46 protein-coding genes (1 of these 46 running past the window's edge) are annotated in these 57,671 nt (G+C 62.6%); 25 read left to right on the top strand and 21 right to left on the bottom strand.

Going from position 1 to position 57,671, the window contains the following annotated elements:
* On the bottom strand, positions 1–2,106 hold the 5' portion of the coding sequence (locus BLT08_RS15195; RefSeq protein ID WP_090310129.1) for a glycoside hydrolase family 3 N-terminal domain-containing protein. Its footprint begins 135 nt before the window's first position; only the first 2,106 of its 2,241 coding nucleotides appear in the window; its start codon is at positions 2,104–2,106; its stop codon lies off the left edge, out of view.
* 702 nt (positions 2,107–2,808) lie between these two features.
* Here BLT08_RS15195 and BLT08_RS23690 point away from each other — a divergent pair.
* Positions 2,809–4,833, top strand: coding sequence for an ABC transporter permease subunit (locus BLT08_RS23690; RefSeq protein ID WP_342707666.1), 2,025 nt, complete (start codon positions 2,809–2,811; stop codon positions 4,831–4,833).
* A 145-nt stretch (positions 4,834–4,978) separates the two neighbouring features.
* Here the strand turns inward: BLT08_RS23690 and BLT08_RS15185 are convergent, their stop codons facing one another.
* A complete protein-coding gene (locus tag BLT08_RS15185) occupies positions 4,979–6,433 on the bottom strand; it encodes a family 4 glycosyl hydrolase (protein ID WP_090309378.1) in 1,455 nt (484 codons plus the stop codon).
* Between the two features lie 76 nt (positions 6,434–6,509).
* Positions 6,510–6,968 carry a universal stress protein gene (locus BLT08_RS15180; RefSeq protein WP_090309375.1) on the bottom strand — a complete coding sequence of 153 codons (459 nt, stop codon included), beginning with the start codon at positions 6,966–6,968 and terminating at the stop codon, positions 6,510–6,512.
* A gap of 355 nt (positions 6,969–7,323) precedes the next feature.
* Here BLT08_RS15180 and BLT08_RS15175 point away from each other — a divergent pair, with 355 nt between their 5' ends.
* From BLT08_RS15175 to BLT08_RS15160, 4 genes are all read left to right on the top strand, one after another.
* Positions 7,324–8,085: an IclR family transcriptional regulator gene (locus BLT08_RS15175; RefSeq protein WP_090309372.1), complete on the top strand. Its 762-nt coding sequence runs from the start codon at positions 7,324–7,326 to the stop codon at positions 8,083–8,085.
* A 148-nt stretch (positions 8,086–8,233) separates the two neighbouring features.
* Positions 8,234–9,391, top strand: a complete 1,158-nt coding sequence (locus tag BLT08_RS15170) for a substrate-binding domain-containing protein (protein ID WP_090309369.1) — start codon at positions 8,234–8,236, stop codon at positions 9,389–9,391.
* A gap of 2 nt (positions 9,392–9,393) precedes the next feature.
* Positions 9,394–10,197 (top strand): ATP-binding cassette domain-containing protein, encoded by an 804-nt coding sequence (locus BLT08_RS15165; protein WP_090309366.1) that lies wholly within the window; start codon positions 9,394–9,396, stop codon positions 10,195–10,197.
* Complete coding sequence (locus BLT08_RS15160; RefSeq protein ID WP_090309363.1) at positions 10,194–11,213, top strand: ABC transporter permease; 1,020 nt, start codon at positions 10,194–10,196, stop codon at positions 11,211–11,213. Before BLT08_RS15165 ends, BLT08_RS15160 begins: the two co-directional genes overlap by 4 nt.
* Before the next feature lie 112 nt (positions 11,214–11,325).
* Here BLT08_RS15160 and BLT08_RS15155 read toward each other — a convergent pair whose 3' ends face one another.
* Positions 11,326–12,834, bottom strand: a complete 1,509-nt coding sequence (locus BLT08_RS15155) for an alpha-N-arabinofuranosidase (RefSeq protein WP_090309360.1) — start codon at positions 12,832–12,834, stop codon at positions 11,326–11,328.
* Positions 12,835–12,971: 137 nt separating this feature from the next.
* Between BLT08_RS15155 and BLT08_RS15150 the strand changes: the two genes are divergently transcribed.
* The 14 genes from BLT08_RS15150 (at position 12,972) to BLT08_RS15080 (ending at position 31,033) form a co-directional block, all read left to right on the top strand.
* On the top strand, positions 12,972–13,745 hold the full coding sequence (locus BLT08_RS15150; RefSeq protein WP_245724231.1) for an SDR family NAD(P)-dependent oxidoreductase: 774 nt from the start codon (positions 12,972–12,974) through the stop codon (positions 13,743–13,745).
* A 201-nt stretch (positions 13,746–13,946) separates the two neighbouring features.
* Positions 13,947–15,257, top strand: coding sequence for an extracellular solute-binding protein (locus BLT08_RS15145; protein ID WP_090309352.1), 1,311 nt, complete (start codon positions 13,947–13,949; stop codon positions 15,255–15,257).
* Between the two features lie 2 nt (positions 15,258–15,259).
* Positions 15,260–16,171, top strand: a complete 912-nt coding sequence (locus tag BLT08_RS15140; protein WP_090309346.1) for a carbohydrate ABC transporter permease — start codon at positions 15,260–15,262, stop codon at positions 16,169–16,171.
* Positions 16,168–17,034: a carbohydrate ABC transporter permease gene (locus tag BLT08_RS15135; protein WP_090309341.1), complete on the top strand. Its 867-nt coding sequence runs from the start codon at positions 16,168–16,170 to the stop codon at positions 17,032–17,034. The genes BLT08_RS15140 and BLT08_RS15135 overlap by 4 nt, the downstream gene beginning before the upstream one ends.
* A complete protein-coding gene (locus tag BLT08_RS15130) occupies positions 17,031–17,678 on the top strand; it encodes a DUF624 domain-containing protein (RefSeq protein WP_090309337.1) in 648 nt (215 codons plus the stop codon). Before BLT08_RS15135 ends, BLT08_RS15130 begins: the two co-directional genes overlap by 4 nt.
* Positions 17,679–17,783: 105 nt before the next feature.
* Positions 17,784–18,950: an ABC transporter ATP-binding protein gene (locus tag BLT08_RS15125; protein WP_090309333.1), complete on the top strand. Its 1,167-nt coding sequence runs from the start codon at positions 17,784–17,786 to the stop codon at positions 18,948–18,950.
* A 72-nt stretch (positions 18,951–19,022) separates the two neighbouring features.
* On the top strand, positions 19,023–21,809 hold the full coding sequence (locus tag BLT08_RS15120; protein ID WP_090309328.1) for a glycoside hydrolase family 2 protein: 2,787 nt from the start codon (positions 19,023–19,025) through the stop codon (positions 21,807–21,809).
* A complete protein-coding gene (locus BLT08_RS15115) occupies positions 21,806–23,785 on the top strand; it encodes a glycoside hydrolase family 127 protein (protein ID WP_090309324.1) in 1,980 nt (659 codons plus the stop codon). The genes BLT08_RS15120 and BLT08_RS15115 overlap by 4 nt, the downstream gene beginning before the upstream one ends.
* A 64-nt stretch (positions 23,786–23,849) precedes the next feature.
* Complete coding sequence (melA, locus tag BLT08_RS15110; protein ID WP_090309321.1) at positions 23,850–25,184, top strand: alpha-galactosidase; 1,335 nt, start codon at positions 23,850–23,852, stop codon at positions 25,182–25,184.
* Between the two features lie 55 nt (positions 25,185–25,239).
* Positions 25,240–26,388, top strand: a complete 1,149-nt coding sequence (locus BLT08_RS15105; protein ID WP_090309317.1) for a Gfo/Idh/MocA family protein — start codon at positions 25,240–25,242, stop codon at positions 26,386–26,388.
* A gap of 666 nt (positions 26,389–27,054) precedes the next feature.
* The gene (locus BLT08_RS15100; protein WP_090310127.1) at positions 27,055–28,002 is read left to right on the top strand and encodes a mannonate dehydratase; all 948 of its coding nucleotides are present in this window, start codon (positions 27,055–27,057) and stop codon (positions 28,000–28,002) included.
* 412 nt (positions 28,003–28,414) lie between these two features.
* Positions 28,415–29,152 carry a sugar phosphate isomerase/epimerase family protein gene (locus BLT08_RS15090; protein WP_090309308.1) on the top strand — a complete coding sequence of 246 codons (738 nt, stop codon included), beginning with the start codon at positions 28,415–28,417 and terminating at the stop codon, positions 29,150–29,152.
* Entirely contained in the window at positions 29,152–30,267 is a 1,116-nt protein-coding gene (locus BLT08_RS15085; protein ID WP_217636382.1) for a Gfo/Idh/MocA family protein, read from the top strand. Before BLT08_RS15090 ends, BLT08_RS15085 begins: the two co-directional genes overlap by 1 nt.
* Position 30,268: 1 nt before the next feature.
* Complete coding sequence (locus BLT08_RS15080) at positions 30,269–31,033, top strand: hydroxypyruvate isomerase family protein (RefSeq protein ID WP_090309302.1); 765 nt, start codon at positions 30,269–30,271, stop codon at positions 31,031–31,033.
* Between the two features lie 72 nt (positions 31,034–31,105).
* On the opposite strand, the gene BLT08_RS15075 is transcribed toward BLT08_RS15080, so the two are convergent.
* From BLT08_RS15075 to BLT08_RS15035, 9 genes are all read right to left on the bottom strand, one after another.
* Positions 31,106–31,975, bottom strand: coding sequence for an SMP-30/gluconolactonase/LRE family protein (locus BLT08_RS15075; RefSeq protein WP_090309299.1), 870 nt, complete (start codon positions 31,973–31,975; stop codon positions 31,106–31,108).
* 510 nt (positions 31,976–32,485) lie between these two features.
* Positions 32,486–33,427 (bottom strand): DUF7260 family protein, encoded by a 942-nt coding sequence (locus BLT08_RS15070; RefSeq protein WP_090309295.1) that lies wholly within the window; start codon positions 33,425–33,427, stop codon positions 32,486–32,488.
* 186 nt (positions 33,428–33,613) lie between these two features.
* Entirely contained in the window at positions 33,614–34,774 is a 1,161-nt protein-coding gene (locus BLT08_RS15065) for an acyl-CoA dehydrogenase family protein (RefSeq protein WP_090309291.1), read from the bottom strand.
* A gap of 177 nt (positions 34,775–34,951) precedes the next feature.
* Positions 34,952–35,884 carry an HpcH/HpaI aldolase/citrate lyase family protein gene (locus tag BLT08_RS15060; protein WP_090309288.1) on the bottom strand — a complete coding sequence of 311 codons (933 nt, stop codon included), beginning with the start codon at positions 35,882–35,884 and terminating at the stop codon, positions 34,952–34,954.
* Positions 35,885–36,542: 658 nt separating this feature from the next.
* The gene (locus tag BLT08_RS15055) at positions 36,543–37,316 is read right to left on the bottom strand and encodes an IclR family transcriptional regulator (protein WP_090309284.1); all 774 of its coding nucleotides are present in this window, start codon (positions 37,314–37,316) and stop codon (positions 36,543–36,545) included.
* 288 nt (positions 37,317–37,604) lie between these two features.
* On the bottom strand, positions 37,605–38,357 hold the full coding sequence (locus BLT08_RS15050; protein WP_090309281.1) for an SDR family oxidoreductase: 753 nt from the start codon (positions 38,355–38,357) through the stop codon (positions 37,605–37,607).
* Between the two features lie 180 nt (positions 38,358–38,537).
* A complete protein-coding gene (locus BLT08_RS15045) occupies positions 38,538–40,544 on the bottom strand; it encodes a TRAP transporter permease (protein WP_090309278.1) in 2,007 nt (668 codons plus the stop codon).
* Between the two features lie 32 nt (positions 40,545–40,576).
* Entirely contained in the window at positions 40,577–41,593 is a 1,017-nt protein-coding gene (locus BLT08_RS15040; RefSeq protein WP_090309275.1) for a TAXI family TRAP transporter solute-binding subunit, read from the bottom strand.
* 292 nt (positions 41,594–41,885) lie between these two features.
* Positions 41,886–42,677 carry an SDR family oxidoreductase gene (locus tag BLT08_RS15035; RefSeq protein WP_090309270.1) on the bottom strand — a complete coding sequence of 264 codons (792 nt, stop codon included), beginning with the start codon at positions 42,675–42,677 and terminating at the stop codon, positions 41,886–41,888.
* 191 nt (positions 42,678–42,868) lie between these two features.
* Between BLT08_RS15035 and BLT08_RS15030 the strand changes: the two genes are divergently transcribed.
* On the top strand, positions 42,869–44,062 hold the full coding sequence (locus BLT08_RS15030; RefSeq protein ID WP_090309266.1) for a CaiB/BaiF CoA transferase family protein: 1,194 nt from the start codon (positions 42,869–42,871) through the stop codon (positions 44,060–44,062).
* 136 nt (positions 44,063–44,198) lie between these two features.
* On the opposite strand, the gene BLT08_RS15025 is transcribed toward BLT08_RS15030, so the two are convergent.
* Both BLT08_RS15025 and BLT08_RS15020 read right to left on the bottom strand, forming a co-directional pair.
* Positions 44,199–44,636, bottom strand: a complete 438-nt coding sequence (locus BLT08_RS15025; protein WP_090309263.1) for a universal stress protein — start codon at positions 44,634–44,636, stop codon at positions 44,199–44,201.
* 77 nt (positions 44,637–44,713) lie between these two features.
* Positions 44,714–45,721: a 3-hydroxyacyl-CoA dehydrogenase family protein gene (locus BLT08_RS15020; RefSeq protein WP_090309260.1), complete on the bottom strand. Its 1,008-nt coding sequence runs from the start codon at positions 45,719–45,721 to the stop codon at positions 44,714–44,716.
* 61 nt (positions 45,722–45,782) lie between these two features.
* Between BLT08_RS15020 and BLT08_RS15015 the strand changes: the two genes are divergently transcribed.
* Positions 45,783–46,628, top strand: a complete 846-nt coding sequence (locus BLT08_RS15015; RefSeq protein WP_090309257.1) for a beta-keto acid cleavage family enzyme — start codon at positions 45,783–45,785, stop codon at positions 46,626–46,628.
* A gap of 130 nt (positions 46,629–46,758) precedes the next feature.
* Here BLT08_RS15015 and BLT08_RS15010 read toward each other — a convergent pair whose 3' ends face one another.
* Entirely contained in the window at positions 46,759–46,941 is a 183-nt protein-coding gene (locus tag BLT08_RS15010; protein ID WP_090309254.1) for a hypothetical protein, read from the bottom strand.
* 89 nt (positions 46,942–47,030) lie between these two features.
* Here BLT08_RS15010 and BLT08_RS15005 point away from each other — a divergent pair, with 89 nt between their 5' ends.
* Together BLT08_RS15005 and BLT08_RS15000 are read left to right on the top strand one after the other, a co-directional pair.
* Complete coding sequence (locus BLT08_RS15005) at positions 47,031–48,440, top strand: FAD-binding oxidoreductase (RefSeq protein WP_090309251.1); 1,410 nt, start codon at positions 47,031–47,033, stop codon at positions 48,438–48,440.
* A gap of 76 nt (positions 48,441–48,516) precedes the next feature.
* A complete protein-coding gene (locus BLT08_RS15000) occupies positions 48,517–49,749 on the top strand; it encodes a mandelate racemase/muconate lactonizing enzyme family protein (RefSeq protein ID WP_090309247.1) in 1,233 nt (410 codons plus the stop codon).
* A gap of 138 nt (positions 49,750–49,887) precedes the next feature.
* On the opposite strand, the gene BLT08_RS14995 is transcribed toward BLT08_RS15000, so the two are convergent.
* Both BLT08_RS14995 and BLT08_RS14990 read right to left on the bottom strand, forming a co-directional pair.
* Positions 49,888–50,613 (bottom strand): cyclase family protein, encoded by a 726-nt coding sequence (locus BLT08_RS14995; protein ID WP_090309242.1) that lies wholly within the window; start codon positions 50,611–50,613, stop codon positions 49,888–49,890.
* Between the two features lie 41 nt (positions 50,614–50,654).
* Entirely contained in the window at positions 50,655–51,791 is a 1,137-nt protein-coding gene (locus tag BLT08_RS14990; protein WP_090309238.1) for an acyl-CoA dehydrogenase family protein, read from the bottom strand.
* Between the two features lie 139 nt (positions 51,792–51,930).
* Between BLT08_RS14990 and BLT08_RS14985 the strand changes: the two genes are divergently transcribed.
* Complete coding sequence (locus tag BLT08_RS14985) at positions 51,931–53,490, top strand: class I adenylate-forming enzyme family protein (RefSeq protein ID WP_090309235.1); 1,560 nt, start codon at positions 51,931–51,933, stop codon at positions 53,488–53,490.
* Positions 53,491–53,508: 18 nt separating this feature from the next.
* Here BLT08_RS14985 and BLT08_RS14980 read toward each other — a convergent pair whose 3' ends face one another.
* The 3 genes from BLT08_RS14980 to BLT08_RS14970 are packed head-to-tail and all read right to left on the bottom strand — an operon-like array spanning position 53,509 to position 57,108.
* Entirely contained in the window at positions 53,509–54,252 is a 744-nt protein-coding gene (locus BLT08_RS14980; protein ID WP_090309231.1) for an SDR family NAD(P)-dependent oxidoreductase, read from the bottom strand.
* A 56-nt stretch (positions 54,253–54,308) separates the two neighbouring features.
* Positions 54,309–55,622 carry an aspartate aminotransferase family protein gene (locus BLT08_RS14975; protein ID WP_090309225.1) on the bottom strand — a complete coding sequence of 438 codons (1,314 nt, stop codon included), beginning with the start codon at positions 55,620–55,622 and terminating at the stop codon, positions 54,309–54,311.
* Positions 55,623–55,626: 4 nt separating this feature from the next.
* On the bottom strand, positions 55,627–57,108 hold the full coding sequence (locus BLT08_RS14970) for a CoA-acylating methylmalonate-semialdehyde dehydrogenase (protein WP_090309222.1): 1,482 nt from the start codon (positions 57,106–57,108) through the stop codon (positions 55,627–55,629).
* A gap of 177 nt (positions 57,109–57,285) precedes the next feature.
* Here BLT08_RS14970 and BLT08_RS14965 point away from each other — a divergent pair.
* A partial coding sequence (locus BLT08_RS14965; protein WP_139171315.1) for an aminotransferase class III-fold pyridoxal phosphate-dependent enzyme occupies positions 57,286–57,671 on the top strand: 386 nt, incomplete at its 3' end.

Below are 57,671 nucleotides of genomic sequence, written 5' to 3'. Positions count from 1 at the left end.
TTCCTCGACGGTGAGGTTCATATCGAGATCGTGGAACGCCAGTTGCGTCGCAGAGAACTCGAAGGTAACGCGCTTGGACTCGCCAGCCTCGAGGGCAACGCGTTCGAAGCCGAGCAGTTCCTGCACCGGACGGGCCTGGCTCGGATTCACAGCGTGCGTGTACAGCTGAACGACTTCGTCGCCGGCGCGCTCGCCCGTATTCGTGACCGTCACGCTCGCGGTGACCGACTCGAGCGGCGTGGCGCTGTCGGACGACAGCGAAATATCGCCGTACTCGAATTCGGCGTAGCTCAGGCCGTGCCCGAACGGGTACACCGGCTCGCTGTCGGTGTAGACGTAATCCTTGTTCGCCGTGTTGGCCTTCCGGTTGTAGTAGACCGGGAGTTGCCCGACGGACTTGGGCAGGGAGACGGGGAGCTTTCCGGCAGGGTTGTTCTCGCCGAACAGCGTTTCGACGATGGCCGGGCCGCCCTCGTCGCCAGGCAGCCACGCGTAGAGGATCGCGGGGACGTCCTCGGCCATCCACTCGATCGCGTGAGGCTTGCCGCTGACGAGCACGACCACGACCGGCGTTCCCGTCTCGAGCAGTTCCGCGACGAGATCTTCCTGGACGCCAGGGAGCCTGAGATGGGTCATGTCACAGCCTTCGCCGCTGGTCGGGACGCTCGGTTTTTCCGCTTTCTCGGCGTCGACGTCGGAGAAGTCGACCGCGGAGCGAGCGCCGACGAACGCCAGCGCAACGTCTGCGTCTTCGGCAACCTCGGTCGCCGCATCGAAGCCGTCGGTCGAGGGGCCGGAGATGGTACACCCCTGCTCGTAGGAGACATCGACGTCGTCGCGCCACTCGAGCGCCTCGAGCGGCGTGATCGCGTCGGCTTCGTACTCCTCCTCGGGGTAGTGGGCCGCGTAGGCGTAGTCGCCCATCAGCTCCTTCGGGTCGTCGGCTTTCGGCCCCACGACCGCGACGGAGTCGACGTCGAGGGGGAGGAGGTCGCCCTCGTTCTTGAGCAGCGTCATGGACTGGCGAGCCGCTTCTCGGGTGATCTCGCGGGCCTCGTCGGTGTGGAACGCGTCTGCCGCCGCATCCTCGTCGATCTCGCCCGCGTCGAAGACGCCTTTCCGGAACTTCTCTCGGAGGACGCGACGGACCGCTTCGTCGAGGGTTTCCTCGGCGAGGTCGCCGTCCTCGACGGCGTTGACGAGGTGTTCGCCGAAGTACTCCGTGTACGGCAGTTCCACGTCGAGACCGGCCTCGATCGAGGCGACAGCACCCTCCTGTTTCGTGTTGATGGTCCCGTGCTCGGTCTCTAAGTGCCGAACGCTGTAGTAGTCAGAGACCACGGTACCGTCGAAGCCGAACTCGCCGCGCAGCAGATCGGTCAGCAGCCACTCGTTGGTGACACACGGAACGCCGTCGATATCGTGGTAGGCGTTCATCACCGATTCGGCGTTCGCCTCGCTGATAACGGCCTCGTAGGGGAACAGGTGCGTTTCGCGGAGCTCCCGCATGCCGACGTTGAGCGACGAACGGTTCTTCCCGCCGTCGGTCGACCCGTGACCGACGAAGTGTTTCAGCGTCGCCGAGATGCCGTCTGCACGGCCCTCTCCCTGTAATCCGTTCACGTATGCGCGTGCCATCTCCGACACCAGATACGGATCCTCGCCGAAGGTCTCCTCGACGCGGCCCCACCGAAGGTCGCGAGCGACGTCGAGTACTGGCGACAACGCGTGAACCGTGCCGATTCCCTCGAGTTCGCCGCGAATCGTTCCGGTGACGGTCTGCAGAAGATCGGCGTTCCAGCTACTCGCCATGCCGAGCATCTGCGGGAACGTCGTCGCCTCCGGTCCCATGTAGCCGCTGAGACACTCCTCGTGGGGGATTGCGGGAATCCCGAGGCGCGTCTCCTCGCGCAGGTACGACTGCAGTTCGTTCGTGACCCTCGCGGCGTCCGTCGGCGAGAGTCCGCCTTCCCCGCCGAGGCGGGTGAAGTGGCCGATTCCGTGCTCGAGCCACTCCTCGACTGCCTCGGTGTCGAGCGCTCCGTCGTCGAGCAACCGATCGGCGTTGACTGAACCGAGCTGTGCGGCCTTTTCTTCGAGCGTCATTCGCTCGAGGAGATCCTCGACCCGTACCGAGACGGATGCCGTCTCGTCACGGTACGTGGCAGTGGACTGTTCTCGTGTCACAGCCGGACAGTGGTGACCGACCGTCTTAGTAGTTCTGACAGGAGATTCTCGGCGGGGGTCGTCGACCAGCGATGTCGAGTCCTCGAACGTGTTCGGCAGTCGCCAGCGATACGGTCGAGAGATGTTATCCGCACCAGTAGAGTGGTTCTTATATGGAGATGATAGTTTTCTATTACTGTATTAAGAGGTAGTGATACAGAACGCTGTTTAGCAATTGAATCAAAACCGAACAAGGGCACAGATCGAGAGACGAACGATTCACGGCCCAAAATTACAGGCGTACTTCTGTAATAACCCTCCCGGATACGGCTCCGAAGGGATGAGAACACGAGTCACGCATCATCCAGGGATACAGAATCAGGTTCTATAACAGCGAACACTCATTGAGCAATGAGTTCACAGACCACGAGTGGGTACACCACACGTGCAGCGTCGATCTCGCTGTTCCAGTCGTCAAAATCCGCGCTCGAAAAGTGAACTGGCGACTCCGTTTACGGTCCGCTGACTCGTCTGTCGGACAGTCGCTACCGGTTGAAACAGTAAATTTATTAGGTCTGAGAAGGAGTTCCTTAGTATCATTAAACAATGTCTAACTGGCTAATCAAGCGAATCGGCCAGGGTGTGTTAACAGTACTCGTCGTGTTCCATCTGACGTTCGCGCTCGTACGGTTCATGCCCGGGAACCCGTTCGAGGCGATGTACGCGCAGATGCTGGCGGACAATCCGAACAATCCGGATGCCGCTCGACGACTGGTCGAACTGACGATAAACATTCATCCTGACGACCCGATGCACGTCCAGTACATCGAGTACATGACTGCGATGTTGCAGGGTGATCTCGGACACTCGTTGTCTCAGAACCAATCAGTCAACCAGATCCTCGCCGAGGCGGTGCCGTGGACGATTTTCTACATGTCCATCGCGATGATCATCACGTTCGTGACGAGCATCTGTCTCGGGGCGATCATGGCCTACTACGAGGGCTCGAAGTTCGACACAGTGATGACCGCCGTCGCCGTCATCGAGAGCTCGACGCCGTACTACGTCGCCGCGCTCCTCCTGTCGTTCGTCTTCGCGTACCAGCTGGGTTGGTTCCCGACCGGTGCGCGATACCCCGGTGGCGCAGATATCGGACTCAACGCCGAGTTCGTTCTCGGCGCGTTACATCACGCTACGTTACCGATCCTCTCGTTAATCGTGACGGGCGCGGCCGCGTCCCTCAGTATGCGTGGCAATTCGATCAGCGTCCTCGGTGCCGATCACATCCGGGTCGCTCGTCTCCGCGGACTGCCGCCGACGAGAATCGCACTCCGATACGTCATGCGAAACGCCTTGCTCCCGCTCTACACGGGTCTGCTACTGACGATCGGGTTCATGATCGGCGGGTCGATTATCCTCGAGGACATCTTCACCTATCGCGGGATGGGGTGGTACATGTTCGAGGGCGTCGAGAACCGCGACTACCCGCTCATGGTCGGCGGGTTTACGGTCATCTGTATCACGGTCGTTATCGCGATGTTCGTCGCCGACCTCACGTACAGTCGCATCGACCCGCGGGCGAAAACCGGCGGAGACAACATGCAGGTGTACGGCAGTTCGGCCGGCGTTCCGCTCCGGACGCAGTTCAAACGCTACGTCAAGCGACTGACGAACAAAACCAAAGAACCGCGGGCGGACGGCGGCACTACCAAACACGCGTTCTTCGGCGAGGAAACCGAAATCGACGTCAATCGAAAGGAGGTGCTGTACCGAAAGTTCGACCGGTCGATATACGCGCCCGCGAAGATCGTGCTGAGCGACTGGCGCGGGTTCCTCGGGGTCACTATCACGATTTCGTTCTTCTTACTCGGTATCTTCGGACCCCGATTCGTCCACAGCCCGACAGCCACGTTCGAAACGTGGATTTCGCCGCTGGACGGCGTCCTCGCTCACCCGCTTGGAACCACGAACACCGGAACGGACGTCCTCTCGTTGATGGTCACTGGGACGACGCCCGTACTGATCATGATCACCGCCGGTGCACTCGCGACGGTCACGCTCGGCGTCAGCGTCGGCGCGACCGCCGGATTCCGCGGCGGGACCACCGATCGGATCCTCATGACGCTCTGTGACATCGTCGTCTCGATCCCCGGTCTCCCCCTGATCATCGTCATCGCGGCGATCATCGAACCGCGCCATCCGGCGATGGTCGGGCTCGTCCTCTCCGTCGCCGCCTGGGGTGGACTCGGGCGCTCGATCCGCTCCGAAGTGCTCAAAGTGAGAAGCCAGGAGTACGTCGAAGCGGCACGCGCGATGGGCGTCGGCACAGTTTCGACGATCCTCAAGGATATCCTGCCGAACATCTGGCCCTACGTCCTCATCAACCTCGCAAACCACGCGCGCAACATCATCTTCGCCTCGGTCGCCCTGTACTACCTGGGCTTCCTCCCGGTCAGCACGCAGAACTGGGGTGTCGTCCTCAACAACGCAGAGGAGGCACACTCGCTCTACTCCATCGGACAGGTCCACTACATCCTCGCCCCGACGCTGTTCATCATCGGGCTCTCGATGGGACTGATCCTCATCGCACAGGCATTAGACCGGATCAGCAACCCGCGAATCAGAGCGCGCCACGCGAAATCGGTCGACGACGACGAGCACGTCTGAACGGCCGTTCGAATTCTTTTACTGCGGGTCGTGAACTAACCGACTGAGTCAGCTCGACGTAGTGCTTTGCGCCTACACGAAGAGAAGTACTCGACGTCGCCGAGCGCTCAGGAGACGATCACTCGACGCGTCGTGGCGATATCGGTCACTCGGCCGGATACGCCGACGCTTCCTCGAGGACGGCGGCCTCCTCGAGGTCCCAATCCTGCAAATACGACTCCTGTGCGGCGACCAGTTCCGCGAACAGCTCTCGTGCGTCCTCGGTTTGTAAGGTGCGGATCTGCTGATCGATGAGGAACCCCTGAAACGCGGCGTCGAGATCGCCGTCGGCGGACGCCTCGATCACCGTCTCGATGGTGTCGATGTGGCCGCGAAGCAGACTCCGGACCGGGCGCGGGAACCCGCCGGCGGTCATCGGTTTCACCTCGTCGGCGCTGACGAGCGCATTCGTTTCGACGACGGCACCATCCTGCAGGTCCGATACCTGCCCGGTGTTAGGGAGGTTGACGTTCGTGACGTACTCCGCCTGTCCTGCGAGCCCCGCGAGGATGTCGACGAAGACTTCGTCGGATTCGCTCAGTTCGAACTCGCGGTCGCCCGCCATCCACGCCTCGACGTCGGTCGTCTGATCCGATTCGGCGGGCGTCCAGTGTTTGGCTCGGTAGTCGCTTCCCGTGCGCTTGACGCCCCAGCGATTGAGCCCCTCCTGGCCGCCCTGAATGAACCAGGTCGCGTACTCGACGAGATGACGGTCGCCCGCGGCGGGAAGCACGCCGAATCGGCGGAACAGCTCCCAGGTCACCTGCCAGTGATCGACGAAGACGCTGTCGTCGGCCAGATCCTCTGGTGTGAACGTCTGATGACCCTCTGGGCCGTCTCGAAGCTCCTCGAGCACTGGCCAGAGGTCGACGCCCTTACAGCGGGCCTCGTCGACCCACGTGAAGTGGTTGATTCCCTTGACGTTGACCGAAATATCGCTTCGCTCGGCGTCCATGTCGAGCTGTTCTCGAGCGTAGCGCGCGAGGCGGTGGCGGGTGCCGAGCACCTCGTGACAGAGGCCGAGCGCGTTGATTTCGGGGTACTCGTCGTACAATGCCCGCGTTACGAAGTGGACGGGGTTCGTGTAGTTGAACACCCACGCGTCGGGGCAGTGCTCGCGGATCGCGGCGGCGAACGTGCGGTAAAGCGGCACCGTTCTCATCGCCCGGAAGATGCCACCGGGGCCGATGGTCGCCGCGACCGCGCCGTAAATGCCGTAGCGTTCGGGGATGTCGAGATCGTGGACGAACGTCTCGGCCGGATCGTACTGCGTGGAGAGGATGACAACGTCCGCGCCCGCGAGCGCCGTTTCGAGGGAATCCGTCGCCTCGTACGACCAGTCCGCGACGGCACCGTCCCGTTCTTGCACCCAGTTTCCAAAGCGCGCGTTCCGCGCTGCGCTCTCGTAGTATTCGTCGTAGAGCCGAACCCGACCGTCGAGGTCGGACTGTGCGAGGTCCTGGATGAGATTCGGTGCCCACTGTCGACTTCCACCGCCGAGATAGGCGATCGTGATATCGTCGGGATCGATCGCGCCGCTCGATTGGATACGTTGAGCCATCGTCTATAGCTGTGAAATACAGCGGCATAAACACACGTATACCGGAACGAGGAGGCTCCGGTTCGCGGATCGAACGTCAGTCCGTGACGACAGTAACGGCTCCGTTGAAGTTGAGAATCACGCGTTGTGCCGTGTCGCCGAAGATCGCCTTCCCCGTCGGGGAGCGCTTCTGTCCAGCGATAAAGATGTGATCGCAGTCGTGCTCCTCCGCCAGCGCGACGATCCGCTGTGCCTTCTTCCCATCGTCGACGACGATACAGAGCGGGTCGTACTCGACGTCTACGTCCTCCAGTTCCGTCCGAGCAATATCTCGAGCGAACTGTCTCCCGCTCTCTTTGACGTCTGCCGGCGAGTACGCCGTTCCTTCGACGTCGGCGATCGTCGACATCGTCTCGAGATCGTGTTCGTACTCGTCTTGCTCCATCGTCGCGAGCAGTTTGAGATCGGCGTCGACGCCGGCCGCCAGTTCGCCGGCTTCCCGAACTAACTGTCGGGAAAACTCCGTGGATTCGACCATAACGAGCGCGCGGTTCATGGGTTCCCATTCACTCGCCAACCAATAAGCATTTTGATCCAATGAACGAGCTCGACCAGTCGGCCCAGCCACCCGTATAATGGGCCGACAGGTGCGACGCCCGGGAGCAGTCACAGCGATTGTATCGGGATGTGCCGGACGGTATCGGTTCGAGGCGACGAACGCCAGTGTAGGGATGCGGCTGTCGCGGTTCCGACGGCTGACTTCGGAATCGTCGCGTCGATCCGTGCGTTCAGCAGGGGAGTTCGTGAAGACGCGTGCGCTGTTCTGATATGAGCGCCTCGACCCGAGCGATACGAACTACAGTTCAGTGTGACGAAACAACATATATATGATTTCAGGTCCTGGTACGGATATGGCAAAACCGAATCACCCCGTTCAAACGGTCAACAGAACCTTCGAAATCCTCGAGGTGATCCAGGAACTCGATGGTGCTGGCGTCTCGGAGATCGCCGACCGAGTCGACATCGGGAAGAGCGCAGTGCACAACCATTTGACGACGCTCGCGAACCGCGAGTACGTCGACAAAGACGGCGACGAGTACCACATCGGACTGTCGTTTCTCGGACTCGGCGCGTACGCACGAAACCGGACGCCCATCTACGACGCCGCACAGTCCCAGGCAGACAATCTCGCCGATCAGACGGGCGAGCTAGTGAACCTCCTCGTCGAAAAGAACGGGATGGGGATCTACCTCTATCAGGCGAAAGGAGAGAACGCGGTCGAACTCGACACCCACGAAGGGAAACGAGTCCGGATGCACTGCACGGGGCTCGGAAAGGCAACGCTCGCGTTTCGTCCTCGGGAAGAGGTAGACGAAATCATCGACGAACACGGACTGCCGAAACTGACCAATCACACCATCACCGACCGCGAGGAGTTCTACGCGGAACTCGAGGAGATACGCGAGCAACGCTACGCGATCGACCGGGAAGAACGGCTCAACGGGTTGCGATGTATCGCCTCGCCGATCACCGACGACGCGGATCGAAGCATCGCTGCGATCAGCGTCGCCTGTCCCGTCCACCGGGTCGACGACGAACGGTTCTACGAGGACATCCCCGAAGCGGTCCTCGGCGCGGCGAACGTGATCGAACTCGAGTACAACTACTCGTAGATCGATCTCGCGTTCGAGGTGACTGACCCGTCGGGGTCGATAAGCCGAATTCGATCGGGAAATCGCTTCGATACGGTAACGTCTCGACGTGATTGTGGCTCCCGGTCAGACACGAAAATTTATACGAGCGGATGTGGCACACAAATCCATGCCACCCAGTGACAGTGGTAGACGGAGCATAGACCTCGGGAGCGGCGTCTCTCGACGGGACGTCATGCGACAACTCGGTGCGGCGAGTGCGGTCGGTGCGACGGCGGGGCTGGCGGGGTGTAGCGATCTGGTGTTCCGCGACGACGAGGACGGCGAAACGGGGCCGGGCGCCTGTGAGGACGAACCGAACTACCAGCAGATCGACCTCATCCCGCCGCCGACCGACCTCGATTACGAGAGCGGCGGGCGCGAACTGGAGGTGAACATGGTAACCCACGACGCGGCAACGTCGTTCTTCGACCCGACGGTGGCGGGGTTGCACGACGCCGCGAGTCAGGTCGGCTGGAGCGCGAATTTCTCCGGACCGACCGGCGGGGAAGACATCGAAGAACAGGTGACGATCCTCGAATCGACGGTCGATGCCGGGCCGGACGTGATTCTCACGACGATCATCGACGAACACGCCTACGACTCGGTGCTGGAGGAGGCCGTAGAGAACGACATCGTCGTGCTCGCGTACAACGCGAACTCGCTCTCGACGGAACAGATGGAGGACCGATTGGGCCGGTCGCTGGCCTACGTCGGACAGGATAACTACGCGGCTGGCTACGTCTGCGGCCTCGCCGCCGCGGAACGACTCGAGAGCGAGGACGGACAGGTGACGATCGCCACGTGCTGTCCGGGTCACTCGGCGCTCGGCGAGCGCGCCGCCGGCATCGAGGACGCGCTAACCGAGGAGACGGGCGTCGAAACCGACACCCTCGACGTCACCGACGACTCGAACGAGGGGATCGGCCGACTGGAGAACCACATCGCCTCGACCGAGAACCTGCTCGGCATCGTCGGGACGGACGCCTACACCTGGTTCATCGGCGAGGCGCTCGAGAGTCAGGGCGTCGAAGACGAACTACTCGGCGGCGGCTTCGATCTCGAAGAGCCGACGATGGAGGCCATCGACGCCGGGATCATGGACTACACGATTGGACAGGATCCGTACTCTCAGGGGTACGTTCCGACGATACTCGCCTGGCTGTACGTGGAACGGGGCATCCCGCCGAAAGACTACATGACGGGCGCCGAAGTCATCGACCAGGAGAACATCGAGTTCGCGTTGGAGCGAGACGACTGGTCGGCGCTGCTGGATCAACAGGACTGACAATGAGTTCGAAACCGATCATCCGGACGGACGGGCTGTCGAAACGGTTCGAAACCGTTCACGCGGTCAAAGACGTCGACTTCAGCGCCGCCGAAGGTGAGATCATGGCCGTCGTCGGCGACAACGGCGCGGGGAAGTCGACGCTGATCGAGATGCTCTGTGGCGTGTTGAAGCCAACCGACGGCGACGTCTTCCTCAGGGGAGAGCGAGTGGAGTTCGACGACTACAACGACGCACAGGAGGCCGGGATCGGCACCGTCTACCAGGACCTCGCGCTCGCGGAGAGCCAGTCGGTCGCGGCGAACATCTTCCTCGGAAACGAACCGACGAAGGCGGGACTCGCCGGCCGACTGGGACTCGTCGACGAGCGCGAGATGGCCACCGAAGCGTCGGCGATTCTCGAGCAGGTGAAAATTCCCGTCGATCCCCACGCCGCCGTCCGGAGCCTCTCCGGCGGGCAGCAACAGGCGGTCGCGATCGCTCGAGCGCTGCAGTTCGATCCGGAGATACTCATCATGGACGAACCGACGAGCGCGCTGTCGATCGAGGGCGTTCGGAACGTCCTGAACGTGGTGAACGACCTTCGTGAACGCGGCATTACGATCGTTCTCATCAGCCACAACATCGAGGAGGTCCTCGGTATCGCCGACCGAATCACGGTGCTCCACCAGGGAGAGTTAATGGGCGTCCTCGACGCCGACGACGCCGACCGCGAGGACATCGTCCTCTTGATGATGGGCGGAAGCGAGGACGATCAGGTCGAAGAGATCACCGAGGCCGGCGCCGAGGAGGGATCGACAGCATGAGCGAGGAAACCGCGACGGCCGGCGACTTCGCCATCTCCCGCGAACCGACGACCCTGCTTCGGCGATTCACCTCGAGGCGAGAAGCCGGCGTACTGCTCGGGTTCCTCGCCCTCTACGCGATCATCGCGGTCACCCGACCGGACATCTTCTTCAGCTGGCAGGACATCTCGGGCGTGACCTTCCGGCTCTTCCGGACGGCGTCGATCTACGTCATCATCGGCATCGGCATGAGCTTCCTGATCATCAGCGGCGAGTTCGACCTCTCGGTCGGATCGATGTTCGCCGTAGGCGGCCTCACGTTCGCGATGCTTATGCAGGACTACCGGCTCACGGGCCTCGTGAGCGTGGTGCTCGTACTCATGCTCGCGGCGGCCGTCGGCCTCACGAACGGCGTGATCGTGACGAAAGTCGGCGTGCCGTCGCTGATCGCGACCATCGGTATGTTGAGCGTGCTCCGGGGCGTGGCCCTCGCGATCACCGAGGGATCGTGGGGCGTTCCCCAGAACGACGCCGTCGTCGGACTCCTCGGCGGTCGAATGGAGATCCTCGGCGTCACGGTCGCTCACCAGGTCGTCTGGGCGGTGCTGCTCGTCGTCGTCTTCGGGGTTATCCTACAGAAGACGCGCTTTGGGTATCACGTCTTCGCCGTCGGCGACGATCAGGACGCCGCCGAGAAGACCGGCATCGATGCCGACATGGTGAAGATTCGGAACTTCGTCCTCGTCGCGATGCTCGCGGCGCTGGCCGGCATGATCAACATCTCCTACTACGGGTCGATGTTCGCCTCGACCGGACAGACGTACGAGCTACTGATCATCGCAGCCGTCGTCATCGGCGGGACGAACCTCTTCGGCGGGGAGGGTTCGCTCTCCGGGATGGTACTCGGCGCGCTCGTTATCGCGATCATCCCGCAGGTGCTCGTCTTGAACGGGATGAGCGTCGACATTCAGGAGCTGTTGACGGGCGTGATCATCATCGCCGCGGTCGTCCTCGACATCGTCTTCAGAGGGCGCTGATCGCGCTCGTCGTTTCGCTCCGCTTCGCTCTCGATTCGTGTGAAACTGGTGCGTCGCTCGAGCGTGCGATCGTCCAAACGAGCGACGAGACGAAAACGATGGTGGCGACCGATTACTCGACGGTGATCGCGGCGACCGTCGACGGCGGCAGTTCCGCGACGATCGATTTGCCGTCGACCGAGACCGACAGGTCGTCGGCGGTGAACGCCTCGGCGTTGGCGGCGGTGACCTCGAGGTCGGGTTCCTGCTCGGCGAACAGGATCTCGGCCCGCACGTCGCCCTCGCGAAGGTCTGCGCCCTCGAGGGCGATCTCGACGGCGTGGTCCTCGCGGCAGTCGAGGTTGGTGACGGTGACGTAGGTTTCGTCGTCGCCGACGGAGGCGGAGGCGCCGACGAGGGGCAGTTCGCGGTTCTCGTCGTCGTCGACGAGTTCGCGCGTCGGCGCGGAGACCGAGGTCCGGACGGCCTCGTTACCCTTGTGGGGCGCGTAGAGGTCGAAGACGCGGTAGGTCGGACGCGCCCAGGCGTCGTCTTCGTCGGTCTCGACGAGACACTGGAGGACGTTGACGGTCTGTGCGATGTTCGTCATCGTCACGACGTCGCTGTTGTCGTTGAAGACGTCGAGGACGGCCGCCGCCGAGAGCCCGTCGAGGACGGTTCCCGGCTGCTCTAAGCCGGTCTCGGGCGTCGCCTCGGGATGCCAGGAGCCCCACTCGTCGACGATGACGCCGATGTCGCGGGTCGTCGCCACCGCGTCGATGGCCGCGGCGATTCGCTCGATGTGGCGGTCCATCTCGAGGGCCTCGACGAGGAACTGGTCGTACTGATCCTCGTCGGCCTCGGCGACGGTCATCGATCGGCCGTAGTAGTGGTGGAGCGTGAGGTGGTCGAGCGGGAACGGTTCGCCCCACGGGGCGCCGGAAACCTCGTCGAGGAATCGACGATTCCACTCGTGGCCCTCGTAGCCGCAGGCGATGAGTTCGAGGTCGTGGTCGAGCAACAGGCCGTCCATGGTACCGACGTAAGTCGCGAACCGTCGGTACTCGCGTGCGTACTGTTCGGGGGACATCCGACCGCCACAGCCCCAGTTCTCGTTTCCGAGACCCCAGTATGTGACGCCGTAGGGCTCCTCGTGACCGTTCTCCCGGCGTCGGTTCGCCAGCTCGGTGTCGCCGTCGTAGTTGCAGTACTCGACCCAGTTTGCGGCCTCCTGTGGATCGCCGGAGCCGACGTTCGCCGCGAGGTAGGCTTCGGTGCCGATGCGCTCACAGAGCTCGAGAAACTCGTCGGAGCCGAAGGCGTTCGACTCCTCGGGCGTCTCCTCCGGCCCCTGCGCCCAGAAGAGGTTGCGACGGCGGGGCCGTTCGTCTCGCGGTCCGACGCCGTCCTCCCAGTGGTAGTCGTCGGCGAAACAGCCGCCCGGCCAGCGGAGGACCGGGAGGTCGAGATCCTCGAGCAGCGAGACGGTGTCCTCGCGGAAACCGCTCTCGGCGGCGCTGTCGGCGTGCCAGATCCCGCCGTAGATACAGCGACCGAGGTGTTCGGCGAAGTGGCCGTGTACTTCGGGTGCGATCCGGTCGATACTCGCCTCTGTGTGAACCGCTATACGTGCGTCAGTCATGCACTAGTTCCGTGTTTCCACATGCCAATATTAATAGTTCGGGGTTATGTCTGCGACAGCAACCAGTACGCGGTACTATCGGACGCCCCCGTCGACCGATGCGAACGTTCATACGCGTGCGTGAGAGTGGCTGGCGTATGGACGGTTGTACGCACACGCCAGTGACAGTCGCAGACAAACGCGCCGTCGTCGTCGGCGGGACCAGCGGACTCGGACAGGCGATCGCCGTCGGGTTTGCAGCCGACGGGGCCGACGTCATCGCGACGAGCCGGGACGAGCAAAAAGTCGAGGAGACGGCCGACCTCCTCGAGGACCGCGGTGCGACGACGGCTCGCGTCACCTGTGACGTCACCGACCGGGAGTCGCTCGAGCGGGTTCGGGAGGTCGCCGAGGAGACGCTCGGCGGGATCGACATCGTCGTTGCCTCGCAGGGAGCAATCTCTCGAGAGACCGTCCTCGGCATCGAAGACGACGACTGGGAGTTCGTCACGAGCGTCGCACTCGACGGCGTACGGCGGGTAACCCAGGCGTTCGCGCCCGCGATGGAAGACGACGGGAGTATCATCAACATCTCCTCGCTCGCCGCACGGCTGTCGATGGCGAACCTGCCGGCGTACTCGGCGGTCAAAGGCGGCGTCGAAGCGTTCACCCGCGCCGCGGCCAAGGAGTTAGCCCCCGAGATCCGCGTGAACGCCATCGCGCCCGGCTTCTTCATCACGCCGCAGAACGCCGACACCTACGCCGAGGGAACCGAGAAGCGAGAGCGGATCGACGAGCGAACGCCGCTCGGCCGCGTCGGCGAACGCGAGGAACTCATCGGGGCGGCGATCTACCTCTCGAGCGACGCGTCGTCGTTCGTCACCGGCGAGGTACTCACCGTCGACGGTGGATTCGCCGATAGCGCGTTCTGACCGCCGGTCGAGACCGCGATCGGACCGATACTGATTTGGCCACTGTCTCGACCGCGAACGTCGGATAGCGTGTCGACCTCCCCGTTCCTGGCGCACGATGGAATCAGACCTCCGTTCGCCGCATATTATACCAGCAATCGAATATATAAAAATTCGAACCACCGTAACATATATGTGTGTCTCTCTGATCGATACGGTTGTATGACAGCAGGTGACAAAGAGAGGGGGCCTCATAGACCCCGCTCGAGCCACCGCCAGGGCTCGAGGTCCGTCAGTCGCCGGGGGCTGCTTCAGGCGACAGGTGCTGGTGGTCTTACCGGCCTCGCCGGCTGTACCGGGTTCGTCGGAAGATCTCAGGAGGGCGTCGAGTACTGGACGCTGTTCGGCGGCGGTGACGGTGACGTCATGGAGGCGATGGTCGACGAAATCAACGAGAACGACGACGTGCACATCAACCGACAGCGAGTGCCGTGGGACGAGTACTACGGTCGCCTGTACACGTCGATGGTCGGCGGCAATCCGCCGGATCTCGCGATCATGCACTCGCGGATGATGGACGAGTACGAAGACAGCCTCGTGCCGGTCACCGACGAGATCGGCACGGAGCCGTACCTGGAGGAGGTCGCACAGGGCGGCGTCGTCGGCGGCGAGCAACTCGCCGTCCCGCTCGATAGCCACCCGTTCGGCCTCTACTACAACAAAGAAATCTTCGAGGAGGCCGGGTTGGACCCGGAGGACCCCCCGGAGACCCCGGAACAGTTCATCGATGCGGCCGATGCGATCGTCGACAATACGGATCACTACGCGTTCGACTTCTTCGATGGCGAGCAGGGAGTCGAAGTGATGCGGATGATGGTAGCCAGTCGGGGCGGACGGCTCCTCGACGACGACTACGAGCCGGCGTTCGAAACGGACGACGGACTCGCGGTCGTCCAGGAGATGCACGACTGGGTGCACGAACGGGAGTGGGCACCCGTCGATCCGGACACCGGCTGGGACGCCTGGAATCGAGGCGAGGTCGGCATGCGGCTCGAGGGATCGTGGCACATCAGCGTCGTTCGCGAAACGGGGTTCGAGTTCGGGATGACGAAACCGTTCGTCATGCCGGACTCGACTACCCCCGTGACGCTCGGTGAGAGTCACATGATGATCATCCCCCAGAGCGAGGATCGCGATCAGGCCCGTCTCGAGGACACGATCGAGACGATTCGACTGCTCACGCAGGAGTTCAACCCGCGATGGGGGTACGACGCCGGTCACCTTCCCGCCAGTGAAGCGGCGACCGAGAGCGACGAACTTCGCGACTCCGAGACGTGGTCGCAGACGCTCGAGACCTTCCACGAGATGGTCGAGGAAGACGAGTTCCGTCGGCCGCCCTCGACCCCGAGAACGACCCAGTATATGGAACGGATCTACCAGCCGTTAGACGACATGCGCGCCGGGAACATGACTCCGGAAGAAGTCATCGAGACCGCCGCGGACGGCGTCAGACAAACGTTTAGCAGGCAATAACGATGGCACAAGCAAACCAACAGACCGAGACGAGCGATTCGGGAGGCATCGACCTCTCGAAGTCGTCGACGCGTGAGTTACTCGCGGGAGTCACGTTTTCGCTTCCGTACCTCGTGATCGCCGGACTGTTCCTGTTCGGCCCGCTGCTCCTCGCGCTGTACATGAGTTTACACGACTGGAACGCACTCGAGCCGGGCCAGTCGGAGTTCATCGGCTTCGAGAACTACCAGATCCTGCTCTCGGATCCGGAGTTCTGGAACGCGTTGTGGAACACGGTCTACTTCGTCGTCCTCACGGTGCCACCGATCGTTATCGGCTCGCTCCTGCTGGCACTCGGCGTTAACCGTGACGTGAAGGGGCAGTGGTTCCTTCGAACGGTCTTCTTCAGCCCCTACGTACTGACCGTCGCGGTTGTCGGCCTGCTGTGGGCGGACATCTTCAACGCCTCGGGGCTCATTCCGTACTACGTCGGCGGCGGAAACTGGCTGAACTCCCACAGCCTCGCGATGCCCGCGCTCGCTATCGCGACGATCTGGTGGCAGCTGGCGTTCAACTTCATCATCCTGCTGGCCGCCCGACAGAACGTCTCGGATCGCCTCTACGAGGCGGCGAAGCTGGACGGCGCGAGCACGTGGCGAATGATGCGCGACATCACCATCCCACAGATGCAGAATCCGCTCATCTTCGTCGTCATCGTGACGTTCGTAGGGTCGTTCCAGGTGTTCGGCCAACCGTTCATCATGACCGACGGCGGTCCGTCGTTCTCGACGACGACGATCGTCCTGTACCTGTACGATACGGCCTTTACCGGCCGCGACTTCGGCTACGCCGCCGCGGTCGGCTACGTTCTGTTCATGATCCTGATCGCCGTCTCGGCGACCAGCTACTACTTCCTCAGTGGTGACCGCGAATGAGTACGAAATCAACGACCGTACGCGACAGTCTGACGATCACCGACGAACGGCTTCGAACCATCGCGCTGTACGTCGGGCTGTACGGCACGGCGGCGCTGTTCCTCATCCCGTACTGGTACATGTTCGCGACGTCGTTCATGACCCGCGATCTGGTGTACTCCGAGGTGCCACACCTGATCCCGTGGGACGTCACGCTCTACTGGTACGAGTACCTCCTCGCTAACTCGCTGATCGGCATGTGGACGGTCAACACGCTAATCCTGGCGGGCGTGACGACCGTCGTGGTGCTCATCATCGACGCGATGATCGCCTACTCGCTGACCCGCCTCGAGTGGCCGGGCCGGCGCGTCATCTTCGCGGTCATCGTGGCGAGTTTCATGGTACCCGGTATCGTCAACCTCGTCCCGGTGTACATCATCGTGAGCGAACTCGGGCTGGTAAACTCCATGTGGGGCGTCGTCCTCCCGAGCGCCGCGAACCCGCTGGGCGTGTTCATGCTCGTTCAGTTCTTCAAGGACATTCCGGAGGAGCTCGAGGAGGCGGCGCGTCTGGACGGGTTCTCTCGGCTCCGGGTGTTCACCCACATCGTCCTCCCGCTGATGCGGTCGGCCCTCGCGGCGCTCGGACTGTTCATCTTCATCTGGACGTGGAACGCCTTCGTCTGGCCGCTGCTCATCCTCCAGAGCGAGACGATGTACACGCTGCCGATCGGGCTGGTGACGCTGCAGGACAACCTGGGCGTCACCGAACCCGGCGTGATCATGACCTCCGCGGTCATCGCGTCGACCCCGCTCCTGATCGTCTTCCTCGTCATGCAGAAACACCTCGTCCGAGCCGTCGAGATGCAGGGGACCACGAAATGACCCGACCAACCGACCTCGACCCGATGTACGCCTCGCTCGAGCGGACGGGACGGTTCGTCTGGGCGAACCTCACGTCGATCGTGTGGATCAGCGTCGGCTGGTTCCTCGCGTCACTGCCGATCGTGACGCTCGGCCCGGCGACCGTCGGGGCCTACCGCGCCGTGCTGTCGCTTCGGGAGGACGGGCACGTCGGCATCGATCGGACGGCGGTCCTCGAGACCGTTCGCCGTCAGTTCGTCCACGCGACGCTGCTGGGACTCGTCCCGCTCGCGCTACTCGCGATCGCGGCGAACTACGCGCTCGCGTACCTCGTGAGCGGAACCGTCCTCGCCGGTCTGTTCGCGCTCTGCTGTGCGTACGCCGGTCTGTACGCCTGGCTCGTGTCGATGCCGACGCTGCTTGGTCTGGCGGAGGACAAAACCGTCGGCACCGCACTCAAGGACGGACTGCTCTGGACGGCGCGCCACGCCGTCGGCGCGGTGGCACTCGGCGTCGTGACCGGCGCGTTGCTCGTCGTTACGTCGCTGCTGACCGTCGCCGTGGCGCTCCTGTTCGCCGGCATCGCGTTCGCGCTTCACGTCGAGTTCATCTCGAGCGTCGCCGAGCAAGAGGCCCAGGGTACGACGGTGGTGACCGAGCGATGACCGGACACAGCGACCGCACGCGGATAGCCTCCCCGAAAACGGGCGAATCGAGTGCAACGGATACGAACGAGAGCGGTACTCACGACCACCAACGGAGCTTCAACAATGAGCGAATCAACTAACGACCCAGCATCGGTAACGTTCGACAGCGTGCGGAAAGTGTACCTCGACGATTTCGTCGCGGTCAACGGGTTCGACGCCGAGATCGAAGACGGGGAGTTCATCACCGTCGTCGGTCCCTCGGGGTCCGGCAAATCGACGCTGCTCCGGATGATCGCCGGACTCGAGGAGATCAGCGACGGCGACATTCGGATCGGCGACGACAGCATCAAGGGCGTCGAGCCACAGGATCGCGGGATCGCGATGGTGTTCCAGAACTACGCGCTGTACCCGCACATGACCGTTCGAAAGAACATGTCCTACGGGCTCAAACTGACGACGGATCTCCCCGACGACGAGATCGAACGGCGAGTCAGCGAGACGGCGGAAATGATGGGTATCGAAGACCAGTTAGACGACAAGCCGGCGAACCTCTCGGGCGGCCAGCAACAGCGCGTGGCGACCGGCCGAGCGATCGTTCGCGACCCGAAGATCTTCCTGATGGACGAGCCGTTATCGAACTTAGACGCCAAGCTCAAGGTACACATGCGAACCGAACTCCAGCGACTTCAGGAGGAGCTCGGGACGACGACGATCTACGTCACCCACGACCAACACGAGGCGCTGACGATGAGCGACCGAATCATCGTTCTCGACGGCGGCGAACTCCAGCAGTTCGCTCCGCCGGATACGGTCTACAACGAACCCGCAAACCGGTTCGTCGCGGACTTCATCGGCAGTCCAGCGATGAACTTCTTCGACGTCGAGTTGGGCGGCACGACGCTCGTCGGCGACGGGTTCGAGTACGACGTCCCGCCCGCGATCATCGATACGATCCTCGGAAACGAGGCCAAGTCCGGGCTCGAACTGGGGATCCGTCCCGAGGACATCACGTACGACGCGGCCGGTGACAACACGATCTCCGCCGTCGTCGACGTCCTCGAGGTCGCGGGCAGCGACAACTTCGTCTACCTGGATATCGAGGGCACCGAGTGTCGCGTTCGGGTGCCCGGAGACGTGAAACCGACCGTCGGCGATCGGACCGAGATCGGGTTCGACCCCGACGACATGCACCTCTTCGACGTCCGGACCGGCGAGAATCTGCTCGCGGAATCGAAAGGCAAACGAGCCGCTCGCAAAGCCGACACGGAAGGGGCGGAGGAAGCCGCCTGAGCGACGGCTGGCAGCGGAGGATTCCACGAGCGACGAGCAACGATCGATACCAACAGAGAATACGAACACGACATGGAGACAGATTTCCGAGCGGACGACAGTCGACAGGAAACGGAACTGAACGGCACGTGGCAGTTCGCCACCGATCCCGACGACGACGGGCGCGACGAGGGGTGGTACGAACCCGACAGCGCCTGGCCCGACCGAACGCGGTCCGTGGAGGTGCCCCACGCCTGGCAGGAACTCGAGGAGTTCCGCGGGTACACGGGCACCGCGTGGTACCGACGGACGATCGCGCTGGACGCACCGGACGACGACCGCTTCCGGCGACGCCTCCGGTTCGACGCCGTCGACTACGAGACGACCGTCTGGGTCAACGGCGACCGCGTCGGCGCGAACCGCGGCGGCTACCTCCCCTTCGAAACGGACGTCACCGACGCGCTCGTCGACGGCGAGAACGAGGTCGTCGTCGAGGTGGTCGACCCTGACGACCTGAGCGAACTCCCACACGGCAAGCAGGGCGAGCCGTGGTACCAACGAGTCAGCGGTATCTGGCAGGACGTGACCCTCGAGGCCGTCCCGCCGGTACGCGTCGAGGGGATTCGCGTCACACCCGACCTCGAGACGGACACGGCCCACGTCGAACTCGACGTGGACGGACTGGACGACCTGTCCGGATCGGCCGGATCGAACGGCGGATCAACCGTCGTCGCTCACGTCGTCGTCACTCGAGACGACAGGACGGTCGCGGCCGAATCGACGGCGATCGACGGGGACGGAGCAAGCGGCACGGAAGCGGTCTCGATCCCGATTCCCGACGCCGACTACTGGACGCCGGAGACGCCCGCGCTCTACGACGTTCGCGTCGACCTCGAGCGCGAGGGCGCCGTCGTCGATCGACACGAGGACTACTTCGGAATGCGAAGCGTCGAGGCTCGAGACGGGCAGGTGTATCTGAACGGCGAACCGTACGTCCTTCGGGGTGCCCTCGAACAGGGCTACTACCCGGAGACGCTGTACCGACCGTTCGACGAGGACTGCTTCGAGCGGGAGGTCCGGACCGCCACGGAACTCGGCTTCAACCTCCTGCGAAAGCACATCAAGCCGGCCCATCCCGACTTCCTCGAGTGTGCCGACCGACTCGGCATTCTCGTCTGGGAGGAGCCCGCGAACCCGACGGTTCACACCGATCGCTCGAGACGGGCCGTCTTCGAACAACTGGAGGGAATGATCGAGCGCGATTACAACCGACCGAGCGTCGTCATCTGGAGTATCTACAACGAGGAGTGGGGGATCGGCAACCCGCAGGGGCTGGACGTCGAGACGTCGCTGTGGGAAGACGAGGGAAAACAGCGCTACCTCGCCGACTGCTACGAATCGACCCGCGAGCGAGATCCGACGCGGCTCGTCTGTGACAACTCCGGTTGGGCGCACGTGGCGACCGACGTCAACGATTATCACCGGTACTTCGTCAGTCCCGACCGCGCCGACGCCTGGGAGGCGGACCTCGATCGGATGGCCGACCGCCCCGAAGACAACTACGCGGCGGCCGAGACGGATCCGGACGACGCGCCGATCATCGTCTCCGAGTTCGGCACGTGGGGGCTGTGCGACGCGCCGGCGATCGAGGAGTCCTACGGCGAGCGACCGCCCTGGTTCGACTACGAGTTCTTAGAGCAGGGACTGAAACGACCCGACGGCTACCGCGAACGGTTCGAGGAGAGCACGCTCACCGAGGCGTTCGACGAGTTCGAGGCACTGGCCGAGGCCTGGCAGTGGCGGGAGTTCCGTTCGAACAAGGACGTTATCGAACGCATGCGAGCGCGAGACGACGTCGCGGGCTACGTCATCACGGAGTTCTCGGATATCGAGTGGGAGTTCAACGGGATCCTCGACTATCGCCGCGAGCAGAAAGTTTTCCACGACGAGTTCGCCCGCGTCAACGCGCCGGTCGCCGTCCAACTCGAGTGCGAGTCGCGGACCGTCTGGGACGACGGAACTATCGCAGCCGACGCGGTCGTCGTCAACGACACGGACGAGCGACTCGAGGCGGAGCTGTCGTGGACCGCCGCCGGCGAATCAGGACAACGGACGGTCGCAGTCGACCCCGTTTCGACGGTTCGCGTCGAGGATCTCATCGCGGTCGATGCGCCGACGGTAGACGCCGTGGGGACCGAGGCGATCACCCTCGCGTTCGGCGACGCGACGACCGAGGAACCCGTCACGATCGGCCCGCGAGCCGACTCCAGCAGCCCAGTTCTCGGTCGAGAATCCGGAGCCGACGAGCCGATTTACGCCGAGGACGAGGCGCTCCGAGACGCACTCGAAGAACGCGGGACGTCCGTCGTCGACCAACTCGACGACACCGTCGCCGCCGCCGTCGTCACGGAGACGAGGCACGCGGTACTCGAGTACGCTCGCGACGGCGGCGACGTGGTGTTGCTGGCCGACCGGGACGGATCAGTCGCCGACGGAGACGTGTTCGACTACCGCGACCTGCCCGAAGACGAGAGCTGGAACCTCGTCGCGTCGCTACTTTACACCAACGACGAGAGACTCGAGCCACCGCTCGGGTCGGTCCCGGGCTGGGAACTCGACGGGCGGTACCCGTATACGGTCGCGTCCGTAACCGAGGGCGACGACGTATCGGTCGGATACGTCGAGGGGTGGCTCGCCAATCCGTCGGCGGCGGTCGCGACGCGTCAGTACGGCGACGGCGCCGTTCGCGTCTGCACGCTTCGGGTGATCGACGGCTACGGCTCCTGTCCGGTAGCGACGGCGCTCGTCGACGAGTTGGTCGCGATGTCACTCGAGGAATCTGCGAGACTCGATACGTCCCCGAGGGATACCGCCCGATGACGACGCTTCGCCACGCCCGGTCGGTACCTCTGGCCGACGTCACGATCGACGACGAGTTCTGGAACTCGCGGCTCGAACGCAACCGCGAGGTCAGCCTCGAGTACCAGTACGACCACCTCGAGACGACCGGCTGTCTCGAGAACTTCCGTCGGGCCGCCACCGTGCTAAACGGACGGGCGGACGACCGCGGCGGATTCCAGGGAATCTGGTTCGCCGATTCGGACGCCTACAAGTGGCTCGAGGCCGCGAGTTACGTCCTCGCGCGTCGCGACGAACCCGAGCTCCGGCGACGGGTCGACGAGGTGATCGACCTCGTCGCCGCGGCCCAGGACGACGACGGCTATCTGAACACGTACTTCGTACTCGAAGAGCCCGGAAAGCGATGGACGAATCTGAATACGATGCACGAACTGTACTGTGGGGGCCACCTGATCGAGGCCGCCGTCGCCCACCACTGGGCGACGGGCGAACGCGACTTGCTCGAGGTCGCGATTCGGTTCGCAGATCACATCGATTCGATCTTCGGCGACGAGATCGACGGCGTTCCGGGCCACCAGGGGATCGAACTCGCGCTGGTGAAACTCGCTCGCGCGACGGACGAGGACCGCTACGTCGACCTCGCGCGATACTTCGTCGACCTGCGGGGCCGCGACGACCGGCTCGCCCGGGAACTCGAGCGCATCGACGAACTCGCGGGCTACGAGAGCGACGAGGAGGGCATCGCGGCCGGCGCGCGGGACATCTTCTACGAGGACGGCGCGTACGACGGGAGCTACGCCCAGGCGCACGCGCCGGTTCTCGAGCAGACGTCCGTGGAAGGGCACTCGGTTCGCGCGATGTACTTCTTCGCCGGGATCGCGGAGGTCGCCGCCGAAACTGACGACGAGGAGTTGCTCGCACACCTCGAACATCTCTGGGAAAGCATGACCGAACGGCGAACGTACGTCACCGGCGGCATCGGCTCGAGCGCCTACGGCGAACGCTTCACCGAGGACTACGACCTGCCCAACGACACCGCCTACGCCGAGACCTGCGCGGCGATCGGGAGCGTCTTCTGGAATCAGCGGCTGTTCGAACTCACTGGGAACGCGCGTTACGCCGACCTGATCGAGTGGACGCTGTACAACGCCGTCCTCGTCGGGATGTCCCAAGACGGCACCGAGTTCTTCTACGACAACCGCCTCGAGAGCGACGGCGACCACCACCGCGAGGGCTGGTTCGAGTGTGCGTGCTGTCCGCCGAACGTCGCGCGGTTGCTCGCCTCGCTCGGGGAGTATCTGTACGCTGTCGGAAGTGAAGAAGCGCAACTGTACGTGAATCAGTACGTCGGCAGTTCGGCGACGGTCGAGGTCGCCGGGTCGGCGGTCGACATAACCCAAACCGCAGAGTTGCCGTGGGGCGGCGACGTGAGCCTCGAGATTGACGTCGCGGTCCCGACCGAGTTCGGCATCTCCCTTCGAGTTCCGTCGTGGTGCACCGACGCGGCGGTTCGAGTGAACGGCGAGGAGCGTGCGCTGGATATCGAACCGGAACCCGGGACCGGACGCTGGACCGCCGACTACGTTACCCTCGAGCGCGAGTGGGACGACGATCGGATCGAGGTCTCGTTCGAGCAGTCGGTCGTCCCGATTCGGGCGCACCCGGCTGTCGAGGCCAACGCCGGCCGGATCGCGCTCACTCGCGGGCCGCTCGTCTACTGCCTCGAGGCGGTGGACAACGATCGACCGCTTCACCAGTATCTGATCGGTCCGGAGTCGGCGTCGACGGCCGATACGACCTATCGGGACGACCTCCTCCGTGGCACCGTCGTCCTCGAGGGCGAAGCGATGGCCCCGGATTTCGAGGACTGGGACGACGACCTATACTTGCCGGCCACGGAAACGAATCGAGTTGCGGCCCCGTTTATAGCGATACCCCACTTCTTGTGGGACAACCGAGCGCCCGGCGAGATGGCTGTCTGGCTCCGCGAGGACTGATTCGATCGAGCGACCTTCGGCGACCGAACGAGCTAATATCGTGCGTGAGACACGCTGACGTACGATGGTGAAAATTGCGTTTATCGGCGCCGGGAGCCACACGTTCACGCGGACGCTCGTCCGCGACGTCCTCTCGTTTCCGACGCTCCAGGACTCGACGCTTAGTCTGATGGATATCGACGCCGACCGCCTCGAGCGAATCGAGACTGCGACGCGGACGCTGGTCGACGGGAACGACCTCCCCGCGACGGTCGAGGCGACGACCGATCGACGGGAAGCGCTCGAGGGAGCGGACTACGTGATCACGATGATTCACGTCGGCGGCACCGAGCCGGTTCGCAACGAGATCGAGATTCCCCGACGATACGGCGTCGAGCAGTCCGTCGGCGACACGCTCGGTCCGGGAGGCGTCTTCCGGGCCACGCGAACGATTCCGACGATGCTCGACATCGCCCGCGATATGGAGGAACTGTGTCCCGACGCGCCGCTGCTGCAGCACACCAACCCGATGGCGATGGTCTGCTGGGCACTCGAGGCCGAGACCGAGATCGACGTCTACGGCATCTGTCACAGCATCGTCGGGACGGCCCACGCCATCGCGAGCTACGTCGACGTCCCGTTCGAAGAACTCGAGTACTGGGTCGCCGGCATCAACCACATGGCGTGGTTCCTCGACATAGGGCACGAGGGTCGCGACCTGTATCCCGACCTCGAGGAAGCGATGACCGACCCCGAAATCTACGCGCGGGACGTCGTTCGCTTCGAGACGATGGATCACTTCGGGCGGTTCATCACGGAGTCGAGTCACCACCTGAGCGAGTACCTGCCCTACTTCCGCCACGAGCAAGCCGAGATCGACCGGCTCGTCGACGCCAGCGCCTACGATCCCGACCGCGAAGCGTTCGAGTACTCCCCCGTCTGCTGGCTGCCGACGGGCGAGTACTTCGACCAGTGGAGTGAGATCGATCACGCCGACCAGTTCGATCCCGGGGAGGTAGATACCAGCCTCGAGCGCTCGGGCGAGTACGCCGCGCGGATCGTCCACTCCCTCGAGACGGGCGAGAGTCGACGGATGAACCTCAACGTCCCGAACGACGGCCGACTCATCACGAATCTTCCCGACGACGCGATCGTCGAGGTGCCGTGTCACGTCGACGCAACGGGCGTCCACCCCTGCTCCGTCGGCGACCTCCCGCCGCAGCTCGCGGCGCTCAATCGGACGAACGTAAACGTTCAGTCGCTCGCCGTCGACGCCGCCCTCGAGCGCGACGAGGACGCGCTTCGCCGGGCCGTCAAACTCGATCCGTTGGCGGGTGCGGTCTGTACGCTCGAGGAGATCGACGGGATGGTCGACGACTTGCTCAAGGCCAACGCCGAGTACCTGCCCGAGTTCGCCTGACTGATACACGTGGGAGGTGCGAAAGCGGTAAGCTCGTGGCGATTGAACGGTTCGTATGGCGTACACAGTCGCCGTTATCGGCACCGGTGCCGAACCGGACGATCCGGGACGAGACGGCTACGCGATGGCGTATCACCACGCTGCGGGCTACGAGAACACGGAGAACTGCGACCTCGTCGCCTGTGTCGACATCGTCCGGGCGAACGCGGAGGCGTTCGCCGACGAGTTCGAGATCGGACAGGACGGGATCTTCGAGGAGTACGCGGCGATGCTCGAGGCCGTCGAACCCGACGTCGTCTCGGTCTGCGTGCCGCCTTCGATCCACGAGCGGATCGTCGTCGACTGCATTCGTTCCGGTGTCGTCGAAGCGATCCACTGCGAGAAGCCGATGGCCGACACCTACGGCGGGGCTCGCCTGATGGTCCAGGAGGCCGACCGCCACGACGTACAGCTGACGTTCAACCACCAGCGCAGGTTCTCCGACGCGGTTCGAACGGCCAAGGAACTGCTCGACGGCGGCGAGATCGGCGAGTTAGAGCGCGTCGAGTTCGCCGCGCCGGTCGGCATCTTCGACTACGGCTCGCACTCCTTCGACCTCTGTAACTACTTCGTCGACGAGACCGCCGGCGAGTGGGTGCTGGCACAGATCGATTACAGCGAGGAGAATCTGCTGTTCGGCGCGCACAACGAGAATCAGGCGATCGTTCACTGGGAGTACGAGAACGGCGTCCACGGGCTCGGAACGAGCGACAGCGACGGCGTCGGGAGTCGCGGACCGACGGGAGCCGTTGGGTGTCACAATCGACTGGTCGGCACCCGCGGCGTGATCGAAGTCGGACCGGCCGCTGGCGGAAGCGACGACGGTGGAGACGGTGGCGGAGATCGAGAGCTGCCGCCGCTTCGCATACGTCGCGCCGGCGACGAGACGTGGACCGCCGTCGAGACCGACGACGGCCTCCACAGCTGGGCGTTCGTCGACCGCGCGATCGCCGATCTCGTTCGCTGTCTCGAGACGGATGACGAGCCCGAACTCTGTGCTCGAAACGCGCTGAACGCGACCGAACTCATCTTCGCCGCCTGGGAGTCCTCGCGCCGTCGCGGTCGCGTGGACCTCCCGCTCGAAATCGGCGACAACCCGCTCGAGGCGATGGTCGAGACCGGCGAGGTAACGCCCGGTCCCACGACCGGAACGAACGAAGAGTAACGTCTCGAGCGAGGCGTCGTACGGCGCACTCGTTCGCTACACCCTCACAGTGGTCTCCCGGGATAGCGATCAGTTCCACAGATAACAAGCGTATATAATCAGAGGTGAAATCGCCTCCGACACATCAGTTACACGAATATTGGCGCCGACCAGGCATCGTCTCCAGGATTGATATTCACAACCATATTCGATTTTAACAGATCGATTATCGATGTTACGAGTAGTGGAATACGAAGAAACAATCCGTATGGAGGTTGCAGTTTACAATAAACGTCGTGAACGATATCGGTGTGAGTAGTCGCGATCGTCACGAGCCGAATAGACGGGAGAAGGCCTGTAGTGGCACCCGAGTCCAAATCAGGCGTATAGAGAACGAGTACGATCCGACCGAGTCGCGGATACCGAGTACTCAGAATTGTGTTCGAACAATCATAGATAGTGTGGAGACAGATCCGACGAGAGCTTCGTGCGAATGGGGAACACGATCCGGGGAAGGGAGCGATACATCCGTAGTAGTGAACGCCAGCCGACGGCCAAACTGGAGACGATACCGGAACCCGGCGAGCGACGAGAAATTTTCGACCAGTGGCTACCGCGATTCGAAGGCGAGAAGAAAGCCTCCGAAAACACATAAGAGGCCTTGGAACAATGCTCGACATACCGAACATGGACGTTGCACTAGTCCTTCCTCCGGAGCCCGACGAGCGGTGGGAACTCGCTACACAGGTCGGCGTCGAGACCGCCGTCTATCACTCGCTCGAGATCGGTGACGGGGGCTGTCCCTCGAACTACGACGACCTCTTGCACCTGACCAACCGGTATCGCGACCGGGGCATCGAACCCGCCGTCTTCGAAGGGAGCGTACCGATCACGGACGAGACCAGACTCGGGCTGGACGGCCGCGACGAGGAGATCGACGAATTCTGTCGGTTTCTCAGGAATATCGGCGAACTCGGCGTCGAGGTCGTCTGCTACGACTGGATGGCCGGCCTCCGCTGGGCGCGGACGTCGACGACGACGCCGGCCCGCGGCGGCTCGCTGACGACGGCCTACGATAACGAGCAGATGCGACGCGGACCGACGCCGCCGGCGGCCAGAAACACCGCCGAAGCGGACCTGTGGGAGAGCCTCGAGTACTTTCTCGAGCGCGTCGTGCCGGTCGCCGAAGAGGCAGGCGTGAAACTCGGCCTCCACCCCGACGATCCGCCTCGCGAGAAGGTTCGCGGCATGCCCCGGATAATCACTAGCGTCGAGGCCTACGACCGCGTCCTCGAGATCGTCGACTCGCCGGCGAACGGAATCACCTTCTGTCAGGGTAACTTCGCGGCGATGGGCGTCGATATCCCAGAGACGATTCGCCACTTCGGCGATCGGATTCAGTTCGTCCACTTCCGTGACGTCGACGGCGACGCGGACGGCTTCGTCGAGACCTGGCACGACGAGGGACCGACGGACATGCAGGTCGCGATCGACGCCTACCGCGAGGTCGGCTTCGACGGCCCCATACGTCCCGACCACGTGCCGACGATGGCCGGCGAGGACAATTCGATTCCCGGCTACCACATCACGGGCAAACTGTTCGCCGTCGGGTACATGAAGGGGTTACTCGAGTAGCCGATCGCGAAACGACGTCATCTCGACGGTGCTGTTCCGCTCGAACGCGCGGATATCATATCGGAACCGTAGTAGTGCTCTCGAGAACGAGACGACGGTCTCTAGCGAGACGCTCGTCGTTCGGTCGAGGCGCCGTATCGAGGTACCCGAATCGCAATACCGGCGCATCGTTACAGACATACCCCTGTAAAGAACGGGTGCGAGAGTGCCCGATCGCATCGAATTCGAGATCGCATCGCAACGGTCGCACGGTGAACGTGCGTTACGCAGGCCACCCGTAGTGTTCTATATGACGATCTGGGACGGACAATTCGTGACCGCGACAGCACAGCGGTGTGTACGGACAACCGCTCTCGTTCACGACACCCGGTAGCACTAGCTATATACGTGGCTCGCATCAAGTTTGTAGCGTATGCCACAGACGGCCATCCAACTCTATACGCTCCGGGACCTCGAGGAACCGCTCTCAGAGGTGCTGAAAGACGTCGCTGCGACGCCGTTCGACGGCGTCGAGTTCACCCACCGCGTTCGCGACGCGGACGTCGAAGCGATCGCGACCGTCCTCGAGGGGACGGGCCTCACCGTCGCCAGCGCACACGTCGGGCTCGAAAACCTCGAAGAGTCGCTCGAAGAGACCCTGGCGATCTACGAGCGACTCGGCTGTGACACGCTCGTCGTCCCGTATCTCGACGAGACGCACTTCGAGTCGGCGGAGGCCGTCCAGTCCACGGCACGACGGCTGTCCGCGATGGCTGAAACCGTCGCCGACCGCGGCTTCGAGCTTCACTATCACAATCACGACCACGAGTTCGTCGACTGCGGCGACTCGACGGCGATGGAGGTACTCCTCGAGGAGTCCGACGACGGCCTCGGGTTCGAACTCGACCTCGGCTGGGCGGTCGCCGGCGGCCTCGATCCGGTTACCCTCCTCGAGCGCTACGGCGACCGAATCTCGCTCGCGCACTTCGCCGACGTCGAGACTGAGACGATGTCGCCCGTCGAACTCGGAGACGGCGACGTCGATCTCGAGGCGTGTCTGGACGCGGCTCGAAGGGCGGACGTCGAGTGGTACATCTACGAACACGACGAACCGACGGATCCGCGCGAATCCCTCGAACACGGCGCGGCCGCCCTCGAGGAGTTTCGGTGATCTCGATGTACGACGTTGCCATCGTCGGCACCGGCCCGGACCCGAGCAATCCGACGCTCGACGGCTTCGCGATGGGGTACCGACACGCGGAAGCGTACCGAAACCACGACGACTGTCGGCTCGTAGCCTGTGCCGACATCGTCCCGGAGAACGGCGCGGCCTTCGCCGACGAGTTCGAGATCGCCGCGGAGTACGTTTTCGAGGACTACCGCGAACTGCTCGCGGCGGTCGAACCGGACGTCGTCAGCGTGGCGGTCCCGCCGGCGATCCACGAGGAGATCGTCGTCGGGTGCGCCCGCAGCGTCGTCGACGCGATCCACTGCGAGAAGCCGCTGGCCCACACGTGGGCGAGCGCCCAGCGAACGGTCCAGACGTGCTGGCGCGCCGACGTCCAGTTGACGTTCAACCGGCAGCGCCGCTTCGGGCGCCCGTTCGTCGACGCCAAACAACTCCTCGAGGACGGCGCAATCGGCGACCTCGAGCGAATCGAGATCGGCTGGGGCGACTTCTACGACACGGGCGCCCACACGGTCGATCTCGCCGGGATGTTCGCCGGCGACCGGTCCGCCAAGTGGGTCATCGCACAGCTGGATTATCGCGAGGAAGACCGGCGCTTTGGCTCCCACCAGGAGAACCAGATGTGGGCCCAGTGGCGGTACGACGACGGCGTCCACGCCGTGCTGTCGACCGGTGCCGGAAAGGAACTGGTCGGAGCAGCCATCCTGCTCCGCGGCACCGACGGCGAGATCCGGATCGCCGTCGACGACGGGCCGATGCTCGAGGTACGCAGCGGCGGTTCGACCGAGCGGATCGACGTCGGCGGCGAGACGATGCACCGAACCGGGAACGAAGGGGACCGATTCGGCTCGGAGTTCCACGACCGAGCGGTCGAACACGTCCTCGACTGTCTCGAGGAGGGGACGGAGCCCGAGCTCAGCGGACGAATCGGCCTCAACACGGCGGAGATCCTGTTCGGCGGCTACGAGTCAGTTCGCAGACGCGGCCGCGTCGACCTACCGCTCGAGATCGACGACAACCCGCTCGAGGCGATGGTCGCAAGCGGCGACCTGTCGCCGGAACCAGCCGCGGACGAGATCGGCGAGGGAGGTGCCTGACGTGGTGGATCTCTCGGTCTGTCTCGAGACCGTCTACGACGACGAGCCGTTTCACGAGCGCGTCTCGCGCGCCGCCGACGCGGGCGCCGACGCCGTCGAGTTCTGGGACTGGCGCGAGAAGGATCTCGAAGCGGTCACGACAGCCGCCGACGAGGCGGACCTACCGGTGGTCGGCTGTGTCGCCGGTGGAACGCTCACCGACTCGGAGCAGGCGGATGACGCCGCCGAGACGGTCCGTGAGTCGATCGAAACGGCCGCCGAGATAGACTGTTCGACGCTCATCGCGACGACCGGTCCCGACCAGGAGGGTCTCGACCGCGAGACCCAACATCGGAATATCGTCGACGTCCTCTCGAGCGTCGCGCCGGACGCTGAAGAGGCGGGCGTAACGATCGTCGTAGAGCCGCTGAACACCGCGGTCGACCACCCCGGCTACTACCTCACGTCGACCCGCGAGGGCGTCGAGATCGTCGAGGCGGTCGATTCCCCGAACGTGAAGCTGCTGTACGACGTCTACCACCAGCAGATCACCGAGGGGAACGTCATCCAGACGCTCACCGACTGTATCGAGCACGTCGGCCACGTCCACATCGCCGACGTCCCCGGTCGCCACGAACCCGGGACGGGCGAACTGAACTACGCGAATATCATCGACGCACTCGAGGAGAGCGGCTACGACGGCTTCGTCGGCTGTGAGTTCTCGCCGCTCGAGGACCCCGACGAGGCGATGGCGGCGACGAGAGAACTCCTCGGTGTGGAGCGATAACGGAACGCCGTTTCGGACCGGAGAACTGCGGACACGGCAGCGTCCGTATCGGAGTGATCCACAGCGGGGGCGTTACTCGAGGGCGATGCGCGATCGGAACTCGGGGACGCCAGCCACGCCGACGTCCGGAATCCGAAAGAGTGCGCCGGCACCGTCACCCTCGATGGCCCGATCCCCGTCTGTCAGCGCGGTCGTCAGATAGAGATCACGATAGTTCGGTCCGCCGAACGTGACGGAGGAGACTTTTCTCGCGGGAAGTTCGATCTCGTCGATCGGTCCGCCATCGGGAGCGTACCGGACGACTCGCCCGCCGTTCCATCGAGCGGACCAGATACAGCCCCTTTCGTCGACGGTCATCCCATCCGGGATACCGTCGTCCGCGGGCGTTTCGAGGAACGTCCGCTCGTTCGAGATGTCGCCGGTCGCGCGGTCGTACTCGAACGCGTAGATTCGATGGGCCTCGGATTCTGTGAAATAGAACGTCTCGTGATCGCTGGAGAACCCCATTCCGTTCGCGATATCGACATCTTCGAGAACGACCGTCGAGGTGCCATCCGGATCGAGACGATAGAGGTCGCCGAGTTCGTTCTCGCCGGGCATCGTCCCGCAGAACACGCGTCCCTCGGGATCCGCGATGACGTCGTTGAACCGCGTGTCAGCGTCGATTTCGGCGACCGGTTCGGCCCTCTCCCCACCCGGAACCCAGCGGCTGACGGTGCCGTGAGTGAACAGAAGCAGTGCTCCGTCCGCTTCGATGGTGTAGCCGCCGAGCGGTTCGTCGTCCGTCTCGTAGACACACTCGTACTCGTCGATTTCGGGGTCGTATCGATAGAGCCGGCCGGCCGGGATATCGACCCAGTACAGTCGTTGTTCGTCGGGATGCCAGAGCGGTCCCTCTCCGGTATGCGCACGGGTATCGGCGACGCGGTTGACGCGAACCATACCATGTGGTTCAGCGGTTTTTACTTCAATCTAGCTATGATTGGACACACCGATCGGGTATTGAATTGACGCCAGTTTTCTGTATATCGGAGGCTCTAGTACAAATATGGAGAAGTGAAAGTTGTATATTCCCATTGAATCCTATGTATGGGTGGTTTATAGAGCATTTAGGATAGATGCTGAGTAAAACTTCATGTAAGTTAATTCGAGATCGGAGAACGTTTCCTATTTCATGTGATATCTGATGTGTTCTCAGCGATCAGTTCGAGCGGTCTACACAGAGACCTGTCGTCAAGATATGGCACCAATACAAATCGAAGGTCATAGAGTACGTCGACTATCGTTGTTACAATACGGATTACAGTTCGATCTATGATATTCGCTCATTGATCTCGAGTCCCATCAAATGGTGTTTCGTCTAGTAGTATCCGTAGAAGATAGGTTCACACCAATGAGCTGGATTTCGATTTTACCAATCGGGTGGAACGCCACTGCAGGTGGGTACCCAGATCATCGATACGTGATCGCGCGGTGGATAGCCTGCTGGCGCGCCTCGAGTCGCGAATGCAGTCGCACACAGGCGTCTAACACCGGAAAGTCGGTCTCGAGTTCCGCGTATAGGTAGGATTGAACGAACAGCAGGTCGAGGTTCGACCGAAACATGCTCTCGGCGTGGATGTGTTGCTGGCGGCTTCGGAGCAACCGTTCGCACCGATCTTTCCACCGAGACAGCCGTCGTTCGTGGTCGAAGAGTTCGGTGAGCGTCGCCTCGGACAGCGACGGTTCAGCCTCGAGATCCGACGCAATCGCCCGGAGCTGTCGCTCCGCGCAGTCGAGTGAATCGCGTTCCGAATCGATCGTCTGCAGCAGTCGCTCGCGGCGGAGACTGGCCTCGGTCGCTCGCTGGATCGCCGCCCGCTTGACCGGGAGCGAGAACTGATCGCCGCAGACGACGGCCGTCGCGACGTCTGCCGAGAGTTCGGACGCCATGTTGTCGTACAGCGCTTCGCCGTACAACTGATCGAAATGCTCGAGTCCCATGATGCACTCGCGGTAGGCTGCCCGAACGCTATCGAGTTCTCCCACGACCGTGTTCGCGTGCTCCACGCCGACCAGCGGGAGCCCGCCGCCAACATCGGCCGAGACGGGGATCGAATCGACCTCAGTCGCGAACTGATGGAAAGCGTCGCGCTCTTGCATCAGTTGTTCGCGCTCCCGATCGACGGCGATCCTCGCCGCAGGGATGGAGCTACTGGCGACGAGCGCCCCGAGTGCGATGGAGGGGACGTCGGTACCCAAGCCGGACGTCGGTGAGTGGCCGTCGGATACCCAGACGAGCCAGACGACGAACAGGCCTACCGTCACGACCCCGAACTCGATCGTCTGCTTCGGTTCGTCGTGGACGGTTCGAGAACGAGCGGCACCGTCAAGAGGGGTGGTCGCGTGAGTCATTGAGTACGTACTCGTTCTATGGTACGTAATATCATAGTTTCTGTGACCGAAGTTACAGTACGAGCGGGCGAGTTGCAGTTCTGCTCGAACACGACTCGCTACGACGCCACGACTAAGCCGTTCCCGGGGCTTGGGCATTGCAGCCAGTGCCCGTCGAGCGATACCGGCGTGAAACGCAGGCGGAAGCTACGAGGAGAGCAGTTTATCGGCGATAATTCGCTTCTGAATCTCGCTCGTCCCCTCGAAGATTCGGGTGAGTCGGGCGTCTCGCCAATAGCGTTCGACGTCGAAGTCGGTGGTGTAGCCGTAGCCACCGTGGATCTGGATTCCTTCGCTCGTGACCCGTTCCGCGACTTCGCTCGCGAACAGTTTCGCCATCGCGGCCTCTGCGTCCGCGCCTTCGCCCTGGTCTACGGCGTCCGCGACGAGGAGCGTCAGGGCTCGAGCGGCTTCGACCTCGGTCGCCATGTCGGCCAGTTTGAACCGGATCGCCTGGAACTCTGAAATCGGTTCGTCGAACTGCACTCGTTCCGCCGCGTATCCCAGGGAGTCCTCGAGCGCGCCGCGAGCCAGCCCGACCGCTCTGGCCGCCGTGTGAACCCGGCCCTCCTCGAAGAACTCCATGATCTGGTAGAACCCCTGCCCCTCCTCGCCGCCGACGAGTTTGTCCGCGTCGACCCGGACGTCGTCGAAGTTGACCTCCCAGGTCTTCCAGCCGTGGTAGCCGATCTTGTCGATCGCGGTGCCGCTCAGCCCCTCTCGGTCGAACGTTCCGGCCGGTTTTTCGACGATGAATCCAGAGATACCGCGATAGGACGGCTCTGCATCGGGATCGGTGACGGCGTACGTCAGGATGAAATCAGACCCCTTCGCGAACGTACACCACATCTTCTGCCCGTTGAGGACGTACTCGTCGCCGTCTCGCTCCGCCCGCAGTCGCATGTTCGAGACGTCGCTGCCGGCGTCGGGTTCGCTGATCGCGATGCTCTTGAGGAGCTCTCCCCTCGCCATCTTCGGGAGGTACTCCTGTTTCTGTTCCTCGGTCGCCCCGGCGAGACTCTGGCCGCGAGCGATGATGCTGCCGACGCTGAGCCAGCCTCGAGAGAGCTCCTCGGCGATCACCGCGTAGGCTTTGAGATCCAGCCCGAGACCGTCGTACTCCTCGTCGATGAGAATGCCGAAAAAACCCATCTCGCGGAGATTGTCGACGAGTTCGGCCGACATCTCTTCTCGGTTCGGGTCCCGTTCGCTCGCCTCCGGAAGCACTTCGTTCTCGACGAACCGTTTCGTCTCGTCGCGAAACAGTTGATGTTCTTGATCCAGAAGGACGTTTGAGATTCCAGTCATTTCCTATACCCAACTCGCAAACGTTATTAAGCGTTCTCACTGCTGCGGAGACCGTGACAGAAAGCGGACGGGAAGCGTTGAGATAGCCTCGAGGAAGTGACCACCACCACGCCTCGGAACTCGTGAGAGCGAGCGAACGTGACTGTCAAAATCAGGTCACGATCCGTCGGGCCCTCGTTAGTACGCGTCGAGGTCCGTCTCGATATCGAGGTCGTCCTCGAACGCCTTTGCGTACTCGAGGTAGCGTTCCGCCGTCGATATGTTCGCGATATCGATCATCTCCCCCTCGTAGGTGATCGCGCTCTTGTTCTGTTCTTCGGCCTCTTGGAGCGCCTCGAGCGCACCGATCCAGTACTCGATGGTTTCGGCGTCGGGGAGGAAGAGGTCGTTCGCGTGTTCGACGTGGGAGGGGTGGATGACGATGTAGCCGGTGTAGCCCATCTCCCGCGAGAACTGCATGTCCTTCCTGAGTCCCTCGATGTCGCCGACGTCGACGTACGGGCCGGCGAGCGGGTGTTCGATACCCGCCGCTCGAGCGTCCATCAGCGCCTGTTGGCGGAGGTGAACCGTCTCCAAGCCCTCCCGGCCGGGACCGGTCCACTCGAAGCCGAGCGCTCGGTTGGTGTCGGTCCCCTTCACGGCGCCACAGCCGATCGTCGCGACGCGTTCAGTGGTCGTACAGAGGTCGTACACCTGTCGCATCGCCTGTGCGGTCTCGATGTTGACCAGCAGTTCGACGCTGTTTTCGGGCAGTCCCTCGCGGCGCTCGATGTGGGTCAACACCGAATCGAGTCGCTCGAGATCGTCCGGGTTCCTGACCTTCGGGACCGTAATCGCCTCGACACCGGCGCGGACGACAGCCTCGTAGTCGTGTTCGGCGAACCCCTGACTCGCGTTCGGGTGTGCGTTGACGCGGACGTGGATCCGCTGTCCCTCGTCGGCGAGCGCCGAGACGTTGTCGGCGACGATCTCCCTCGCCGCCGCTTTCTCCCCCGGCGGCACCGAGTCCTCGAGATCGAAGATCACGACATCAGCGTCGTTCGTATGGGCGTTCGAGACCCACTCTTCGCGGTTCCCCGGGACGAACAGCGCGGATCTGACAGGTTCCATACGCTGACGTCGGTCGATGCGTTCTTATATGTTACCCACTCTCGAAATCGCCCCCGGCGGTCAGTTTCTGTTCGTCGCAGTCATCGACTCGAGGCAGACGAGTAACTGCTAGTCGGGGTCGTGTGGGCGTAACACTGGAGTCCGCTCGGTCATTTGCCAGCCGTGGAATTGGCGAGGGCCAGCGGTTCTGATTCGGTTTCACCTCGAATTCGAATCCACGATGAAGCGCCGTTTTCAACGATCTGAGAGTATAAATCAGCCGCTATTGGAATCCGGACCGGTTCTGCTGTTCACTCACAGAGAACGCAGGGTGCAGTCACCGCCAGTACTCACCACTCCACCGCGAGGGAGGGTGCGTCAACCAAAACGAACTCGTATGCTAACGGATCGAGTCCCCTCCAGGGGACCACGTCCGGCCACAGCAGACGTAGTTGCCCCGTGTTGACGACGTGTAACAGGGATGGTCGTCGCCAGCCGAGTGGTCGACTGCTAAGCCGGAGTACCTACGGGTAGGGTACTGTGTCTGTTAGATACATTTACAGAAGTACTCCTGTAATTTCCTGTGAAAGAGACAAGTTTCGGGAGGCGAACAACACGGCCAAATTTTACAGTAGTACATTTGTAATTCTCCTATGGCCGAGGAGCTTCGTGGTGGTCGCTATTCGACGTACCGCATCCGCAATTCGAGTTCGTTCGCTGCCTCCCGGACCAGTTCCGCACACTCGGTGTGTACGGTGTCCTGCGATAGGTGGTCGGCTGGGCCGGTAATACTGATCGCTCCGATCTGATCCGAATCGGGGCTCTTGACCGCAGCAGCGATCGACTGAATGTCCTCGATTCGCTCCCCCGTACTCGTCGCGTATCGCTGCTCGCGGATCTCCTCGAGTTCGGTTCGCAGCTCAGCTGCATCGGTAATAGTGTTGTCCGTCTCAGCCGGGAGGTTCGTTTCTTCGATGATATCCGCAACCGTCTCATCGGGGAGTTCAGCGAGAATCGCTTTTCCTGCGGCGTTCTGGTGAATAACGTATCGGTTCCCGAGTGGAACCGGTTTCCGAAGTCCGTAACGATCGTTTTCGATGAAAACGAAGACGCCGTGTGTCCGATCACGAAGAATGAACGATGCCATTTGATTACTCTCTTCGGCCAGGTCCTCGACCGTAGAGCGTGCACATCGGCAGAACGCGTTCCGGTCGCGGATATGACCGCCGAGTGTGAGCAGTTTCAGGCCGAGTTGATACCGTCCACCGTTGTTGACGACGTATCCGTGTTCTTCAAGCGTTTTTAGGTGTTTGTGAACGGCACTTTTCGAGAAGTCGACTGCGTCCGCCAGCTCCGTAACTCCCATCTCGTCTTCTTGGTGAATGCATTCGATGATAGAGAACATCGTCTGATCGGACTTCACAAACTCGCTCGCCCCTGTGTTATCGGTCATACTGCGTGTTAACGGCTTCCACGTTAATTAATCATTCGCACAGTTGACCAAGAGGTCCGCCGTGTCTGCCAGTTTGTTTCACAGATCGGATCCGGACCCGTTCACTGAGAGAGGAAGAGACGGATTTGTGTTCTCTGAGAGAGGACGCAGGGCGAGAACGAGAGCGGTGATCTGCGACAGACAGTGTGTATTTCTGATGCTACACACTCACAACCGGAGCTGAACGAGGCAATCTGGTTCGCAACAAAAAGCGGGTTCCGGCGGCCGTACCGGCCAAATGTCGACCCGCTAGAACGGGGTGAATTTATCTCTTCGATAGAGGTCGAGCTCGTTCACGACGTTCGGCGGTTCCTGTTCGGCTGCAAAAGCGATCGCTTCCGCTATCGTTTCCGGATTCGTGACTTCATCCGGATCGAACCGGTCCTGAGAGATTTCGTCTCGGTACTCCTTCCCGAACTCCGTTCGCACTTCGGTCGGATTGATGATGCTGACACCGATCCCGTCGTTGCCAACCGATCCAGCCAGACTCAGTGCGAACCCTCGTACCCACCACTTCGATGCGGCGTACACTGGTGCCCCCGGTCGCGGATACTGACCGGCAAAGCTGCCGACGAAAATAGCGTTCCCGGCCGTCTCGCGGAGGAAGGGAAGTACCGCTCGAGTCATAAAAAAGACCCCGTCCACGTTCACACCCATCACGGTCCGATACTGCTCGGTGGGCGTGTTTTCTACCGTCTCGTGGCCGGTCGCTATTCCGGCGTTGTTGACCAGTACGTCGATCCCATCGAAGGCCTCGACGGTGTGTTCTACAGCGGCCTGAACCTCGTCCTCGTTGCTAACGTCTGCTGGAAGGACGAGGGTCGAGCCCTCCGTTTCTGCCTCGAGACGATCAGCTATCGTCTGTAATCTCGATTCTCGACGAGCGATCATCGCGACGTTTACTCCGCGCCTGGCCAGTGCCGTTGCAGTCGCTTCGCCAATACCGGCGCTTGCACCGGTAACTACGGCCGTTTTCCCGGATAGTAACGACGTCATGTTCATAGGTAACTATTCGCGGCCCATATAACGATTGCTCTGATCGAAACGTCGAAAGCGATCGGGAGGTTGGACGAATAGATGAGTTCGAATCGAGTCATCCGCTACATCGACCAGTACCCTACCGAAACGCGAAAAGAGACCGCGAACGAACGCAAACCGGTCGGAGTTCAAACCGAGCCGTTCTCAGTCTTCGGCCGTTTGGACGCTCTCCGTCTTAGATTTTCGATTGAATCGTTTCCAGATGTGGCTCCGAAGTTGCACTGCCATCATCACGAAGATGATCGCAATGCAGGCGAGACGGACCGGCATGCTGGGATAGACCATCGCGAGCACGCCGAGTACGAAGTAGACGCCCTTGACGGGGAACTTGACGAACGGGCTCTCGTGGAAGAACTTCCCGTAGTAGTTGAGACCGTGAGCGATGCCGAGCGCGCCGAGCAGGGCAACGAGTCCCGAGAAGAACGTTTCCATCCCCCAGCCACCGACGACGATTTCTGGGTTGTAGATGAACGCGAACGGCAGGACGTAGATCGGCGCAGATATCTTCAGCGCCTCGTGGACCGTCCGCCAGAAATTACTCCCCGCAATCCCTGTGGCAACCACGACTGCAATCGCGATTGGGGGCGTCAGCCCGGACAGAATCGCAGCGTACAGCACGAAGAAGTGGGCCGCCAGATCCGGAACGAAGAACTGCTGAACCAGCGCTGGCGCGATCAACGACGCGACGATGACGTACGCCGCGACGGTCGGCATTCCGAGTCCAAGAATGATCGAGATGACCATCGCGAGGATCACTGCGTACAGCATGACGCCGCCGGAAATATCGAGGAGGGCGAGCGAGAGAACGCCCGGAATACCCGAGGCCTCGAAGACGTCGACGACGCCGTTAATCGCCGCAATGATGATCGCGATCGGTGCGAGAATCATCGCGCCCTCTCTGAAGCCAAAGGCGGTATCGTGAAGGAGGGAAACGAACTCCTCCTTGAGGTCGTTCCCTTCCGACGCCGCCGTCACTAACGGGAACCCGAAGCCGGTGATGAACATCACGATGATGGTGTAAAGTGCGGACGTAAGCACGGTGTACTGGAGCACACCGAGCATGTAGATCAGGACGGCGAACGGGATACCGAATCGGAGACATTGGACCGCAAACTCCTTGGTCGACATCGTTTCGTCGAACTTATCTGCAGCATCGAGTTCGATCGATTTGCCCCGAAGCTCGCCGATGCCTTTGTAGTGAACAGCGATAACGACGGAGCCATAGAAGATGAGGGCAGGAACGATACCCGCAACCATGACTTCGACGTAGGTAATTCCGAGCAGCGAGGCCATCACGAACGCGGCCGCACCCATGATGGGGGGCATGATCTGCCCGCCTGTCGATGCGACGGACTCGATACCACCGGCGGTTTCGCTTTTCATGCCGCTCTCTTTCATCAGCGGAATCGTGAACGATCCCGTAATCGCCGTGTTCGCCGCCTGGCTGCCGGTGATCGAGCCGATGATGATGCTCGAGGTCACCGCGGACAGCGCAATTCCGGAGCGGACGTACGTCGCCATCCGGAACGCGACGCGCATGATGAGATCGAACGCTCCGAAGCCCCGCATTAACCCGGCGTACAGCAGGAATAACGCGACCCACGTCGCGATAATCCTCGAGATAGATCCGTACACTCCCTGGAAGTCGAGAACCATGATGTTCGCCGTGCGGTTGAGACTGAACCCACCGTGTCGGAGGATACCCGGAGCGAGATCGCCGTAGAGTCCGTACAGCAACGCGGCGACGATCACGGCCAGGAACGTGAAACCGTAGGCTCGGTACGAGAGATAGAGGATGACGAGGACGAACGCTGCAGCTAACGCGTACTCTCGAGGTAACGCGGTGCCAACACGAACCGACAACAGCGTGTTGTAGAACGCCGTCATGTACAGCGTCGTGACGATTGTGACGGCTGCAGAGATACCGAGACCCGCTACCTCCAGCATCTTCTCCTCCCTGTACGCCTCGATCATTTCGCTACCGAGGTAGACGACGATGATGGCCCCGAGGAAGATCACCGTGAACAGGATCCGATCCATTCGTTGCGTAAACGCATAGTACAGGACCCAGACCCACGTAATGATCGCTAATGCCGTTACTAAGTCGTTGGCGACCTCTAAGCGGTCTTTGTTTGAAATTGAGTAAACCATAGTTTGTTGCCCGTAGCAGCTGTGGCCGTGAGCTATTCGTCGCCGCGAGTCCAGCTGTCGTCCCAGACGTCGTGGTCTTCGTACCAGTCTGCAGCGCCGGGGTGAACTGGAATTTCGTCCGTGTGCGTCAGTGCGAACGTGAAGTTATCCGGATCGTCCCAGTCGAGGATCGTCGGATTTGCATCCTGCATCGACTGGTAGTGTTCGTGACAGATATCCATTAGCTCGTACACTGCATCCGCGGGAATCTCGGAACTGAAGAGATATGGGTAGGTCTCCGTCCAGGTGTGCTTCGGGAAGTCGCCTCCCTGAACGTCCTGATCCCAACCGCCGATTTCGTCGACTTCCTCGTATCCTGCGCCGCCGAAGTCTTCGGCCGCCTCGATGTAGTCGTCGGTCATCTCGATCGCCCTGACGTCGGCGCGCGAGTCGATTTCGACCGCCCACGACGGTAACTGGTCGTAGTTCGAACTGTAGGTGACGAACGCCTCGACTCGGCCCTCCTCGAGTGCACTCGCCGCCTCGCTGGTTTCGAAGTTGACGACGCCCTCCTCCAGGTCCTCCCAGAGGCCGGCATTACCGTACATCTCCTCGGTCATCGCACGCAGTCCCCACCCCGCGGGGAGTGCGTAGATATCTCGTCCGGGGAGGTCGTCGGTGGTCTCGATGTCGCTGTCCTCGAGGGCCATCCAGTAGAGGTTAAGCGAGAGGTGGCCGAAACCGTGCTGTGGGAACTCCGAAACGTCGTCCGGCTCTTCGAACGGCCCCGTCTGTTCGAGTGCCTGATTCAAGATATAGTTCCCCGCCGAGTAGGAGTTCAGTTCGTCGTCGGCGAACAGTCGAATCGACTGTGGGTCACCACCCGCGTCTTGCGTGATGAAATTGATGCTATCGGACTCTTGGCTGACCACCCGCTGAATCGCCTGTGAGTTACCGTACGTCGACGATCCGGAGGACGAGGAGCCGACGGTCATGTCGACCGAATCGCCGTCCCCACCGAGACACCCTGCGAGTCCGATCATCCCGATTCCGGCGGTCCCTTTTAACACATCCCTTCGTGACTGATTACCATTCTCAACCATTGTTATAGATGATATAGCCAACCTTATTTAAAACTTTCCCCAGAGACTACGCTTACTTCGCCCCCTATTAAGTGAGTTCCGGACAAATAGCAATATCTCGCAATGTGAGTCGAACGTGGTTGCGTAAATGTCCAACTTATATGAACTATAGACAACCTTTCGGATCGGGTCCCTCTTTGAACAGACCAGTGAGGTGTGGAGTATGAACGACTACCGTCTCCCGCTGACTGGACACGAGTAGCTCCTCGGACAGATCACGCTATATGTTCGACCGGCCGAGACCGCCATCGATAGGCACTGTAATCCCGTTTGTGAAAGCAGACGCTGGCGAGCAGAGGAACGCAACCGTGTTACCGAGCTCCATCGGCCGGCCGATTCGTTCTACTGGGTTCGTGCTCCCCTTTGCCGCGAGACCTTCCTCGTAGGAGTCGAACTCGCCACGTTCGATCGCCTGCTCGAGCAGTTCGCGGGTTCGTTCGGTTTCGATCGGGCCGGGTAACACGCTGTTGAACCGCACCTCCGGGGCGAGTTCGCGCGAGAGCGTCTTCTCGAGGCCGATAACGCTCATCCGAACCGAGTTGGAGAGCACGAGCGAGTCGATAGCTTCCTTGACGCTGTGGGACGTGATGTGAACGACGGAGCCGCCGTCACCGGCCCGCAGTTCGTCGGCGGCCGCCCGAATCAGCCGAACGACGCTCATCACGAGCAGGTCGTAGGCAGCGTACCAGTCCTCGTCGGTCGTCTCGAGGAACGGCCCGCTCGGCGGCCCGCCTGCGGAGGTAACCAGATGGTCGAGTCCGCCGAACTCCTCGACCGTCACCGAAACGAGTTCGGAGATATCGTCCGGGTCGGTCAAATCTCCCGCGTGTGTAACCACGCGTCCGGAAGCGACGGACTCGATTTCCGTGCGGGCATCCTCGAGTCGTCCTTCGTCGCGACCGTTGAGAACCACGTTCGATCCTTCTCGGGCCAGCGCTTTGGCGGATGCTTTCCCGAGGCCGCTGCTCGAGGCCGTTACGAGCGCCGCATCTCCCGCAAGTTCCAGGTCCATCGGTATTCGGAAACACACCACGCAGATATAGCTGCTGTGGTGGGTGGCTCGTTTCGGAGTCACGCGTTCGCGGGCAAACGGTAATGTAACGTTCACGCGGAAAATCGGCAAGCGTCCACTCAGCTCCTGTCGAGGGGGTTACAGTGGGCTGCACAAAGTATATCCGCACTGGCCCGACAGGTTTCGTGAGCATGCAACCATTAGCGGGGATTACCGTCATCGATGCGACGCAGGCGCTCGTCGGTCCGTTCACGGGACAGACGCTCGGCGATCTCGGTGCGGACGTAATCAAGGTCGAGCGGCCGGGCCACGGAGACTTGACGCGAACGTACTCGCCGCAGTACGGCGAAGAGCTCTCGGCGTACTTCGTGAGTACGAACCGAAACAAGCGCAGCATCAGCCTGGATCTCACGACGGCAGAGGGACAAGCGATCCTTCACGATCTGGTTGCGGGGGCGGACGTGTTCGTCCAGAACTTCTCGCCCGGGAAGGCGAAGGCGTTCGGCGCCGAGTACGAAACGCTCTCGTCGGTGACCGACGATCTCGTCTACTGTGATATCTCCGGCTACGGTGAAGACAGTCCGTACGCCGATCGCAAGTCCTTCGACATCATCCTGCAAGGCGAATCGGGGATGATGAGCGTCACCGGAACCGAAGCGCAGCCCGCCCGTATCGGCGTCTCGATCTGCGATTTGGCGGGGGCGATGACGGCGATCTACTCCATTCTCACCGCGCTCTATCACCGCGAGCGAACCGGTGAGGGCCAGTACATCGACGTCTCGTTGCTGGACGCGAGCTTCCAGTTTCTGGGCTACCACGTGTCGAACTACTTCGCGACGGGCGAGAATCCGGGACGCATGGGCACCCGCCACCCCAGTCTCATGCCCTATCAGGCGTTCGAAACCGCCGACTCACACATCGTCGTCGGCGTCGTGAGCGAACACATCTGGCCGAAGCTGTGCCGAGCGATCGGCCGCGAGGAGTGGATCGACGACGAGCGCTACGCGACGTTTTCCGACCGCGTCGAGAACAGAGGCGAACTCGATCCCGTCCTCGACGACATCTTCTCAGCGCGTCCGACCGACGAGTGGATGACGATCCTCCAGAACGAAAACGTTCCCTGCACGCCGGTACGGGACGTCGAAACGCTGGTCGACGATCCGCACATCGAGACGCGCGGCATGATCGCGGAGATGGAGCACCCGGAGCTTGGAACGTTCAAGTCGCCGGCCAACCCGGTCAACTTCTCCTCGCTCGAGACCGACGCGGACGGTCCGCCGCCTCGTCTCGGCGAACACACTGACGAGGTACTTGCGGAACTCGGGTTCGACGAGTCAGAGCGCGACCGACTGCGGTCGGATGGAATCGTCCATAGTAACAACTGAACCGATTTGCACGCTGATCGCACGGCCGTCGTGTGACCAGGTGTGCATTGACGTTCAGTAGCTACTACAGCGTTCGTCGGTGACTTTCGGTGCGAGAAATGAACAGTCGGCCGCTCGTTCGAACCGACGACGGGAGCTAAACGATCGTGACGGGCCGGTCGGAGTCGAGAATCACGTCCTGCGTGACGCTTCCGAACACCGCCTTGCCGACCGGAGACCGCTTCCGACCGGGGACGATGATGGTATCGGCGTCGACCGAGTCGGCGTATTCGACGATCTCGTCCGCGGGGTCGCCGTGGCGACGCTCCAGGTCGACCGAGACGCCGGCCGCGACGAGTGCATCTCGGACGATCACCATCGATTCCGGAAGCGCGTCTTCGTCGTAGAGGTCCTTCGACTTGACGTTCCCTCCCTCGTCGATCGCTTTGAACTCCTTGAAAACGTTCACTATCGAAACCGAAATACGCTCGGTGTCGACGTCGAGCCCCGATTCGTCGGTCAGTTCCGTGACGAACTCGGCCGCGTTCTTCGCTCGCGTCTCGTCTTCGTCTACCGGGATGACGATCTGGTACATGGGTTCACCGTAAAGTTTGGATTCCAGCTATATAACCGTACTCGCGAGTTTGCCGAGTACTGACCCGCAAACTCGCCTCACGAACCGGATTCGAACTCGTCGGGAGCGTCGGGCGGCCCGCGAGCGGCCCGGTAGACCTCGAGTTGATCGAGGAGTCGTTGATCCCGTTCGGCCATCGTCCGCTCGAGGTCGGCATCCGACCAGTCGTAGACCCCGCGGTCGGTCTTCACGCCGAGCCGACCCTCGGCGACGAGATCGGACAGCACCGACGGCGGCGTCGTCTGCCGGTCGATCTCCTCGAGCAGTTCCGAGAGGACCGTGTGATGAACGTCGAGTCCGGAGTGATCCCCCTTCTCGAGAACGCCGAGCGTCGGCAGGCGAAAGCCGAACGTCCCCTTCACCGCGCGATCGATGTCCTCGGCGCTGGCGACGCCCGCTCCGAGCAGCGCCCACGCCTCGCGGGCCATCGCCGACTGGATTCGGTTGGCGATGAATCCGGGAATGTCCTCTTCGACGACGACGGGATCTTTCCCGATCGTCTCGAGAAACGCCGTGGCGACGTCGACGGTTTCGTCCGTAGTGTGTTCGCCGTAGACGACTTCCACGACCGGAACGATGTGAGCCGGGTGGAACCAGTGCATGCCGCAGAACCGCTCTGGGTGGGCGAGCGAGGCGGCGAGTTCGGTGATCGACAGCGAGGAGGTGTTCGTCGCGAGCGTCGCGGACGGCGATGCGTGGCGTTCGATCCGGTCGTAGACGGCCGCTTTCGTCTCGCGGTCCTCAGTGACCGCTTCGATGATCAGCGGCGCGTCCGCCACGGCCGTCTCCAGATCGCTCACGTACGTCACGCGCTCGCGGACCTCGGAGACGTCGGTCACGTCCGCGACCCCGCGGTCGGTGAGGGTCCGAACGGTCGAACGGACCTCCGATTCCGCGTCGGCCAGCGCCTCGTCGTCGATATCGAACAGCGTCACGGGTTGGCCGCCGACGGCGCTAGCGACGGCGATATTACGTCCCATCGTACCGGCACCGATGATCGCAGGACGGGGGGCAGCCTCGTTGTCGTCGGGAGAGTTTCCTTCCATGCTCGACCGTTTCGGGGGCGTCCATTAATGCTTTCGTGGTGGCCCGTCTGGAAGGTGGTAGATGAGTTACCAGAACTACCTCGAGGGCGGGAAGCTAATCCTGACCGTCCCGACGACGGGCGGCGTCCAAGGAAAGGAAGCGAACCCGAACCTCCCGGAACAGCCCGAGGAGATCGCCGAAGCGGCATACGAGTGCGAGCAACTCGGCGCGGCTATCGTCCACCTGCACGGGCGTGACGAACACGGCGAGCGAGACGCCGGTCGGCTTCAGGAAGTCAACGACGCCGTTCGCGATCGCTGCGACGATATCATCATCCAGAACACGACCGGTGGAACGGGGATCCCACTCGAGGGGCGAGTGGCCGGAATCCGGACCGATCCGCTCCCTGAGATGGCGTCGCTCGATATGGGGCCGATGAATCGGTACCAGCACATCACGTCCGAGAACACGCGCCACATGATCGACTCGCTGGCCGAAGAGATGCAGGAGAAGGGCATCAAGCCGGAGATGGAGGTGTTCAACAACGGCCACCTCAACGAGGTACACCGCCTCATCGAGAAGGGGTTGCTGGACGAACCGTACTACATCAACCTCATCTTCGGGCCGGGGACGCTCACGCCGCCGACGCCGGAGAACATGGTCAACATGGTGAACAACCTCCCGGAGAACTCGATCTTCAACGTGCTCGCGATCGGCCCGCACCAGCTCCCGCTGACGACGATGGGGATCGTGATGGGCGGTCACGTCCGCATCGGGATGGAGGACAACCTCTATTTCCGTCGCGGAGAGCCCGCCGAGAGCAACGCGCAACTCGTCGAACGAACGGTGGGCATTGCGGACAAGCTCGATCGGGACCTCGCGAGCCCTGCGGAAGCGCGCGAGCTTCTCGGCATGTCGTCGCAGTAGTTGGGGGTTCCGTTCAGTAAACCGCGAGCGCGTCGATTTTACGGCGACTCATACGGTTTGTTGTAACGACTTATCAATACAACCGCGACCGTCCTGCGGTTGCACCGGAAATGACTTACAGCGGACCGTATCACTCGGATTCGGCGTCGCGGTAAAACTCGCAGTCGCGCTCGTGGTCCAGTTCGTGACGGTCGTTGCAGACGTCCGCTCGCATCGGCGAGACGAACTCCTCGACGACGCCGCAGTAGGCGCGTTCGGTATCGAACTCCAGGTCACCGTCGGATCGTCGGTACGAGAGGTACGGACAGGTCATGGTTCAACCCAGACGCCCGATATAGGAATAGCTACTGGTGGTGTGGGGACCGGAGAGATTTTATGCCAGTTCCCGTACCATGCGGTATCATGCAACGGAACCCCGATTCGAGCCACGACTGCGCGTTTCTGGACGGCGCAGTCACCGACGGACGGGTCGCACACACCGAGAGCGTGCGCGAACAGTACGCGACCGACGAGAGCCCACACGCTGGCCGCATGCCGGACGCCGTCGTCTGGCCGGCGTCGGCCGACGAGGTCGCGGCCGTCCTCGCGGAAGCCAACGAACGCGATATCCCCGTGACGCCGCGGTCGGGCGGCTCGGGTCTCGAGGGGAACGCGATCCCCTCCCACGGCGGCATCGTCCTCAGCACGGCCGAGATCGAACACGTCGAAGTATCACCCGCCGACCTGCAGGCGACGGTCGGCGCGGGCGTCGTCTACGACGACTTGAACGACAAACTGGCCTCGAAGGGGTTGCGGTTCGCGCCCGGCATCTCGAGCGGCGATGTGGCGACGATCGGGGGGATGGTCGCGACGAACGCGAGCGGCTTCAACGCGGTCCGCTACGGCGAAACGCGCGACCACGTTCGGCGGCTCGAGGTCGTCACCGCAGACGGACGTATCGTTGAGTGCGGCAGAGACGTCGTCAAGACGTCCGCGGGGTACAGTCTGAAGGACCTCTTCGTCGGCAGCGAGGGCACCCTCGGCGTCGTCACCGAGGTAACGCTCGGGCTGGTCGGCATCCCCGAGTATCGCCGGGCGGCGCTGGTGACGTTCCCGTCGCGCGCCGCCGCATCGCGGGCCGTCGCGGACGCCATCGGATCGGCGCTGGTCCCCGGTGCGATCGAGTTCATCGACACGACCGCGATAAAGATGCTGAACGCCTACCACGACGACGTCTCCTTCGAGGAACGGCCGACGCTGATCATCGAGTTACACGCGAACAACGCCGGGATCGAGGAGGACCTCGAGTTCGCGAAGGCGATCTGCGAGGACCACGGAATGCGCTCGTGGGAGGCGGCGTCCGAGGAGAATCTGGGCGATATCTGGCAGGCCCGCCGGGACAAGTACCCGGCGACCCAGGCCTACCGGGAGGGGTGGGAAGTCGCACTGGTCGGCGACGTGGTCGTGCCGATCTCGCAGTATCCGGAGATCGTCGAGGAGGTCTCCCGGGCCAGCGAGGAACTCGACCTGCTGACCTCCTGCGTCGGTCACGCGGGCGACGGAAACCTCCACTTCACGTCGCTCGTCGATCCCGAAGACGAGGAGATGGTCGAGCGGGCCCAGGAACTGAACGAACGCGTCGTCAGAAAAGCGATCGCGCTCGGCGGCAGCGCGACCGGGGAACACGGGGTCGGAATCGGGAAACGGAAGTTCATGGACGAGGAACACGGTCTGGCGATCGATCTCATGCGTTCGGTAAAGGACACGTTCGACCCGAAGGGGATCTTGAACCCCGGAAAGGTACTCCCCGAACTACCGGCCGACGAACGGTAGCACGAACGGCGAGACGTCCCTCGGTCAGTGCTCCCATAGATTAATATAACCGTCCGGCAATGTGTTTTGTGGTACCATGTATGCAGACTTCGCGTCGCGGTTAGCCTCGAGCATCTGGCCCGACTTCGGTGACACGCCCGATCGCTCGACCGAAACACCCGAGATTACCGGTCTCGAGACGGTCGTCGTCGACGGAAACTTTCCGTGGACGATCGTTCGACTCGAGACCGATGCCGGCGTCGTGGGCATCGGCGAATCCTACCCCTCGCCGGGCGTCCACGAGGTGATCACCGACTACTTCGAACCCGTACTCGTCGGCGAGAACCCGCTGGACGTCGAGCGACTGTACCATCTCATGCGCGAGAGCCTCTCGGGGCGCGGTTCGCAGCAGGGGATCGGCACGATCGCGATCAGCGGAATCGAACTCGCGCTCTGGGACGCCGCCGGAAAGATCCTCGAACAGCCGGTGTACCAACTGCTGGGCGGCAAGATGCGCGAGGAGGTCCGGATGTACGCGGACTGCCACGCCGGCGAGGGGATGGTCGAGTCGGCCCTCAACGAACAGCCGAACGAGACGTACGAGGCGAAGGCCTACGCCAAGGCGGCGCGGGCGGCGGTCGACGACGGCTACGAGATAATCAAGTTCGACCTCGACGTCCCGTCGGGCCGCGAGATCGACACGCTCGCACGCCACTTCGACGGCCCCGAGATCGAACACAAGCGCGGGCTGGTCGAAGCCGTGACTGAGGAGGTCGGCGACGAAGCGGAGGTCGCGGTCGACCTCCACTGGAACTTCAGCGTCGAGGCGACCGAAAAGCTGTGTGCGGCCCTCGAGCCGTACGACCTCGCGTGGATCGAGGACCCGCTCCCGCCGGAAAACGCCGACGCGCTGGCGACGCTCAACCGGAGCGTCGAGCAGCCGCTGCTCACCGGGGAGAACCGCTACGGCCGCCATGGCTTTCGCGACCTCGTCGAGGAGGAAGCCGTCTCCTTCGTCGCCCCCGACGTGCCGAAGACCGGCGGCATCGCGGAGACGAAGAAGATCGCCGAACTAGCCGACACCTACTACCTGACGATGTGCCCCCACAACATCGGCAGCCCCGTCGCGACGATGGCCGGCGTTCACGTCGGTGCGACGGTCCCGAACTTCCTCGCGCTCGAGTTCCACGCTCGAGACGTCCCGTGGTGGGACGACCTCGTCGACGCCGACGAACCGCTCATCCAGGACGGGCGAATCGAGGTTCCCGACGAACCGGGGCTCGGGATCGAACTCGACTGGGACGTCGTCGAGGAACACCGAAAGCAGTAGCGTCGGAATCCGGACGGAACGGCTACTCCTCCGGTCGTCCGTACTGTCGAACGAGGAAAATCGAACGCAGCATCGGCCTCCCGTTTGTTCGTGAGAATCCTGTACTACCGCCCGATACCGATTCGTAACGCGTACCGCTCAGTCGTCGACGACGGCGAACGCGCGGATCGGACTCGCCGTCGCACCGCTGAGCGGAAGGGGGGTCGCGCTGAAGACGAAGCGGTGGGACGGAATGTCGTCGATATTCCGGAGGTTTTCGACGATTAGTGTGTAAGAGTCGGGTGCGCCCTCCCTGAGAAGAACGCGATGAGCCGGCATCGAGACGTCGCCGGCGATGTCGACGTTCCCGCAGTCGATGCCGACGACGCTCACGTCGCGTTCGTAGAGCCACTCCGCGCCCGTTTCCGAGAGGCCCGGGTGATCTCCCAGATACGTGGCTTCGTCATCCGGCAGGTAGTCATCCCAGCCGGTGTACAGCAACACCGAGTCGCCGCGTTCGACCTCGACGCCGGCATCGGCCGCGGCGTCTTCGAGCACCTCGGGGCCGATCTCTCCCTTCGGCCCGACGTCGGAGACGTCGAGCCAGACGGCCGGACCGTGACACTCCTCGAGACCGATCTCGTCGATCGTTTTCCCGTCCGGGTGGAGGTGAAACGGCGCGTCGATGTGCGTCCCGTTGTGTTCGGCGATGTAGACGAAGCCGTTGACCAACGACAGGTCGTCGACCCCCTTTCCACGCCACGTGTCTTCGGCCTGCTCGTGGTTCATTCGAGTGCCCGAAAGAAACAGCGGGCTTCGACCGTGGTTCGGGTGGTTCGCCATCTCTTCGGTGATCTCTGCAGTCAGGTCGATCAGTTGAGACACGATAACACGTGTGACCGGTCAGCTAATAACTGTTCTCACAGTCAGTCGTAAAGCCCGTTCGCGACCACGATCCGATTGATTTCGTTCGTTCCCTCGTAGATCTGCATCCCCTTCGCGACGCGCATTCGCCGCTCGAGCGGGTAGTCCTTCGAGTAGCCGCGGGAGCCGTGAACCTGGACGGCTTCGGTCGTCACGTCCATCGCGACGTCCGTCGCCTTCGTCTTCGCCATCGCCGCCTCAGAGGTTACGCGTTCTCCCCGATCCCGCTTCGCCGCGGCGGAGAGGGTGAGCAGCCGCGACGCTTCGATCTCGATCGCCATGTCCGCGAGCTTGAACGAGATGCCCTGGAACTCCCGGATCGGCTGTCCGAACTGCTCGCGCTCGTCGGCGAACGCCACGCTATCCTCGAACGAGCCCTGTGCCACGCCGACCCCCTGAGCGGCCGTCCCGATTCGCCCGATGTCCAGCCCCTCGAGGACGTATCGGAGGCCCTTCCCCGGTTCTCCGATGACGTTCTCCGCCGGAACCCGAACGTCGTCGAACCGAAGTTCGGTCTCGATCGAGGCATCGCCTTCCATACACGGGATGTCGCGAACGAACTCGAGGCCGTCTCGATCCGCCGGGTTCGGGACGCCGATCAGGCTGACGCCCTCGTCCGTCCGCGCACCGACGACCAGGAAATCCGCAATACTCCCGTTCGTCGTCCACACCTTCTCGCCGTCGAGGACGTACTCGTCGCCGTCTCGAGTCGCCGTCGTCTCGAGCGAGCCCGCGTCGCTGCCGGCGTTCGGTTCGGTCAACGAGAGCGCGGGGATCCACGCGCCCGAGCAGATGTTTCCGAGCCACTCCTCGCGTTGCCACTCCGCGCCGAACTCGTGGATCGGATAGCCGACGAGACTGCCGGCGACCGAGGCGGTTCCGGCGAGGAGCTTCCAGCTTCGGGAGAGTTCCTCGATAGTGATGGCGTAGGACCGGTAATCGAGGCCGAGGCCGTCGTACTCCGTCCCGTACTGGACCCCGTGGAATCCGGCTTCGGCGACCCGTTCGACGACGTCCGTCGGAAACGTGCCGGACGATTCGTACTCGTCGACGTGCGGTTCGACCTCCGTTTCACAGAACTGGCGAACTGACTCTCGGTGTTCCTGATGCGACTCCGAGAGCTCGATCGTTGTTATCATGGTATTACGTGCGACCCGTCCGATCGCAGTCGTACCTTGGTGGCGTCCCACATAATTCCGTGGGATGGCCCGCCATCCACACGCACAGGCTGACCGGCGGACAGCAGCATTATAACGGTGTGCTCCGATACCGTCGTGTGTGACACAGCCAACCACTGCCGACCTTCTGGGACAGGCCGCGGCCCGCTTTCCGGATCGAGCCGCGCTCCGAGAGCCGGCACGCGACGAGACGGTCTCCTTCGCGGAACTGGACGAGCGAGCGCAAGATATCGCAGCCGGACTGCTCGAGGCCGGCTTCGAACCCGGAGATCATCTCTCGGTCCTGTTGACCGACTCGATCGAGTTCGTCGAACTCCTGTTCGCGTCGGCGTACGCCGGCCTCGTGTTCAATCCGATCAGTTACCGAGTGCCGCCGAAACGGCTCGCGTACGTACTCGAGCACGCCGAATCGGCCGGGCTGGTCTTCGACGAGGAGTGCCTGGAGACCGTCGATGCGCTCGAGGCCGAGGCGTTGCCGAACCTACTCGTAGGAGTGGGTGTCGACGCCGAACCGGCCGGCGTGTCGTACGAGCAACTCGAGGGCGGCGACGGGGCTGGCACGAAACAGATGCCGGCCGAAGCCGACGTCGACGAATCCGACCCGGCGCTACTCCTCTACACCTCGGGGACGACCGGGCGTCCGAAGGGCGTCCTCCACTCTCACCGAACCGTCGTGAACGCCGCGCTCGTCTCGCTCCCGTACAACCGGCTCCGACCGACGGACGTGAACGTCGCACTCGGCCCGCTCTATCACGTCGGACCGCTGCTCTGTAACGTCCTGCCGGCGCTGAACGTCGGCGCGTGCAACGTCGTCCAGCACGAGTTCGATCCGGCGACGACGCTCGAGCGAATCGAATCGGAGGGAATCACGACCATGTGGGGAGTGCCGACGCACGTGCGGGCGCTGGTCGACGAGGAATCGATCGGAGATTGCGATATCGAACACGTTCGGATGATTCAGTACTCCGGCGCGGCGATGCCCGCCGCCGTCGCAAAGCGAGCGCGGGACCACGTGTCGGACTGCGAGTTCGTGAACGCGTACGGAACGACGGAGATCGTCTTCGGGACGCTGATCTATCCGGAGTTCCACGACGAGAAGTTAGGAAGCATCGGACAGGCCGCTCCGAACGCAGCCGTCCGAGTCGTCGATTCCGAGAACCCCGTTCCGGACGCCGTCGTCGACACCGACGAGGTGGGGGAACTCCTCGTGAACGCCTCCACGTGTCTGCTCGAGTACTGGCGAGATCCCGCGGCGACCGACGAAGCGATCGTCGACGGCTGGTATCGAACCGGAGACCTCGGGCGCAGAGACGAGGACGGCTTCCTCTACTTCGTCGACCGGAAAGATGACATGATCGTCAGCGGCGGCGAGAACATCTATCCGGCGGAAGTCGAGAACCTCCTCCACAGCCATCCGGACGTCGTTTCGGGTGCGGTCGTCGGCGTTCCCGACGACGAGTGGGGCGAAGTCGTCACCGCGTTCGTCGTTCCGGCGAGCGAGGACCTCTCGAGCGACGACCTCGAGGGCTTTTTCGTCGAGTCTGACGAACTCGAGTCGTTCAAACGGCCACGTCAGTACGTGTTCGAGCGGGAGTTGCCGAAGACGAGCAGCGACAAGATCGACCGTCGGGCGCTCCTCGACTCGATATCGACCGACTGACGTGGCCGGTGGAAGCGACTACTGCATCCGCTGTCCGCCGTTGACGTTCAGCGTTTCACCGGTGACGAAGGAGGCGTCCCGGAGGTACGCCGCCGCCTGCCCGATATCCTCGGGTTTGCCTAATCGGCCGACCGGAATTACGTCCTGTCGCTTTCGTTCCTTTGCTTCCTCCGAGGTCGTCGCATCGGTCATATCCGTCTCGATGAACCCCGGCGCGATGGCGTTCACGCGAATCGTCGGTCCGAACTCGAGCGCGTGGCTCTTCGTGAGCCCGATGATCCCGACCTTCGACGTCGCGTAGTGCGGTTCGTAGTCCGCGCCGCTGTATGCGAGTCGCGACGAGAGGTTGATTACCGACGGTCCCTCGGAGACGGACGAGTCCTCGAGATGCGGGAGTGCGGCCTTCGTCACTGCGAACGTCCCGACGACGTTGATGTTCAGCAGTCGCTGGAAGTCTTCGGGCGAGAGCTCAGGCGTGTATCGGTGCTGGTTGATTCCGGCGTTGTTGACGACGTGGTCAAGCGAGCCGAACGCGTCGACCGCGTCGTCGACACACGCCTCGACGGCGTCGGGATCGGCGACGTCCGCCTGTACCGCGAGGGCGGACTGATCGGTTTCGCGCTCGATCGTGTCGACGACCTCGCGGGCCGCCGAGTCGCTGCTCCGGTAGTTTACCGCGACATCGTAGCCGTCTGCGGCGAACTGTTCCGCGACTGCGCGACCGATGCCACGAGACGCTCCCGTCACTAATGCTGCAGGCATACACGTACGCTCGCGGGAACGCGACAATAGTGTTACCCTCGGTCGGGTACCTCGTCCTAGAGCGACTCGAGTGCCCGTTCGAACGCCGTCGCGATCGTTTCGATGTCCTCGTCGTCCATCGGCGTCGAGAGGTTGCCCATTCCGCGCGGTGCGACGAGGATTCCCTCGCGTCGCATCGCGTGAAAGAGCGGTTCGGAGAGGGGGCTACCAGCACCGGACGAGCGCCAGTCCCGAACCGGACCGTCCGTGAAGTGGATCTGGAACAGCGATCCCTCACCGGTGATCGTAATCCGCTGGTTCGAGTCGTCGCCGATCTGCTGAAGACGCCCTCGAAGTTCGTCACCGCGGCGATTCAGTACGGCAATAGCGTCGCCGTCGAGTTGCTCGAGTGTCGCGACGCCGCCGATCATCGTCGCAGGATTGGCGTTGAACGTTCCCGAGTGATCGATCGAGCCGGTTTCGGGGTGGAACTGCGCCATCAACTGCTCGCGTCCGGCGACGGCGCCGACCGGAAGGCCACCGCCGATGAGCTTCCCGAGCGCCGTCAAATCCGGCTCGACGTCACGCCGTTCTTGTGCGCCGCCGGGGGAAAGTCGGAACGACATCACTTCGTCGAAGACCAGCGGTACGTCGGCGTCCTCGGTCACGTCGCGAGCCGTCCGCAGGAACTCGTCCGTCGCTGGAATCATACCGCCGGCTCCGAGTATCGGCTCGAGAACGAGACACGCCAGTTCGTCGCCGACGGCCTCGAACGTCGCCTTGAGCTGCTCGCTGTCGTTGTAGCTCACCGTTTGGACTCGACGTTCGGCGGAGCGTGGGATTCCCTCGTGCGCTCGACCGTCGCCCGAAACGCCGATTTCGACGACGTCGTGGGTGCCGTGATAGCCGCCGTCGATCTTGCAGATCCGTTCTGCCCCGGTCCAGGCCATCGCCGCCCGGATCGCGTTCATCGTCGCCTCGGTTCCCGAATTACAGAAGCGAATTTGATCGATCGACGCGACGCGGTCGACGAGCAGTTCGGCCAGCTCGACGGCAGGTTCGGTCGGAGCAGCGACCCCGTTGCCCGCGCGAAACCGGTCACAGACTGCCTCGACAACCGGCTCGGGTGCGTGTCCGAGGACGCTCTGGGTGTAGTTGTTGAGGACGTCGAGCAACGTCTCGCCGTCGACCGTCTGCAGAGTCGCGCCGCTTGCGGAGTCGACGAACGAGGGATACGGCCGGTGGTAGGTGACCGATCGCGTGTCCCCGCCGGGCATCACCGACCGGGCCCGCTCGGCCAGGGCTCGAGACTGCGGCGTCGCGCGTTCGTACGCCTCCCGGACGTCGGCCGAACCTATCGTCTCATCCGTCGACTCTGTCGGATTCGTCATCGATTTAGGCGTCCGGCCAGCGCTCGATGTAGACGGCCTTGTCGGTGTAGAAGTGGATCATATCCTCGCCCTGGGCGTGGAGGTCGCCGAAGAACGAATCCTTCCAGCCGCCGAAGTGGAAGAAGGCCATCGGCGCGGAGGTGCCGACGTTGACCCCGAGGTTCCCGATATCGCCCTCGTGACGGAATTTTCGTGCGTCTGCACCGCTGCCCGTGAACAGGCTCGCGGCGTTTCCGAACTGACTCCCGTTCATCCGTTCGATCGCCTCGTCGACGTCCGAGACGGCTGCCAGACCGAGCACGGGGCCGAAGATTTCCTCCTGGGAGATCACCATGTCCTCGGTGACGTCGCCGAACACCGTCGGGGCGAGGAAGTTGCCGTCCTCGTAGCCTTCCACGTTGACGTCGCGGCCGTCGAGAAGGAGCTCTGCTCCCTCTTCGATACCGGTCTGGATGTAGTTTCGAACCGTCTGCTCGTGTTCGGGGCTGATGAGCGCCCCGATATCGGTCCCGTCGTCGAGCCCGTAGCCGACGACCTGCGAGGCCGCCTCCTCGACGACGAGGTCGGTGAACTCCTCGTACACCGACTCCTCGATCAGGGCGATGTCGTTTGCGAGACAGCGTTCGCCGCCGCACGCGAAGGCGGAGGAAACGGTCTTCTCGGCTGCGAACTCGAGATCGGCCGTCTCCGTGACGATGATGTGGTTCTTCGCGCCACCCTGAGCCTGAGCGCGCTTGCCGTTTTTCGCCGCGCGCTCGTAGACGAGCTTCGCGATGGGGGTGCTGCCGACGAAGGACGCACCCTCGACGCCCTCGTGGTCGAGGAGCGCGTTGACGGTGTCGGGGCCGCCGTTGACGAGTTGGAGGACGCCGTCGGGGAAGCCCGCCTCGTCGACGAGTTCGAACAGTCGCTGGGCGACGAGCGGGTTCTGCTCGCTCGGCTTGAGGATGAAGCTGTTCCCGGTCGCGACGGCGTACGGCAGGAACCACAGCGGGATCATGCCGGGGAAGTTAAAGGGAGTGATGGCGGTGAAGACACCGAGGGGCTTGCGAACGGCGCTCTCGTCGATGTCCGGAGCGGCGTTCAGGAGGGAGCCGCTCTGCATCATCGACGGGATGCCGCAGGCGACCTCGACGTTCTCGATGCCGCGGCGGAGTTCCCCGCTGGCCTCTGCGAAGGTCTTGCCGTGATCCTTCACGAGCAGCTCCGCGAGCTCGTCCTGGTGCTCCTCGAGCAGTTGCTTCAGTTCGAAAAGCGGCTGGATCCGTTCTTCGACCGGGCGGGCCGACCACTCCTCGAACGCTTCGGTTCCGATTTGAACGATTTCGTCGACGTCGTCGGCGGAGCTGAACGGAACCGTCGCCAGCTCTTCTCCCGTCGCCGGGTTCACGCTCGTCAACTCGTCGGTACCCGAGGCGTCGCGCCAGTCACCGTCTACGTAGTTGCGGACTGTACTGCTCTGACCGATCGACTGTAGTTCGACCATAGGGGGAGTACCGTGAGCGATGAAATAAAATCTTCGATGGAACGGGAGCATGTTCGAACTAGTAGCTATTACACCACACCTAATTCTAATATAGTAGTTTTGTTTAGAACAGTGGTTCGGAAATGATGTACTCGTCGGAAAGATTAATGTAGTCGGAGTTCAAACCCTTGCGAAAGAATGACGAACGAGACAGCGTTGTCGGACGATCGGACCGAGATCGAGCGCCTGGACAAGGAGTACGTGTTCGGGACGTGGTCGTTCCAGAGCGAGGTCGACCCGACCGAGATCGTCGGCGGTGAGGGCGTCCGTTTCACGGACGCTGCGGGAAACGAGTATATCGACTTCTCCGGCCAGCTCATGTGTTCGAACCTCGGACATTCCGCCGACGGGGTCGCTGACGCAATCGCCGAACAGGCCCGGGAAGGGGCGTACTTCGCGCCCGGATTCGCGACGGAGGCCCGTGCCCGCCTCGGCGAGAAACTCGCGGAGGTGACGCCGGGGAACCTCTCGAAGACGTTCTTCTCGACCAGCGGCACCGAAGCCGTCGAAGCCGCGATCAAGAT

The sequence above is a fragment of the Natronorubrum texcoconense genome (genome assembly GCF_900100335.1).
Lineage (GTDB): Archaea > Halobacteriota > Halobacteria > Halobacteriales > Natrialbaceae > Natronorubrum > Natronorubrum texcoconense.
Note: the sequence above shows the minus strand (reverse complement) of the source record. Positions and strands in the feature narration are given on the sequence as shown.

Coding starts and splice junctions, on each gene's coding strand:
- BLT08_RS15010 (WP_090309254.1), bottom strand. CDS start 46,941: ATGACCTGTCCGTACCTCTCGTACCGACGATCCGACGGTGACCTGGAG.
- BLT08_RS15060 (WP_090309288.1), bottom strand. CDS start 35,884: ATGGAACCTGTCAGATCCGCGCTGTTCGTCCCGGGGAACCGCGAAGAG.
- BLT08_RS15005 (WP_090309251.1), top strand. CDS start 47,031: ATGCAACGGAACCCCGATTCGAGCCACGACTGCGCGTTTCTGGACGGC.
- BLT08_RS15100 (WP_090310127.1), top strand. CDS start 27,055: ATGGACGTTGCACTAGTCCTTCCTCCGGAGCCCGACGAGCGGTGGGAA.
- BLT08_RS14980 (WP_090309231.1), bottom strand. CDS start 54,252: ATGCCTGCAGCATTAGTGACGGGAGCGTCTCGTGGCATCGGTCGCGCA.
- BLT08_RS14975 (WP_090309225.1), bottom strand. CDS start 55,622: ATGACGAATCCGACAGAGTCGACGGATGAGACGATAGGTTCGGCCGAC.
- BLT08_RS14970 (WP_090309222.1), bottom strand. CDS start 57,108: ATGGTCGAACTACAGTCGATCGGTCAGAGCAGTACAGTCCGCAACTAC.
- BLT08_RS15050 (WP_090309281.1), bottom strand. CDS start 38,357: ATGAACATGACGTCGTTACTATCCGGGAAAACGGCCGTAGTTACCGGT.
- BLT08_RS15185 (WP_090309378.1), bottom strand. CDS start 6,433: ATGGCTCAACGTATCCAATCGAGCGGCGCGATCGATCCCGACGATATC.
- BLT08_RS15035 (WP_090309270.1), bottom strand. CDS start 42,677: ATGGACCTGGAACTTGCGGGAGATGCGGCGCTCGTAACGGCCTCGAGC.
- BLT08_RS15025 (WP_090309263.1), bottom strand. CDS start 44,636: ATGTACCAGATCGTCATCCCGGTAGACGAAGACGAGACGCGAGCGAAG.
- melA (WP_090309321.1), top strand. CDS start 23,850: ATGGTGAAAATTGCGTTTATCGGCGCCGGGAGCCACACGTTCACGCGG.
- BLT08_RS15070 (WP_090309295.1), bottom strand. CDS start 33,427: ATGACTCACGCGACCACCCCTCTTGACGGTGCCGCTCGTTCTCGAACC.
- BLT08_RS15075 (WP_090309299.1), bottom strand. CDS start 31,975: ATGGTTCGCGTCAACCGCGTCGCCGATACCCGTGCGCATACCGGAGAG.
- BLT08_RS15020 (WP_090309260.1), bottom strand. CDS start 45,721: ATGGAAGGAAACTCTCCCGACGACAACGAGGCTGCCCCCCGTCCTGCG.
- BLT08_RS15170 (WP_090309369.1), top strand. CDS start 8,234: ATGCCACCCAGTGACAGTGGTAGACGGAGCATAGACCTCGGGAGCGGC.
- BLT08_RS15055 (WP_090309284.1), bottom strand. CDS start 37,316: ATGACCGATAACACAGGGGCGAGCGAGTTTGTGAAGTCCGATCAGACG.
- BLT08_RS15065 (WP_090309291.1), bottom strand. CDS start 34,774: ATGACTGGAATCTCAAACGTCCTTCTGGATCAAGAACATCAACTGTTT.
- BLT08_RS15045 (WP_090309278.1), bottom strand. CDS start 40,544: ATGGTTTACTCAATTTCAAACAAAGACCGCTTAGAGGTCGCCAACGAC.
- BLT08_RS15000 (WP_090309247.1), top strand. CDS start 48,517: ATGTATGCAGACTTCGCGTCGCGGTTAGCCTCGAGCATCTGGCCCGAC.
- BLT08_RS15135 (WP_090309341.1), top strand. CDS start 16,168: ATGAGTACGAAATCAACGACCGTACGCGACAGTCTGACGATCACCGAC.
- BLT08_RS15115 (WP_090309324.1), top strand. CDS start 21,806: ATGACGACGCTTCGCCACGCCCGGTCGGTACCTCTGGCCGACGTCACG.
- BLT08_RS15140 (WP_090309346.1), top strand. CDS start 15,260: ATGGCACAAGCAAACCAACAGACCGAGACGAGCGATTCGGGAGGCATC.
- BLT08_RS14990 (WP_090309238.1), bottom strand. CDS start 51,791: ATGATAACAACGATCGAGCTCTCGGAGTCGCATCAGGAACACCGAGAG.
- BLT08_RS15180 (WP_090309375.1), bottom strand. CDS start 6,968: ATGAACCGCGCGCTCGTTATGGTCGAATCCACGGAGTTTTCCCGACAG.
- BLT08_RS15105 (WP_090309317.1), top strand. CDS start 25,240: ATGGCGTACACAGTCGCCGTTATCGGCACCGGTGCCGAACCGGACGAT.
- BLT08_RS15175 (WP_090309372.1), top strand. CDS start 7,324: ATGGCAAAACCGAATCACCCCGTTCAAACGGTCAACAGAACCTTCGAA.
- BLT08_RS15120 (WP_090309328.1), top strand. CDS start 19,023: ATGGAGACAGATTTCCGAGCGGACGACAGTCGACAGGAAACGGAACTG.
- BLT08_RS15155 (WP_090309360.1), bottom strand. CDS start 12,834: ATGACTGACGCACGTATAGCGGTTCACACAGAGGCGAGTATCGACCGG.
- BLT08_RS15165 (WP_090309366.1), top strand. CDS start 9,394: ATGAGTTCGAAACCGATCATCCGGACGGACGGGCTGTCGAAACGGTTC.
- BLT08_RS15090 (WP_090309308.1), top strand. CDS start 28,415: ATGCCACAGACGGCCATCCAACTCTATACGCTCCGGGACCTCGAGGAA.
- BLT08_RS15145 (WP_090309352.1), top strand. CDS start 13,947: ATGACAGCAGGTGACAAAGAGAGGGGGCCTCATAGACCCCGCTCGAGC.
- BLT08_RS15125 (WP_090309333.1), top strand. CDS start 17,784: ATGAGCGAATCAACTAACGACCCAGCATCGGTAACGTTCGACAGCGTG.
- BLT08_RS15015 (WP_090309257.1), top strand. CDS start 45,783: ATGAGTTACCAGAACTACCTCGAGGGCGGGAAGCTAATCCTGACCGTC.
- BLT08_RS15150 (WP_245724231.1), top strand. CDS start 12,972: ATGGACGGTTGTACGCACACGCCAGTGACAGTCGCAGACAAACGCGCC.
- BLT08_RS15130 (WP_090309337.1), top strand. CDS start 17,031: ATGACCCGACCAACCGACCTCGACCCGATGTACGCCTCGCTCGAGCGG.
- BLT08_RS15160 (WP_090309363.1), top strand. CDS start 10,194: ATGAGCGAGGAAACCGCGACGGCCGGCGACTTCGCCATCTCCCGCGAA.
- BLT08_RS15030 (WP_090309266.1), top strand. CDS start 42,869: ATGCAACCATTAGCGGGGATTACCGTCATCGATGCGACGCAGGCGCTC.